The organism is Streptomyces sp. NPDC051364 (assembly GCF_040682115.1).
Taxonomy (GTDB): Bacteria; Actinomycetota; Actinomycetes; order Streptomycetales; family Streptomycetaceae; genus Streptomyces.
This window is the reverse complement of record NZ_JBFBAH010000015.1, coordinates 114,889-171,827: the sequence shown is the minus strand read 5'-3', so window position 1 is coordinate 171,827 and position 56,939 is coordinate 114,889. Positions and strand designations below refer to the sequence as shown.

Here is a 56,939-nt window from a genome sequence, read left to right as displayed (position 1 = left end):
GCTCCGGCCGGCCCGGACGGTGCGGCCACTCCGGCGTCCGAACGCGCGTCCGCGTAAGGGGTGCTGGGCGGGACCGTACGGGCGCAGGCCGCCGATCCGGGAGGGTGAACCTTCGAACGCGCTGCGCATGCCGAATCGTTTCGGCATGGGGGATCGCTCCTACGCTGCCCGCTGGATGCCACCGGACCGGCATTCATTGCCCACAGAACGGACTGCCTCCCCATGCGTCTTCGCCCCACCGCCGCAGCGCTCCTCGGCGCCCTCGCCCTCGTCCTGCCCACGGCCGGCCCGTCGATGGCCGGCGGCAACGACGACCTCGGCCGGCTGGAGTACATCATCGACAACGACGGGCGCGCGCAGATCCGCCCGTCGGACAACGACACCTGCTACGAGCTGACGGACACCTCGAACAACCGCCCCGCGACGGCGGTGCACAACGACACCGACTCGCGAGCCGTGCTCTACCCGAACCACGGCTGCAACGGCCGGGTGGAGCGGGAGCTGCAACCGGGCGACACGGTGCACAACGTCGCGGTCCTCTCGGCGACCTTCGTGCCGGTCCACGGCCGCCGTGACGACTTCCGTGACGACCGCGACGACTTCCGCGACGACTTCCGCAACAACGATGACGACTTCCGCTCCCACCGCACGCCGATGGACGAGCCGGAGCAGAAGCCGGAGCAGAAGCCGGAGCAGAAGCAGGAGCACGGCCAGGAGCAGGAGCACGGCCAGGACCAGCAGCAGGGCCAGGACCAGGGGCAGGAGCACGGGCAGGACCAGCAGCAGGGCCAGGACCAGGGGCAGGAGCACGGCCAGGACGAGGGGCAGGAGCACGGCCAGGACGAAGGGAAGGAGCACGGACAGGACGAAGGGAAGGAGCACCGGCAGGACGAAGGGAAGGAGCACGGACAGGAGCAGGGCCGGCACGAGGGGGGCCACAAGCAGCACGGGAAGCACGACCTGTTCGACTTCATCTTCAAGGGCATCGGCGGCTGACGTTCGGACCCGATGAGCGCGAGGTCCCGGCACCCCGTGGGTGCCGGGCCCTTCGACGCCGCATGGAACAGGGCCGCCCGGGAGGGTCTCTCCCGGGCGGCCCCGCGTTTTCATCGGGTCAGCCGCTTCGCTTCACCTGCCCCGGTGGGGTCAGAAGGTGAGCTTCCAGCTGTCGATCTTGCCGGTGTCCAGGTTCGCGTTGTCGTTGACCCGGAGCTTCCAGACGCCCTGGGCGACCTCGGACGAGGCGTTGACCGTGTAGCTCTTGACGATGTTGTCCGCACTGCCGCCGGAGCGGTTGTGCAGGTTGTAGACACTGCCGTCAGGGGCGACCAGGTCGACCTTCAGGTCGCCGATGTAGGTGTGGACGATGTTGACGTCCACCTTGAGGGTGCTCGGCGCGTTGCCGGTGCGGGTCACCGTGAGCGGGGACTCGACCGTCGCGTTGTCGGCGATCGCATAGTCGTTCGTGTTCTCGAACACGTTCTGCTGGGACGTGCCGACGGTCCAGGTGAAGGACGCCGTGCCCGTCTTGCTCGCCGAGTCGGTCACCGTCACGGTCACGTTGGACGTGCCCGCGGTGGTGGCCGTGCCCGAGATCAGACCGGTCGAGGAGTTGATCGACAGGCCGGCCGGCAGACCGGTCGCCGCGTAGCTGAGCGCACCCGGGTTGGTGCTGGTCGCCTGGACCTGAAGGCTCACAGCAGTGTTGATCTGGGTGGTCTGGTTCGGGATCGCGGTCACCGAGACGCCGGACTGCGGCGGCCGGGCTCCGACGGCGATGCCGGCCCAGGCGTTGGCCACGTTGTTGTAGGTGACCGAGTTCGCGCCGTACAGGTCGGCAGCGGCCTGCAGGGTCGCGGTACGGGCGGCCGCGTAGTTGGTGTTCGACTTGAAGTAGCCCACCGTCAGCGCGCGGAACCAGATCTTCGAGGCGGCGTCACGGCCGATCGCGGTGACCGGGAGGCCGTCGGAGGTCGGCGAGTTGTAGCTCACGCCGTTGATGACCTTGGCGCCGGAGCCCTCGGAGGCCAGGTAGTACCAGTGGTTGGCCGGGCCCGAGGAGTAGTGGACGTCGACTCCGCCGATGCCCGAGTACCACGCGTCCTTGGAGCCGCCGTCCTTGCTCGGCTTGTCCATGTAGCGCAGCGGGGTGCCGTCGCCGTTGATGTCGATCTTCTCGCCGACCAGGTAGTCGCCGACGTCCTGCGGGTTGTTGGCGTAGAACTCGACGGCCGCCGCCATGATGTCGGAGGTCGCCTCGTTCAGACCGCCGGGCTCACCGCTGTAGGTCATGTTGCCGGTGACCGAGGTGAGGCCGTGGGTCATCTCGTGGGCGGCCACGTCGATGGACGTCAGCGGGTGCGTGTTGCTCGTACCGTCGCCGTACGTCATGCAGAAGCAGGAGTCGTCCCAGAACGCGTTCACGTACGCGTTGCCGTAGTGGACCCGGCTGTACGGGGCCACGCCGTCGTTGCGCAGGCCGTTGCGGCCGTGCACGTTCTTGTAGTAGTCCCACGTCAGCTGTGCGCCGTAGTGCGCGTCGGCGCCGGCGGTCGCGCGGTTGGACGCGGCGCCGTTGCCCCACACGTCGGTCGTGTTGGTGAAGAGGCTGCCGGTGCCGGAGCTGCCGCCGTTGAGGTCGTACGTCTTGTGGCTGCCGCGCCCGGCGTCGGTCAGCGTGTAGTTGCTGCCCGACTGCGAGGTGCCCATCGTGACCTGGCCGCTGTACATGGTGTTGCCGGTGCCGGTCTCGATGGCCTGCCACTGGGTGATCTTCGCGCCGGTCTTGGCGTCGGTGACCACGTGCAGCTCGCTCGGGGTGCCGTCGTCCTGGAGGCCGCCGACGACGGTCTCGTAGGCGAGGACGGGGGCGCCCTCGGCGGCCCAGATCACCTTGCGGGCGTTCTTGGAGGCCTTGGCATCCTTGGAGCCCGCGGCGTTCGCCGCGGAGACGGCCTGGCCCTCGGCGCCGGCCGGGGTCACGGTCGCGGTGGTGTCCGCGACCTTGATCTCGTGGTTGGTCGCCTTGGTGATGCTCTTGGTGACGCCGCCCTTGGCATGGACCGTCAGGTCGCCGCCGAGCACGGGGAGTCCGCCGTAGGTGCGCTCGTACGTGGTGTGCGTGGTGCCGTCGGCGTCCTTGACGACGTCGCGTACGACCAGCTTCTCCTGCTCGCCGAGGCCGAGGGCCTTGGCAGCCTGGACGGTGGTCGAGTTGGCGTCGGATATGAGCGTCGCACGCTCGGACGGGCTGAGATTGGCGGCGGCCGCGCCCGGGTTGGGCTGAGCGGCTTTGCGTGCCTGCGACGCGGTGGCGTCGGCGGATGCGGTGCCGGCCTGGATGCCGACGGCGAGCAGCGCTGCGGCGGCAACGAGCGCGCCGGCCGCGGTGGCACGCCTGTGGGGGGTGTGACTCAACGCAGACTCCTTCTGCAAGGGGGGTTCCGGACGGCTGGGTGGGCCTCCGGGCAGAGCAGGCTGGTGCGAAGAACGGATCGAAGAGTGCCAGCTGTCGGCGTCGATGTCAGGGCCGCGTCAAAAGGTTGGCTGGAAACGGTTCGTTGACCGAAGAGACGTATCCGGTATCCGAACCATTCACCTTCGCGTGCGAAAGAGGACTTCGATATCTGGAACGGTTGATACCGGTTGCTAACACTTGCGCAACAAGAGGCCCCGTTCGGGCAATCGGCATTTGTCGTACGGGTGTTTGTCGTACTGTTTCCCGGTGCGCCAGTTGTCCGTCGCCAGGGGAAGCCATGGGCACGCGCCACTGTCATAGACCACGTGCCAGGGGGGCCCATGAGGCATGTCCATTTTCCTGCGCAAAGACTGGCCGCAGCAGTCGCCGATCCGGCGCGGCTCGCGGCCGCCCCGGCGAGGCGGCTCGGCGACAAGGCCCGTTGGTACCTGCCCGCCGCGCTCACGGCCGACTTCCTCGGCGCCGCAGTCCCCGTAGGACTGGTCTTCCACGCGGCGCAGCAGGTCCGGCCGGTGTCCTGCGCCCTCGGCGCGGCCCTGGCATGGACCGGCGTGCAGGCGGTGCGCCGGCGGTACGCGGCCCGCGTGCTCGGAGAATCACGCGGTGTGCTGCCCGTCGTACACGACTGGCTGATTCTTATCGGTGTCCTGGCCGTGGCCCGCGTGGTGACCGGTGAGAGCACCCCCCGGCTGTCCGCGCTCGGCTCCCTGCTGCCCGCTCTCCTCATCACCGTGGCCTGCCACAAGCTGACCTACCGCCACCTCTCGGCGGCCCGCCGCGAGGCGCACGCCGTCAGCCGGGTCCTGGTGGTCGGCGAACCCGGCGCGGCCGAGTCCGTCATCGAGCACCTGGCCGCGCGCACCGACCATCCGTACGTCGTCGTCGGCGTGGTGCCGGTCGGCGCCGGCCCGATCGAGGGCGGGGTGCCCGTCGCGGCCCGGCTCGACGCGGCCGCGCCCGAGGCCCCGAACGCGGACTCCGCCGCTGTGCTCGGCGCCGTCCGCAGCCACCACGCCGACCTCGTGCTGGTCGCCCCCGGCGCGCGGATCGCGGGGGAGCGGCTGCGCAGGGTCTCGTGGGCGCTGCACGACGCGGGCCTGGAACTCGCCGTCTTCCCGGGCCTCGTGGAGGTCTCCGTCAAGCGGCTGGAGACCCTGTCGGCAGGCGGGCTCGCCGTGCTGCGGGTGGCGCCGCCGGTGAGCCGCGGCATCCAGACCCTGCTCAAGTCGGTCCTCGACCGCACGGGGGCCGCGCTCGGGCTGCTGCTGCTCTCCCCGGTCTTCCTCGGCATCGTCCTGGCGATCCGCCTCGGCTCCCGCGGCCCGGCGTTCTACTGCCAGCGGCGCATAGGGCGCGACGGGGTCCCGTTCGTCATGTGGAAGTTCCGCACCATGGTCGTGGACGCGGACCGGCTCAAGAACGAGTTGTCCGGGGCCAACGAGAACGACGGCCTGATGTTCAAGATCCGCCGCGACCCCCGGGTGACCCGGGTGGGCCGGCTGCTGCGCCGCACCTCCATGGACGAACTGCCCCAGCTGTTCAACGTGCTGAGCGGGCACATGTCGCTCGTCGGGCCGCGCCCGCCGCTGCCGGAGGAGGCGGACCGGTACGACGAGGTCGAACTGCGCCGGCTCACCGTGCGGCCGGGCATGACCGGGCTGTGGCAGATCAGCGGCCGGTCCGACCTGTCCTGGGACGAGACGATCCAGCTCGACCTGCAGTACGTCGACAACTGGTCCTTCACCAGCGACGTCGACGTCATGGGCCGTACCCTCCGCGCCGTCGTCGACGGTCGCGGAGCGTACTGAGGGGCCGCGCCACGTGCCGTCGCGGTCAGCCCTGCTCGCGCCACCACCGGTAGGTGGCGGCGATGCCGTCCCGCAGCCCGGTCTCCGGCTTCCAGCCGAGCGAGGTCAGGCGGGTGACGTCCAGGAGCTTGCGCGGCGTGCCATCCGGCTTGGACGTGTCCCAGACGAGCCGGCCGCGGAAGCCGGTCACCTCGGCGACGGTCTCGGCGAGGGCCTTGATGGTGAGGTCCTCGCCGCAGCCGATGTTGACCGGCTCGTCGCCGTCGTAGCTGCCCAGCAGCACCGCGCAGGCGGCCGCCAGGTCGTCCACGTGCAGGAACTCCCGGCGCGGGGTGCCGCTGCCCCACAGGGTGACCTCGTCGCGCCCCTCGGCGGCGGCCTCGTGGAAGCGCCGGATCAGGGCGGGCAGTACGTGCGAGGTCTCGAGGTCGAAGTTGTCGCCCGGCCCGTACAGGTTCGTGGGCATCGCCGAGATGTACGAAGCCCCGTACTGCTTGCGGTACGACTGGACCTGGACGATGCCGGCGATCTTCGCCAGGGCGTACGCCTCGTTGGTCGGCTCGAGCGGGCCCGTCAGCAGCGCGTCCTCGCTGATGGGCTGCGGGGCGAGCTTCGGGTAGATGCACGAGGAGCCCAGGAACAGCAGGCGGCCGACCCCGGCGGCGTGCGCCCCGCCGATGACGCTGAGCTGGATCTTGAGGTTGTCCTCGAGGAACTGCACCGGGTAGGTGCTGTTGGCCATGATCCCGCCGACCTTGGCGGCGGCCAGTACGACGGCGTCGGGGCGGACGTCCTTCAGGTACGCCTCCGTCGCGGCGGCATCGCGCAGATCGAGGTCGGCGCGGCCCCGGGTGAGCACCTCGTGGCCGTCGGCGGTGAGCCGGCGGGCGACCGCGGACCCCACGAGGCCGCGGTGGCCCGCGACGAAGACCCGGGCGTTCGGGGGCAGGAGCGGCAGCGAACTTGTCATGCCGCCGATGATGCCAGTCCGCTGCCGCGGGCAGCAGACGAGGTCCGGCCCCGCCGCCGGCGGCGGCCGGCTCCGCGGGCCCGGGCCCGGGCCTGCGCCGGCTCGGTCCGGCACGCTGCAATCCGCCCGAAGGGGGCGGGGGAACGCCGTGTACGGTACGCATCCAGCCCCTTGGGCCCCGCGGCCGTACGCGCGCCGGCAGGTCCGGCGCGAAAACCGGGGCGCAGCCCGGCCGGGCGGGCGAGACCCCGTCACCCGCGAGGTACGGCCCCACCTGCGGGCCGCACCGCCGCCCCCGAGGCCCTGCCTCACCAGAACAGACCGATACGACCCCCAGGGGGACCCACATGGGCAAGACCGCACTGATAACCGGCGTCACCGGGCAGGACGGCTCCTACCTCTCCGAGCTGCTGCTCTCCAAGGGCTACACGGTGCACGGCCTCGTGCGGCGGTCCTCCAGCTTCAACACCGAGCGCATCGACCACATCTACCAGGACCCGCAGACCGCCAACCGGTCCTTCGTCCTGCACCACGCCGACCTCTCCGACGGCGTGGCGCTCGTGAACCTGCTCCGCGAGATCAAGCCCGACGAGGTCTACAACCTCGGCGCCCAGTCGCATGTGCGGGTGTCCTTCGACGCCCCCCTCTACACCGGCGACGTGACCGGCCTCGGCGCCCTGCGGCTGCTCGAGGCGATCCGGGCCAGCGGTGTCGACACCCGGATCTACCAGGCCTCGTCCTCGGAGATGTTCGGGGCCACCCCGCCCCCGCAGAACGAGCAGACCCCGTTCCACCCGCGCAGCCCGTACGGCGCCGCCAAGGTCTTCGCGTACTGGACCACGGTGAACTACCGCGAGGCGTACGACATGTTCGCCGTCAACGGGATCCTCTTCAACCACGAGTCCCCGCGCCGCGGCGAGACCTTCGTGACCCGCAAGATCACCCGCGCGGTCGCCCGTATCAAGGCCGGTCTGCAGGAGCACCTCTACCTCGGCAACCTCGACGCGGTCCGCGACTGGGGCTACGCCCCCGAGTACGTGGACGCCATGTGGCGGATGCTCCAGCAGGACGAGCCGACCGACTACGTCGTCGCCACGGGCGTGGCCGCCACGGTCCGCGAGTTCGTCGAGTCGTCCTTCGCCCACGCGGGCCTCGACTGGGCCGAGCACGTGCGCTACGACCCCAAGTACGAGCGCCCGAGCGAGGTCGACGCCCTCATCGGCGACGCCTCCAAGGCCAATGAGCTGCTTGGCTGGAAGCCGACGGTGCTGGTGGCCGAGCTGGCGCAGATCATGGTCGATGCCGACATCCGGCATGTCGAGGACCAACTGGCGGGCGTGACGGTCCGCATCGACCGCTGAAGGCCATATATTTCCCCTACGATTTGCCGTGTCCCGGTCATCTCCACTGGTATAGGTGGGTGTGGCCGGGGCAAACCTGCCGTATGTCCGCCGTGCGCCCTCCAACCTGAACCGTTCATTCCAAGTTGGTATGCAATGGGTCAAGGGAGGTGACCGGGTCCTCGCAGGAGCCCTAGTCTGCGCCAGTACATATGGCTGTTCGGATAGTTCAAGCCATCAAACCGGGCGATTGCCCTGGGGGGCTCATGCGTAGATCCAGAGGGCTGACTGCTGCCCTCGTCCTGTCACTGGCCGGCGCCGGCACCGGCATAGGTCTGGTGCTGATGCCCGAGGCGTCCGCCATCACGCCTCCCGTGGCATTCACCGCCGACGAGCTGCCCACCTGGCAGCCGAACGGCATCGTCTTTGCGATGGCCCAGGCGAACGGCACCGTCTTCGCGGGCGGCACCTTCTCGGCCGTCCGTCCGCCCGACGGCACCAGCGGCGCCGAGCAGGAAGCCGTGAACTTCGTGGCGCTCGACGCCGCGACGGGCAAGCCGACCTCGTGCAAGCTCGCCTTCACCATCGGCGACGGCAGCGCGACCGTGCGCGCGCTGGCCGTCTCGAAGGACAAGAAGACCCTGTATGCGGGCGGCTACTTCGGCGCCGTCAACGGCACCCCGGTCTCCAGCGTTGCGGCGATCGACATCGAGAGCTGTACCCCCAAGGCCGCCTTCCACCCGGGCTTCCCCGCCACCGTGCGCGACCTCGCCGTCACGGACGACACCCTGTACGCGGCCGGCGACTTCGGCACCGTCGAGGGCCAGACCCGCGAGCGGTTCGCCGCGGTCGACGCCGGCTCCGGTGCGCTCAAGCCCTTCGTCGCCAACGCCGACGAGCCCGGCCGCGCGGTCGAGGTCACCCCGGACGGCAAGAACGTGCTCCTGGGCGGTGACTTCTTCTCGGTCAACGGCTCCAACACGCACGCCCTGGCCGTCGTGAACGCCACCACGGGCGCGGTCGCCAAGACGTACAGCAACATCCCGTCGAACTCCGTGGTCAAGGACATCGCCACCGACTCGACCGGCTTCTACACCGGCAACGAGGGCTCCGGCGGCGGCGTCTTCGACGGCCGCATCGGCCTCAAGCTGAGCGACTTCAGCGAGAAGTGGCGCGACCGCTGCCTCGGCGCGACCCAGGCCGTGCTCCCGTACGACGGTGTGCTCTACAGCTCCTCGCACGCGCACGACTGCTCGCTCGAGGGACAGTTCCCCGACGGCAAGCGGAACTTCCTGAACGCGCAGCTGACCAACTACGAAGGCGCCGCCCCCGCGCCCGTGGACGGCTTCGTGCGCAGCCCGCGCAAGCTCGGCTGGCACCCCACCGCCAACGACGGCCTCGGTGAGGGCATCGGCCCGCGCGCCATGACGATCGCCGAGAAGAGCGACGTCAAGTACATGTGGGTCGGCGGCGAGTTCACCGCCATCAACGGCAAGCCCCAGCAGGCGCTCACCCGCTTCGCCTCCACCGGCGACGTCGGCGCCCCGACCACCCCGGTCGCGAGCGCGGGCAGCGTCAAGCCCGGTGAGGCCCAGGTCCGCTGGCGTACCAGCTACGACGCGGACGACAGCAAGCTGACGTACCGGATCTACCGCAACGGCTCCGCCAGCCCGATCGCCACGGTCGCCGCCGAATCCCTCGAGTGGGAGCGTCCCCAGGCCTCCTGGAACGACACCACGGTCAAGGCCGGCCAGTCGTACACCTACCGCGTGACGGCCACCGACGCGGCGGGCAACACCAGCGCCCTGTCGGCCACGGCCTCGGTCACGGTCCCGAGCTCGGTGCAGTCGTACCCGAACCAGGTCCGCGCCGACGGCGCCAACCTGTACTGGCGCTACGACGACACCGTCAGCCCGTACGTCGCCGACTCCTCCGAGAGCGGCAACACCAGCGGCATCCAGCTCAACGCCCCGGCCCTGCGCCAGACGCCCGGCGCGATCAGCGGCGCCAGCACGGCGATGGGCTTCAACGGCACCAGCCAGCAGGTGTACAGCGACCACTGCCAGACCGTGGGCAGCGCCTTCTCGGTCGAGACCTGGTTCAAGACGAACACCACGCGCGGCGGCAAGCTGATCGGCTTCGGCAACAACACCACGCGCAACAGCGGCACGTACGACAAGCAGATCTACATGACCAACACCGGTCGTCTGGTCTTCGGCGTCTACAGCGGCTCGACGCGCACCGTCTCCACCGGTCTGTTCGACACGTACAACGACAACAAGTGGCACCACGTCGTCGGAACCCAGGGTCCGGGCGGCATGGAGCTGATCGTCGACGGTCAGAGCAAGGGCACGCTGAACGTCACCGGCTCCATCTCGTACGAGGGCTTCTGGCACGTCGGCGGCGACAACCTCGCCAGCTGGCCGACCAAGCCGACGAGCAACTTCTTCGCCGGCCAGATCGACGAGACGGCCGTCTACCCGAAGGCGCTCACCGCGGCCCAGGCCAAGAACCACTACGACCTGGCCAAGGCGCCCTCCGACACGGTCTCCAAGGTCTCCGCGACCGAGGACACCTACATCAACCAGGGCGCCCCGAGCGCGGCCAACGGCGCGACCACCTCGCTGGCCGTCCGCGGCACCTCGGCGTACGAGACGTACCTGCGCTTCAACCTGCCGGCCGCGCCGGCTGGGCAGGTCCTGAAGTCCGCCGCGCTCCAGATCAAGACGTCGACCCAGGCGAACGCCGGTACGGCCGACAAGGTGTCCGTGGTTCCGGTCACCGGCACCTGGAGCGGTGCGAGCACGACGTTCAACAACAAGCCGACCCTGGGCACCACGGCGCTCGGCTCGTTCGCGACCGTGCCGGACGGCTCGGCTGTCCAGAGCACCCCGCTGGACACCGCCGCGCTCTCCTCGGTGCTGGGCAGCAGCTACAGCCTGGCCCTGACGAGCACGGGCACCGACCCGCTGTGGATCTGGTCCATGGAGTCGACGGCAGCGGACGCCGCTCCGCAGCTCGTCCTCACCTTCGGCCCGAAGTAACCGTCTGACGGATGCGGGGCCCGGCGCGAAACTCGGCCGGGCCCCGCACCCCTATCCCACTCGATCAACCGGCACGTAATACAGGAGCCCTAGAGATGTACCGACGCTCCGCCGCGGCTGCTGTTCTGCTGGCCGCAGCTCTGACCCTGACCGCCTGCAGCTCGGGCGGCGACGGCAAGTCCGACGCCGCGGCGGCGAAGCCGAAGCCGCCGGCCTCGTCGGCGGCCCCGGACCCGGCGGACGCCACGGCTCCGCCGGCGTCGCCCGACGCGAAGCCGACGGGACCCGTGTTGCCGGACGCGAAACTCACCCCGAAGACGGGCAGCTTCAAGCCCAGCGAGAAGCAGTACCTGAGCGGGCGGGTCCCGGAGAAGATGGACCCGGCGGCGGTCCTGCAGAGCGGCCAGGAGGCCTGCCAGCGGGTGGAGCGCACCGCGAAGCGCGACAAGGACGCGGCGATCGGGTCCATCGTCGCGGGGGAGATCCCGGGGGCGAAGGACGCGATCACGTACCTGTGCCCGGAGCAGAAGCCGATCCTGGACACGGCGTCCAAGGGCTTCGCCGACGGCACCCGCGAGTCGCCCGCGGCGGGCACGTACCGGGCGCTGACGCAGAGCACGACGTGCACCTGGGACGCCAAGGGCAAGGACGGCGCCGTCCTGGCCTCGGGCCCGGAAACCACCCCGAAGGCCGGCGACAAGATCACCGCCACGATCCCGTCGGGCACGGCGACGTTCACGTCGACGGGCTGCTACGCCTGGATCCCGGCGTAAGCCCCGCACGTACGAGGACGCCGCCCCCGACCCGGACTCCGGGCCGGGGGCGGCGTTTTCGTAGGCGCTTCCCGGGTAGCCGCGGGTTCAGACGACCACGACTGTGGAGGCGAATCACATGGGAGGCATCGGCGGCTGCATCGCGCTGATCGTGGTGGGAGCCATTCTCACCTTCGCGACGGACTGGAAGATGGAGAGCGTCAACCTTGACGTCGTCGGCCTGATCATGATGGCCGCAGGCGCCATCGGACTCGCCGTCTACGCGAGCGTCTTCAGGCGCCGCCGCACGGCGGCCCTCCCGGTGGTGGACGAAACCCGCCGTGAAATCTAGCCCCGGGCCCGGTCCGGCCCGCGGAACTAGCGCCGGGCCTTCTCGTAGACCGGGAGGAGGGTGTCGAGGACCGCGTCCATCGAGAAGGACTCCGTGGCCAGTTTGCGGGCCGACAGGGAGGCTTCCGCGTTGGACTGCGGGTCCAGGAGGGCGAGGACGGCCTCCGCGACACCCGCCGGACCCGGGGTGACCGCCCGGCCGGCGCCCGCGGACGCGATGTCCCGGGCCAGGCCGTTCGAGTGCGTGACCACCGAGGGGACGCCCACCGAGAGGGCCTCGAGCACCGACATCGGGAACGGCTCGTCCACCGAGGGGAGGACGTAGACACGGGCCCGGCGCAGCTCCGCCAGGACCCCGGCGCCGGAGAGCGCGCCCGGGACCGTGAAGCGGGACGTGAGCCCCAGCTCCGCGATGCGCGCGCGGACCGCCGGCAGCTCGCCCTCGTCCGGGCCGGCCACCACGAACTCCGCGTCCGGGTGCGCCGCCAGGATCGCCGGGGCCGCGTCCACGAAGTCCACCGGGCGCTTACGGGCCTGCAGGCGCGCCGAGTACAGGATGCGCGGGGGACCGGCGAGCGCCGGCCGCTCCTCCTGCGCCGGGGTGCCGTTCACCAGCCGGACCGCCCCCGGCAGCGGGGCGCCCACCACCGCGTCGAGGCCCTCCCGTTCGTGCGGGGTCAGGTACAGCACCGCGTCCGCGCCGCGCAGCAGCCGGCGTACGGCCACCGCGTCCAACACCTTGGCCAGCAGCTTCTCGCTCGGGTCCACCATCCCGTGGGTCTGCAGCACCAGCGGCTTGCCGGCCCGCAGCGCCGCCAGGGCCACCGGCAGCGTCACCAGGTCCCGCGCCAGGTGGACGTGGACCAGGTCCGTGTCCCGGACCAGCCGGCCCGCCGAGGCCAGCAGGGCCGGCGAGGTCATCCCGCTGAAGCCCAGGGGCAGGATGCGCCGGGCCGGGAACAGCTTCGCCGGCACCTCCTCCACGGAGGTCGGCCACGGATCCGGGAAGCCTTCGCCGAGCGCCAGCAGGCCGGCCTCGTGGCCGCGTGCCCGCAGCCCCTTGGCCAGGTTCAGCGCGACCCGGACCGGCCCGCCGAAGGCGTGCGAGGGCGAGTGGAGCGTGACGGCGTGCAGGACTCTCACTTCGGCTCCTCGACCGGGCGGCGCTGCCCGTCCATCGTCTGCAGGGTCAGTGCAGGAAGGTTTCTGTGGACCACCGAACCGGCGCCCGCGACCGCGCAGCGGCCCATCGTGACCCCGGCCAGCACGGTCGCCCGTACGGCCACCCACGCGCCGTCCTCGACCACGATCGGAGCGTTGCTGTACCGGAAGTCGGCGGCCCGGTGGTCGTGCGAACCGGTGCACAGCATGGCTTCCTGTGAGATGCACACGTTCGCCCCGATGGTCACCGGCTCCAGGTTCAGCAGCCAGGCGCCCTCGCCGATCCACGTGTGGTCCCCGACGGTGAGCTTCCACGGCCACAGCACCCGCACCCGGTGCCGGATCAGCACGCCCTCGCCGATCTGCGCGCCGAACGCCCGCAGCAGCGCCACCCGCAGCCGGGCCGGACAGAACCACGCCATGAACAGCGTGTTCATCACGGCGAACCAGAGCGCCTGCGTCAGCAGCCCGCGCCCCTTGTCGTACCCGGCCAGCGTGAAGGCAGGAAGATCACGCAACTGTCGCCCCTCATCGTGCTCTGCAGGCGTGCCTCCCCGGGCGCCGCCCGCTCAGACTAGACTGCGCGCGGACCAGGCACATGGGGTGGGGGCAGCAGTGGCAACGGACATACGCAAGCCCTCCGTGACCCCGCCGGTTCCCGAGCTCGAGGACGAGCACAAGTGGGGCCGGGTCACCACCCCGCGCACCCTGCTCTCGCGCGCCCTGTCCGTCCCGCTCATCCTCGGCTTCACCGTCTTCCTGCCGCTCTTCGTCGCCGTCCAGTCCGGCGACGGCCAGCGCGACGCGGCCTTCTGGCTCCAGCTCCTGCTCACGATGTACGCGGGCGCCCGGCTCTCCGCGATGGTCCTGACCAGCCGACGCAAGCTGCTCCAGGGCTCCTTCTGGCTGTTCGTCTACATGGCGATGGGCGTCGCCCCGCTCGCGCAGGCCGTCCTCGGCCGGGTACCGACCCCCGTGGTCGGCCCCCGCTCCGACCTCACCATCGCCATCGGCCTGGTCCTGCTCGGCTGCACGGCGTTCGACGTCGGCGTCCTGCTCGCGCGCCACCGGCCGGCCGGCCGGGCCGGCGGCTCCCAGAAGGAGCCGCGCCCGGTCATGGCCCACCGGCGCCGCCTCCAACTGCTCACCGGGCTCTCCTTCCTGTGCAGCGCGGCCTTCATCATGAAGCTCGGCGGCCCGGCGGTCTTCTTCTCCAGCCGCCAGGAGATCATCGCGGGCATCGAGGAGGCGGGCGTCTCCAACGGCGACGGCCAGGCCGGCCAGGCCCTGCTGCGCGGCTTCGGCACCGTCCCGGCGCTGCTCGCCCTGCTGCTGTACACGCGCTGGCTGATCACCTCGACGTACGCCCGCCGCAAGGTCTCGATCATCGTCACCTGGGGGGCGCTCGCCCTGCTGAACCTGGTGGTCAACAACCCGATCTCGAACCCGCGGTACTGGTTCCTCACGGTCATGTTCGCGCTGCTCTTCACCGTCTTCCCGGTGAGCGCCGCGATGTACCGGGTCGCGCTGTCGATGGCCGTCGTGATCGCCCTGCTCGTGTTCCCCTTCGCGGACCGCTTCCGGTACGACGAGAAGAACTACAAGCCGGTCGAGACGACGTCGTTCCTGGAGCCGATGGCGCTGAAGGACTACGACCAGATCGGCATGTTCGCGAACACGATCACCTTCTCGAACTCCGGGCCCGGGCACTACTACGGGCACCAGCTCGCGGGATCGGTCTTCTTCGCGGTGCCGCGCTCGGTGTGGCCGGGGAAGCCGCGGGACACGGGCGTGATGGTCGGCCAGTGGATGGGGACGGTCAACACCAACCTGTCGTCGCCGATCTGGGCCGAGCTGTGGCTCGACTTCGGGCCGCTGGGGATGGGCGCCGGGCTGCTCGGCATGGGCTACGCGTCCGCGCGCGTGGACCGCCGGTACGCGAAGCGCGCCACGCGCAGGTCCCCGCCGGGGAGCCTGATCTCGGTGGTGGTCCCGCTGGTGGCGGGCTACTCGTTCATCCTGCTGCGGGGGCCGCTGCTCCAGGCCTCCGGCCGCGTGGCGATAGCCGCCCTCTGCCTGGCGCTCGTCGCGACGTACCGCCAGGACAAGTCCACCACCCTGCGCTGACTCCCGCTCGGCGGGCGCTGGGTCAGGCTGCGGTCGTGACCAGGGCCGGCGTCGGGGCCGGGGCCGGGACGCGGGAGACGCGGAGCCAGGCCGCCGCGGCCTTGAGGGCCGAGCCCGCCGCCAGGCCCCACGCGGCGCCGGCCACGCCCCAGAGCACGTACCCGCCCAGGAGCAGCGCCACCGAGAGGAGGGAGAAGACGACCTGGAGCGACAGCGTCGCCTTCGGGTTCAGCACCCGCAGGGTCAGCAGGGCGCACGTGCCCAGGCCCATCACCGCGTACTGGGCACCCGTGGCCGGGAGCAGCGCAGAAGCCGCCCCCCACGTGTCGCCCAGCAGCTGCCGGCCAACCCCCTCCGGCAGCGCGTACAGAACGGCACCCCACCCCGCACCGAGCACCGCCAGCACACCGCCCATCAGCAGCGTCAGCCGGACCACGCCCCGCTTGCCCGAAGCCCGCCCCACCACCGGCGGCCCGAACGCGTTCGCCGAGTTGAACAGCACGTTCAGCGGCCCGAAGAGCGTGGTCGCGCCGCGCAGCGCGCCCACCGCCAGCGGGGTGGCGAACAGCCCGAGGCCGAGCACCGCGAGCTGGCTGGAGCCGTTGCCCACCGCGAACTCGACCACGAACCGCTGCCCCAGGTGCCCGCGCCGCAGGTACGGCCGCAGGTCCGCGGCAGCGCCCCGTACGTATGGGAGCAGCAGCAACAGCCCCAGCGCCAGCGCCGGCAGCGCCGAGACACCCCACACCAGCACCAGCCGCCCCGCCGAGGCCCCTTCGGGCTGCAGCAGCAGCGCAGCGACCACGCACGCCAGCCGCAGCGCGTCCGCGGCCAGCGCCCGCTCGGGGGTGCGCAGCGCGGAGAAGCAGTACCGCAGCCCGTCCTGGACGAGCACCAGCGGCAGTACGAGGCCCAGCGCGAGGAAGGCCCGGCCGCCGGCCCCGGGCAGGGCGAGGCCTACGACGACCAGCACTGCGCCCACCGCCGCCGAGGCGGCCGCGGTGAACACGAGGCCCGAGCGGCACACCGCACCCAGCCGGTCCTCGGCCTTCTCCAGCACCACCGTCTGCCCGACGTACGCCATGTTCAGCCCGAGGAGCACGCTGAAGGTCACGTACACCATCGAGAAGTCGGCGAAGCCGGACGCCGAGGACAGCCGGGCGGCCAGCACGAGCACCAGGATGTTGGTGGCGCTGGACGCGGCCTGGTCCAGGACCGAGGAGACGGCGGCGAGGCCGCGCCGGCTCATCTGCGGCCCATGCGCACCGTGCGCAGGGCCACCGTGTCCGTGCCGTCGCCCGGGATGTGCTGCTCCGGCTCGGACTGCCGGTTCGCCTCGTGGGCCTGGTTCGGCTGCCGCGTGAGCGGCTGCGGCTGCGGCGCGGACGGCCGGGCCGCCTGGGCCGGGGCGGCCGCAGCATTCGACTTGCCGCCGCGGCCCCCGCGGCCGCGCTTCTCGCCCGGCAGCGGGGCGTGCAGCACCGCACCGAGCACCGTGCCGCCGGCGCCGCTGATCAGCTCGCGGATCCGGGACAGGTCGCTGCGGTGGACGGCGCGCGGGTCGCAGACGACCAGGACCCCGTCGACGCGGTCGACGAGCGCGAGGGCGTCGGCGTACGAGAGCACGGGCGGTGCGAGCACGACGACGGTGGAGTTGGGGGAGTCGGCCTCGGAGATCAGCCGGGTGGCGCGCGGGGAGGTCAGCGCACGGGCCACGTTGCGGACCGGCTCGCCCGGGATCAGGTCGAAGGCGCCGGACTCCCCGGCGTCGACGACGAGCTGGCGTCCGTCGGGCCAGTCGGAGTCGCCGTGCGCGGCGGCGTGCCCGCCGGCGGCCGGGCCGCCGGACGTCTGGCTCCAGCGCGGCCGCCCGCCCGCGCCGGTCGGCAGCTGGCTGGCCAGCACCGGGGTGCGCAGGTCGGCCTCGATGAGCAGGACGTCCTTGCCGGTCTCCGCGAAGGAGGCGGCCAGGTTCACGGCCGCGGCGGCGGCGGTCTCGCTGCTGCCGCGCGGCGCGACGACGAGCAGTCGGCGCCGGTCGGCGAAGCGGGAGTCGTAGGCGAGCCGGAAGGCCACCGAGCGGAACTCCTCGGCGAGTCGGGGGTCCTCCTCGCCGGCCGCGAGCAGCGGTCCCCCGATGGTCTTGGCCCGCGGCAGGTAGCCGAGCACGGGGGCGCGCAGGGCCCGCGCGACATCGCCCTCGGAGCGCGGCGCCGGGTCGAAGACGAGCCGGACCCACGCGGCGAGCAGGCCGAGCGCGAGGCCCACGGCCGCGCCGAGCGCGAGCGACATCGGGATGCCCGGGCCGTCGGTGTCGGACGGCGGGGTCGCGGCGCTGGTGACCCGGCCCGGGGTCATGTCCAGGGCCTGGAGCTTGGCGATGTTGCTGTTGAGCGTGTTGACCTTGCTCTGGAGGTCCGTCTTCGAGGAGTACGCGGCGTCGCGCCCCGGACCTGCCGGCATGGCGTTGATCTGCTTGACGAGCTCGTCGAGGTTCTTGGCGACCGGATCGCGCTGCTCCTGGTAGCCCTTGACCATCTTGTCGCGGGTGACGTCGAGGGATTCCTGCCGCTTGAGCAGGTAGGCCTCGGTCATCGCGTTGGCGCGGGTCGAGGCCTCCTTGGGGGAGGACGCGGTGTAGGTGAAGCGCAGCACCATCGTCTGCGGTGGGTTGGTCACCTGGAGGCCGCTGCGCAGGCCGCCGAAGTCCTTCGCGGACACGCCGAGCTTCTTCGCGGCCTCGTTGGCTATGGAGGAGCTGAGCGCGACCTGCCGCTCCGAGCCGATGTTGATCGCCTTGTCGGGCGCGAGGCTCGGGTTGAACGGGTCGTCGGTGGGTGCGCGCAGCACGATGTCCGCGGTCGCGACGTAGGTGTCGGCCGTGGAGATGCCGAGGTAGACGCCGCCCAGCAGGCCGATGCCGACGCCCGCGCCGAGGAGGCGGCGGTAGCGCAGGAGCTGCTTGAACTGGTCCCTGAGGAGATCCGGTTCGTCCTCCGTCGGGACCGCTGCAGGGCGATTCGTCTCGATCACGGCCGCGGACCCCCAAGTGCTTCGTCTATCAGTGCGTCGATGCGGGCCAGGCCCGCGTCACGGCTCAGGTGGGCCGCCACGTGGCGGGGCCCGGCCGCCCCCAGTGCATCCGCGCCCTCGGGGTCCTCGGCGAGGGCCCGTACGGCCTTCAGCAGGGCGTGGGGGTCCTCCGGTGGTACGAGCACCCCTGCGCCCGAGCGTTCCACTTCCTGGGCGGTACCGCCTTCCGCCGCGACGGAGGCGACGACGGGCCGGCCGGCCTGGAAGTAGGAGGTCAGTTTGGACGGCACGCTCATGTCGAGCACGGCCGCGTGCTGCGTCACGGCCAGCACATCCGCCGCCGCGAGGATATCCGGGAACTCTCCGTCGGCGGCAGGGGGGATGATGTCCAGATTCGGTACGTCGGCCGCGAGGTCGGCGAGGGCCGAGCGCTGGCTGCCGTCTCCCATGAGGACGAAACGGACACCCGGATCGAGGCGGGCGGCGCCGACGAGCACCTCGAGGCCCTGCTTGAGGCCCATGTTCCCGGAGTGCAGGACGACCGGCTGGCCGGGTGCCCAGCCCAGGTGGCGGCGGGTCTGGCCGCGCGGCCTGGTGGGCTGCGGGACGTGGGACCAGTTGGGGACGAGGCGGATCTTCTTCGGGTCCACGCCCATGCCCACGACCCGGTCCACGAAGGTCTCGTGGATGACGCCGACCAGGGTGGCCCGCTTCAGGGCGTACGCCTCCGCGCGCCCGGCGATCGCGGCCGCCTTGTCGCCGCCGCTGATCCCGCTCTGCGCGGCGGCCGCGCCCATCAGGTCCTGGACGACGGGGATGTACGGGACCTTCCAGCGCGCGGCGAGCCGGGCGGCGACGACGCCGCCGGCCAGGCTGGGCATCTGGGCCATGACCGCGTCCGGGCGCGGCATCCGGGGCGGAGCCACGGTGCCGTGCAGCAGAATCGATCCTTCAAACAGGGCCCGTTTGACGGCGGTCTGACGGGGCGGCACGGTGTGTGCACGCCGGTGCACAGTGACCCCCGCGCGCTGTTCCGTGCGCCGGAGCGCCCCCTTGTACTCCGGCTCCAACGACCATGACGGATAGTGCGGCATACCGGCGAGGACGTGGGTGTCGTGGCCGAGATCCGCCCAGTGCTCCGCGATCTGGGTGGCGTACGGCCCAATCCCCGCGTGCTCGGGAGCGTAATTGGTGGAAACCAGCAGTAGGCGCCGGTGACCGGATCTCGACACTGAACGTCCCCTTCTCCCCTGGATGATGCGCTCGTCACCCTATTCGTTCACCGACAGGGTGCGGAACGTGCACGCTATTGTCTGCTAATCCGCCACACCGGGGGGTGTGGCCGCTGGGGGGTAACTCATGACGGAGCGCGACATGTCCGAACTTGGCGCACCTGCGCGCAGACCGTACCGAGTCGGGTATGCCCCGGGTGCTTACGATCTGTTCCATATCGGACATCTCAATATCCTTCGGCACGCCCGGAGTCAGTGCGACTACCTGGTGGCCGGGGTGGTCTCCGACGAGATGGCGGAACTGGCCAAGGGCCGGCGCCCGATGATCCCGCTTGTGGAGCGCCTCGAAATCGTCCGCAGCGTGAAATATGTGGACGCCGCGTTCGTCGAAACGGTCCCGGACAAGGTGGAGACCTGGAAGCAGGTCCGCTTCGACGTGATCTTCAAGGGCGACGACTGGCGGGGCACCCCCAAGGGCGACAAGCTGGAGAAGGATTTCGCCGCCGTCGGCGTCGACGTCGTCTACTTCCCCTACACGGTGCACACTTCCAGCACCCAGCTGCGCCGGGCGCTGGACGCGCTGTCCGAACCGCTCAGCGCCGAGCGCCGCTGAGCGGGTACGGACCTGAGCGGGTGCGGAGCCTGAGCGGGTCCCGAGCCTGATCGGGTACGGACGCTCAGCGCGGTACGGCGCTGAGCTCCCGGAACCACTTCGCGAGGAACGCCAGCAGGAACAGCGCGGCGACCGCGCCGAGCCCCGCGTACGCCCAGCGGAACAGCCCCCCGCCCCCGAGCAGCAGGAACACCAGGCAGAACACCCCGTAGTCCACGGGCAGCAGCGCCACCGCACGCACGGTCGACGGTGCGGCGGCGGGGCTCCCCGGCGCCGGCTTGGGCTTGAGCTTCTCGGTCAGCAGCCCGCCGAAGAAGGTGACGACCGAAGCGAACTGGAAGCCCAGCGGCACCAGCAGCCAGCCGTCCCCGCCCGTCCCGTACGCCTCCGGGAAGCGGTAGAACGCGATCAGCACGCAGGTGTGCAGGGCGGTCAGCTTGGCGCAGTCCACGACGTGGTCGAGCCATTCGCCCGCCGCGCTGCCGCCCCCGCGCAGCCGGGCCAGCTGCCCGTCGGCGGAGTCGAACGCGAAGCCGACGGCGAGCGCGGCCCACACGGCGATGCCCAGCCCCCACGAGGGCGCGGCGAGCGCGACGGCGGCCACGGCGGCGAAGCTGAAGGCGGCGCTGACCAGCGTCACCTGGTTCGGGGTCAGTCCGAGCGCGTACGACACGGCGGCCAGATACCGCCCCGCGGGCCGGTTGACGAATCGCGAATAGAGCGACACCCCCTTCGCCGACTTCTGCGCCCCGCGCAGCTCCCGCAGCGCGGTCCCGACTTTGGCCATGCGTACCCCTGATTTCCTGAGGCGGCACACGTGTACGGGTGCACGTGTGTACGAAGGCACATCATCGCAGGGCGAGTGAGGGTTCCCGCTCCGGTTCCCTGCGGACGTCCGGGAGCAGCAGTACGGACAGGTTCGCGGCGGCGCTCAGGGCGGCCGCAACCAGCAATGGCGCCGCGGTCCCGGTGACCCCCGCCAGCGGCGCCGCCACCGCCAGCCCCAGCGGCCGGGCGGCGAAGGAGATCAGGGTGTCGAAGGAGCCGACCCGGCCCAGTGTCTCCAGCGGGATCCGGCGCTGCACCTCCGTCTCCCACAGGGGACTCAGCACGCCCAGGCCGAACATCGCGACGAAGAAGGCTGTCGCCGTCACCGCCACGGGCAACCGCAGCCCGAGGGCCGTGAGCGGCAGGGCCTGCGCCGAGGCCCCGACGGCCACCCCGTACAGCGGCCGCCGCACGGGCAGCCGGCCGGCGGCCCAGACCCCGACGAGCATGCCGGCGGTGCCCACCTGGGCGATGACCACCCAGGTCGCCGCACCGCCCAGGCTCTCTACGGCGATCAGCGGTCCCAGGGTGAGCAGCAGGCCGGCCGCGAGATGCCAGACGCCGTGGGCGAGCACATTGGCCAGGAACCAGGGGTGGCGCCGGGTCTCGGACCAGCCGGCCCGCAGTTCGGCGGTGAACCCGGCATGGGTGCGCACGAGCGGCGCCGGGGCGGTCCGCAGCCCGCCGAGGGTGAGCGCGGAGGCGGCGAACAGCGCGCCGGTCAGCAGGGAGGACCAGCCGGCCCCGAAGACCAGCATCATCGTGCCCGCGGCGGCGGGCCCCGCCATCTGTGCGAGCCCGGTCGCCACCCCGAGCCGGGAGTTGACCCGCAGCCGGGCCTCGGCGGGGACGACCGCGGCGACGAGTGTGCGGGCCGAGGGGTTGCCGAAGGCGACGCCGGCGCCGGTGACCGCCGCCAGGGCCGCGAGCTCGGGGATCCGCACCGGACCGGTCAGCAGCAGTACCCCGGTTGCGCCCTGCGCGGCGGCGCGCACCAGGTCGGCGGCCAGGACGACCCGCCGGGCGGGGAAGCGGTCGGCGGCCACGCCCGCGACGGGCAGCAGGAGCAGCATCGGGAGCAGTTCGCTCGCGAGCACGATGCCGAGGTCTCCGGCCGAACCGGTGCGCACGACGGCCAGGGTGAGAGTGGTGGGGATCAGGGCGCTGGCGAAGGCCGCGAAGGTGCGCCCGGCGAGAAGCCGCCAGATCGACGAGGTCATGACAGCAGATAATATTTCGCCAGCGAATGATTCGTCAACGAAGTATCGAGTCCGGGGTGCGATACTTCCGACCATGGACACGGAGTACGCCGAGGATTCGGTCGACCGGCACATCGCCCGCTGGAGCGGCAAGGTCCCCTTCGACGTGCCCACCGAGGCGGTCATCACGCGGATCCAGCTCCTGGCCAAACACGTGAAGTACGGCAAGGAACGGGCCCTGGCCGAGACCGGACTGCAGGAGTTCGAGTTCGAGACCATGCACCGGCTCGCCTCCCGCGGCACGCCCTGGCGGGCCCCCTCCGCCGAACTCGCCGCCGAACTGCTGCTCTCCCCGGCCGGGATGACCGGCCGGCTCGACACCCTGGAGAAGTCCGGGCTGGTCCGCCGGGTGCGCGCCTCCGGGGACCGGCGCCGGGTCGACGTGGAGCTGACCGACGACGGCCACCGGCGCTGGACCGAGGCCATGCGCTGGCGCGGCATCGCCGAGGCGGAGATGGTCGACCCCCTCGACGACGGGGAGCGGGCCGCGCTCTCCGCCCTCCTCAAGCGGATGCTGCGGCACGTCGAGGAGAAGCAGGAGAAGTAGCGGCCGTCACCTCCGCCCCCTCGGCCCGCGCCCCTCAGCCCACCACCCGCAGCAGCAGTACCGACCGGGCCGGCACCGTCAGCGTCTCCCCGCCCCGGAACCGGGTGCCGGGAGGCGCCGCCTGGTCCTCCCGCGCGGTGTCCAGCACCAGTTCGTACCCCGCCGCCCACGGCGCGCCCGGCAGCACCCACGCCACCGGCCGGTCCCCGGCGTGCAGCAGCGCCAGGAAGCTGTCGTCGCTCACCTGGTGCCCCCGCTCGTCGCGCCCGGGGATGTCCCGCCCCGACAGGTACATCCCGAGCGCGGCGGCCGGCGCGTACCAGTCCCGCTCGGTCATCTCCATGCCCGCCGGGGTGAACCAGGCCAGGTCCCGCAGCCCGTCCGCGCCCTGCGGCCGCCCCGAGAAGAACGCCCGCCGGCGCAGCACCGGATGCTCCTGGCGCAGCGCCACCAGCCGCGCGGCCAGCGCGCACAGGTCCCGCCAGGCCGGGTCCTCCAGCAGCGACCAGTCCACCCATCCCGTCTCGTTGTCCTGGCAGTACGCGTTGTTGTTGCCGCCCTGCGTCCGGCCGAACTCGTCCCCGGCGACCAGCATCGGCACCCCGGTAGAGAGCAGCAGCGTGGTCAGCAGGTTGCGCAGCTGCCGCCGCCGCAGCACCCCGATGCGGGCGTCGTCCGTTTCTCCCTCCACCCCGCAGTTCCACGAGCGGTTGTCGTTGGTCCCGTCGCGGCCCGCCTCCCCGTTGGCCTCGTTGTGCTTGCGCTCGTACGACACCAGGTCGCGCAGGGTGAAACCGTCGTGCGCCGTCACGAAGTTCACCGAGGCGTACGGCCGCCGCCCGCCCCACGCGTACAGGTCGCTCGAGCCCGACAGCCGGTACCCGAGATCCCGTACGTCGGGCAGCGCGCCCCGCCAGAAGTCCCGTACGGCATCCCGGTACCGGTCGTTCCACTCCGTCCACAGCGGCGGGAACGCCCCCACCTGGTAGCCGCCCGAGCCCACGTCCCACGGCTCGGCGATCAGCTTGACCCGGCGCAGCACCGGGTCCTGGGCGATGACCGCGAGGAACGGCGAGAGCATGTCCACGTCGTGCATCGAGCGGGCCAGCGCCGCCGCCAGGTCGAAGCGGAAGCCGTCCACCCCCATCTCCGTCACCCAGTAGCGCAGGGAGTCCGTGATGAGGCGCAGCACGTGCGGCCGCCCGGCGTGCAGGGTGTTCCCGCAGCCCGTGTAGTCGGCGTACCGGCGCTGGTCGGACTGGAGCCGGTAGTAGCCCCGGTTGTCGATGCCGCGCAGCGAGAGCGTCGGGCCGAGCTCGCCCGCCTCCGCCGTGTGGTTGTAGACCACGTCGAGGATGACCTCGATCCCGGCCGTGTGCAGGGCCTTCACCATCCGCTTGAACTCGCCGACCTGCTGCCCTGCCGTGCCGGACGAGGAGTAGCCGGCGTGCGGGGCGAAGTAGCCGATCGAGTTGTAGCCCCAGTGGTTGCGCAAGCCCCGGCGCAGCAGGTGGTCCTCGTGCGCGAACTGGTGCACCGGCAGCAGCTCGACCGCCGTCACCCCGAGCCGGGTCAGGTGCTCGACCGCAGCCGGATGGGCGAGGCCCGCGTACGTGCCGCGCAGCTCCTCGGGAACACCCGGATGGCGCATCGTGAACCCGCGCACGTGCAGCTCGTAGATCACCGAATCGGCCCACGGGGTCTTCGGCCGGACGTCGTCCGCCCAGTCGTCGTCATCGTGGACCACGACCCCCTTGGGGACGAACGGCGCCGAGTCGCGGTCGTCGCGCACGGTGTCCGCGATGTACTGCTGCGGCCAGTCGCGGACGTGCCCGTACACCTCCGGCGGCAGCGTGAAGTCCCCGTCGACGGCCCGCGCGTACGGGTCCAGCAGCAGCTTCGCCGGATTGAACCGGGCCCCCGTCCACGGGTCCCAGCGGCCGTGCACCCGGAACCCGTACCGCTGCCCGGGGCGCACGCCGGGCAGGAAGCCGTGCCAGATCTCGTGCGTCAGCTCGGTCAGCGCGCACCGGGTCTCGGCGCCCTCCGCGTCGAAGAGGCACAGCTCCACCGCCTCCGCGCCCTGGGCCCACAGCGCGAAGTTCGTGCCCGCCGTCCCGTCCGGGCCGGTGCGAAAACGCGCCCCGAGCGGGTGTGAGGACCCCGGCCACACCGGTGGCCCCGGGCGCGTGACGGCCCGTAAGGCCGGCTCGAGGTCCCGTGCCACCGCGCCGTTCACCCGGCCGTTGACGTGCGGGACGGGCGGCGCGGCCCCGCCGCTGCGGACCGCGTCCACGGCCTCCACCGAATCCACGGCCTCCGCGGCCTCCACCGAATCCAACGACTCCACTGACTCCATGGCGGCGGCATCCACCGCCTCGTACTCGGCTGCGCTCGACACTGCCCGCCTCCACGGCTCCTGGGTACCGGCGGGGGGAGGGGAGAGTGCGGCCCCGGCGTCCCGGCCTGGGCCCGCCCCCGTCTGGTCCTTCCCACTGTTCTGCCCGGAGAGATCTGCCCGGAACGTGGCCCGCGCTCACGTTTCCCCCGGAGGGGGCCGGTCGTTGGAGGGATCGTGACACTTCTGACGAGGCGGGCAGGGGCGGGCTTGGCCGCCGTGGCGGCATGGGCGGCCCTGCTGGGCGGCCTGGCCGGATGCACCGAGAGCGGCGGTTCCCCGGTCGAGATCCAGCTCCCCGGCAAACCCCGGTCGCCCGACGAGGCCATCCGGATCACCCCCGAGGACAACGCCAAGGGGGTCCCGGCCGAAGGCCCGCTGACGGTCAGAGTCCCCGAGGGCCGCCTCGAGCGGGTCGTGGTCACCAAGGTCGAGGACGCCCAGGAGGAGCGCGTCCCCGGCTCCATCGCCCCCGACGGCCTCAGCTGGAGCCCCGACCCCGCGGGCGGCAAGCTCGCGCTCGCCGCCAAGTACACCGTGGACGCGGTCGCCCTCGACGGGCACGAGCGCCGCCAGGCCCGGCACACCACCTTCACCACCTACGTCCCCGAGGAGCGGTTCATCGGCTACTTCAAGCCCGAGAACCGCTCCACCGTCGGCACCGGCATGATCGTCTCCTTCAACTTCAACCGGTCGATCGAGAACCGCGCCGACGTCGAGCGGGCCATCACCGTCACCTCCAAGCCCCCGGTGGAGGTCGCGGGCCACTGGTTCGGCAACGAGCGCCTCGACTTCCGGCCCAAGCAGTACTGGAAGCCCGGCACCGAGGTCACCGTCACGATGAATCTGCGGGACGTGCAGGGCGCGCCCGGCTCTTACGGCATCCAGGACAAGGCCGTCACCTTCACCGTCGGCCGCTCCCAGGTCTCCACCGTGGACGCGGAGGCGCACACGATGGAGGTCCGCCGCGACGGGAAGCTGGTCTCCACCCTCCCGATCAGCGCCGGAGCGCCCAAGAACACCACCTACAACGGGAAGATGGTGGTGCTGGAGATGTTCGACGTGACCCGGATGAACGGCCAGACCGTCGGCTTCGGCGGCGAGTACGACATCCCCGACGTCCCGCACGCCCTGCGGCTCACCACCTCAGGGACCTTCCTGCACGGGAACTACTGGGCCAGCCCCGACACCTTCGGCTCCACCAACACCAGCCACGGCTGCGTGGGGCTGCGCGACGACAGGGGCGGCGGTTCGGACACCCCGGCCGGCTGGTTCTTCGACCGGACCCTGGTCGGGGACGTGGTGGAGGTCGTCAACTCGCAGGACAAGACGGTGGCCCCGAACAACGGGCTGGGCGGCTGGAACATGGACTGGGCGCACTGGGTCGCGGGCTCCGCCCTCGGCTGACGCACCGGGGACCGGCGGCTCCGCGCGACGCGCCGGTCCTTCCCCGTTCTTGGGACGGAACGGTGACAAGACCGTTTCTCTTCGTGATCCCCCCATGTGATTTCCTGTCGACAAGCGCGCGACTGTCCGCGCGCGGGGGACATGGGGAGAAGAAGAGTGAACGTGCAGCCGATACGCGGCCGCGCCCGCCGCACCGGCCTGCCGGCCCTCCTGCTCGGAGCGGCACTGCTGCTCACGAGCGCGTGCAGCGGAGGCGGCAACACCGGCGGCGGAGGCGGCGACAACGCTGGGGGCGGCGGGGGCGGCAAGACCGGTACCGAGGCATCCAAGGCCGTTGTCAGCGTCAAGCCGGACGACGGCGCCAAGGAGGTCGCCACCAGCGGCATCCTGAAGATAACCAGCACCGGCGGCAAGCTGACCACTGTGACCGTCGCCGACACCAAGGGCAACGCCGTCGACGGCAAGCTCGCCCAGGACGGCGCGAGCTGGGAGCCCGCCCGCAACCTGGCCGCCGCCACCGAGTACAAGGTGCACGCCGTCGCCAAGGACGAGGCCGGCCGGGAGTCCGCCAAGGACACCACGTTCACCACGCTGACCCCGACCAACACGTTCGTCGGCCACTACACGCCCGAGGACGGCGAGACCGTCGGCGTGGGCATGCCGGTGTCGTTCAACTTCACCCGAGGCATCACCAACACCGAGGCCGTCGAGAAGGCCATCACGGTGACGGCCGAGCCGTCCGTGCCGGTCGAGGGCCACTGGTTCGGCAACGACCGCCTCGACTTCCGCCCCGAGAAGTACTGGGCCGCGGGCACCAAGGTCACCGTGAAGATCGCCCTCGACGGGGTCGAGGGCCGTCCCGGCGTCTACGGCAAGCAGACCCGTACGGTCACCTTCACCATCGGCCGCTCGCAGGTCTCCACGGTCGACGCGAGCGAGCACACGATGCAGATCGTCCGCGACGGCCAGGTGCTCAAGAACATCCCGATCACCGCGGGCGCCCCGTCGACGACCACGTACAACGGGCAGATGGTCATCAGCGAGAAGTACAAGGTGACCCGGATGAACGGCGCGACCGTCGGCTTCGGCGGCGAGTACGACATCTCGGACGTCCCGCACGCGATGCGCCTGTCGAACTCGGGCACCTTCGTCCACGGCAACTACTGGGCCTCCTCCGGCACGTTCGGCTCCGAGAACGTCAGCCACGGCTGCGTGGGCCTCAAGGACGTCCGCGGTGCGGGCGACGGCAACCAGCCCGCCGCGTGGTTCTTCAACGAGTCGCTGATCGGTGACGTCGTCGTCGTGAAGAACTCCAAGGACAAGCAGATCGCCCCGGACAACGGCCTCAACGGCTGGAACATGGACTGGGCGGAGTGGATCAAGTAGTCCTCCCCCGTACGTAGTCGAGTGGCCCGGTGCTGTGACCCACAGCACCGGGCCATTCCCTGTTAACCGCGGCTAACCTTCCGCCTATGACCCTCTCTCTCGAAGTCTCCGAAGGCGTCGGCACCCTCCGCCTGGACCGGCCGCCCATGAACGCCCTGGACATCGCCACCCAGGACCGGCTGCGCGAGCTCGCGGTGGAGGCCACCGACCGGGCCGACGTCCGCGCGGTGATCATCTACGGCGGCGAGAAGGTGTTCGCGGCAGGCGCGGACATCAAGGAGATGCAGACGATGGACCACGCGGCGATGGTCGCCCGGTCCCGCGCGCTCCAGGACGCCTTCACGGCCGTGGCGCGGATCCCCAAGCCCGTCGTCGCCGCCGTCACCGGCTACGCCCTGGGCGGTGGCTGCGAGCTCGCGCTGTGCGCCGACTACCGGATCGCCGCCGACAACGCGAAGCTCGGCCAGCCCGAGATCCTGCTCGGCCTGATCCCCGGCGCCGGCGGCACCCAGCGGCTGTCCCGGCTGATCGGGCCGTCCAAGGCCAAGGACCTGATCTTCACCGGCCGTATGGTCAAGGCCGACGAGGCGCTCACGCTCGGGCTCGTGGACCGGGTCGTGCCCGCCGCCGAGGTGTACGAGCAGGCGCACGCCTGGGCCGCCAAGCTCGCCCAGGGTCCGGCGATCGCGCTGCGCGCCGCCAAGGAGTGCGTGGACGCGGGCCTCGAGGCGGACATCGACACCGGCCTGACCATCGAACGCAACTGGTTCGCGGGCCTGTTCGCCACCGAGGACCGTGAGCGCGGCATGCGCAGCTTCGTCGAGGAGGGCCCCGGCAAGGCGAAGTTCCTCTAAGCGGTCTCGGGGAGGTGGGGTTGCGTTTTAGCGTCGTCCGGTGCGGTGCATCGCACGGCGGAGCGGCACGCTTGTACGGGACGTACCAGGGTGCTGCGACAACGCGGCGAGGCGCCGTGCCGGGCGGCGCGGGGGCGCGTGCCCCACTTCCCCGAGGCTGCTTAGTCCTCCCTGGGGGTGGATTAGCCAGGCCTTAAAGCAGCCTTAAGGAGCTGTGGAGATCCACTCGGGGTGATCGTCCGGGGGCGGTGTGTCACCGCAGATCAGGATGGTTTCGCGGGCTTCCGATTGCCCAACGCATATGACGGGACGCCCCCTTGGAGTCGACTATTCCGGGGGGTGTTTTCCTGCGGAACGGCCCGGACGGGCGTATCGGCCGTCCATGATGGGTTCATGGCGGGCCTGGAGGGTGTGGAACAGCCGCGGCAGCGCAGCAGCGCTTCCGCCGTACGGCTGACGGCGGCTCTTGAGGACGAACAGGGTCTCAAGGCGCTGGAGTTGTACGGGAATCCGGCCGAGGCGGAAGTGACGCTCCCGTCCATGCCCGAGTCGGCGAGCGCGGCCCGCCGGCTCACCCAGTACGTGGTGATCCGCTTCTGGGGCTTCTCCCCGCAGGTGTCCGAGCACACCGTCCTGCTGGTCTCGGAGCTCGTCGGCAACGCGGTGCGCCACACCGGCGCCCGCTCCTTCGGCTTACGGATGCTGCGGCGGCGCGGCTGGATCCGGGTCGAGGTGCGCGACCCCTCGCGCGGACTGCCCTGCCTGATGCCGGTCCACGAGCTGGACACCACCGGCCGGGGGCTCTTCCTCGTCGACAAGCTCTCCGACCGCTGGGGCGCCGACCTGCTGCCGCGCGGCAAGATCACCTGGTTCGAGATGCGGGTGGCCGACCGCTGACTCCGGCGCCCCTGTGCCCCTTGATCGCAGACGGCCCCTTGACTGCCATAGGCCCCTGAAATGCCTGAAGCCCCCGGTCGCCGTAGTGGGGCGTCGTGGGGGCTTCATGGGTCCGCCGAGGATCGAAGGGGGTGTGATCCTCGGCGTGGCGACTTCGCTCGGGTCAATGGGGAAGCCGTGATTCCGACTATGGCAGACGGGCGACCAAACGCCAAAAGTCCCAACTTGGACATAAGTGTGCAAATACTAAGAGTTTCCAGCTAAATCCTAGGTGAGGTCGGCCACTCACCTCGCAATCAATGAATAACTATCCACCGTTGTGTGTGATTCGTTGATCGCAAACCGGACACTCCCTCGCATGGGTGTACTCCGGTGAAGGTCCCGAAATGGGTCAATCGTTATCTTCAGGGTCATCCACGACTTAAATGGGCGGGTGCTCTGCTACCCGGACCGCCGATCCGCCCTCCGCGCCGGCGCGGCAGCCGCCGCCGGCGCCCTCACCGCCGCCTGCGGCGCCGGCGGCCCGGCCCCCTCCGCGCCCCCGGCCGAGGCCGCCCCGGTCACCGGGCCGGCCGCACGGGTCGGCCGGGCGGCCGCGCCCGGCCCGCGCCGGATCCCCGGACAGCCCGACGAGATCGGGCACGGTCCGCGCGACCGCCCCCGGGTCGCCCTCACCTTCCACGGCAACGGGGACCCCGCCATCGCCCGGGCCGTACTGGCCGAGGCCGAAAGAGCGGGCGCGCGGGTCACCGTACTGGCGATCGGCAGCTGGCTCGACGCCCACCCGGACATGGCCCGCCGGGTCCTGGACGGCGGCCACGAGCTCGGCAACCACACCCAGCGCCACCTCGCGATCAACGAGATGCCCGAGGCGGAGGCCTACGCCGAGATCACCGGCTGCGCCCAGCGGCTCAAGCGGCTCACCGGCTCCATCGGCACCTGGTTCCGGCCCTCCCAGACCCAGTACGCCACCCCCCTCGTCACCAAGCTGGCCCGGCGGGCGGGCTACCCGCACGTCCTCTCGTACGACGTGGACTCCCTCGACTTCACCTCGCCCGGCGCCGCGGCCGTCATCCGCACCGTCACCGGGACGATCCGCAGCGGATCGGTGGTGAGCCTGCACTTCGGCTACGCGGACACGGTCGACGCGATGCCGCCCCTCCTCGAAGAACTCGCGCGCCGCAACCTGCGCGCGGTGACCACCACGGAGCTGCTGACCTCATGACGACCACCCGCCCTCCCCGGAGGGCCACCGTGCTGCTGGCCGGTCTGCTCCTCGCCGCCCTGGCCGGCTGCGGATCGGCCGACAAGGAGGCCGCCGAGGCGCTCGGCTCCGCGGCCCCGGCCCGCCAGCCCGTCAAGGCCGTCCCGGCCGCGCCGCAGGGCCTGGCCGGGATGCCGCCGCTCCTCGACCCGAACGACGTGTACGCGGCCGACCGGCCGAACAACCTCGCCCCGGTGGTCAAGGGCTTCCCGTCCCGCGTCTACGTACCGAACACCACCTCCAATACGGTGTCCGTCATCGACCCGAAGACGTACAAGGTCATCGACACCATCACGGTCGGCATCCAGCCCCAGCACGTGGTCCCGTCCTGGGACATGAAGACCCTGTGGGTCAACAACAACCGCGGCCACACGCTCACGCCGATCAACCCGGCCACGGGCGAGGCCGGCGAGCCCGTCGAGGTGCACGACCCGTACAACCTGTACTTCACGCCGAACGGCAAGTACGCGGTCGTGATGGCCTCCATGGACCGCGAGCTGGTCTTCCGTGATCCGCACACGATGAACCGCGTGAAGACCGTCCCGGTGACCTGTTTCGGCGTCAATCACGCGGACTTCTCCGCCGACGGCCGCTACTTCATCGTGAGCTGCGAGTTCTCCGGCGAGCTCCTCAAGGTCGACACCGAGAAGATGGAGGTCGTCGCCCAGCAGAAGCTGCCGTTCGAGGGCGCGATGCCGCAGGACGTGAAGGTCTCCCCGGACGGGAAGACCTTCTACGTCGCGGACATGATGGCGCACGGCATGTGGGTGTTCAGCGGCGACAAGTTCGACATCCCCAAGCTGCTGCCCACCGGCAAGGGCACCCACGGCCTGTACGTCAGCCGCGACTCCAAGGAGATGTACATCTCCAACCGCGGGGAGGGCAGCATCTCCGTCTTCGACTTCAAGCAGAACAGGCTCACCAAGAAGTGGGAGCTGCCCGACGGGGGCAGCCCCGACATGGGCGGCGTCTCCGCCGACGGCAAGGTGCTGTGGCTGTCGGGCCGCTACAACTCCGAGGTCTACGCGATCGACACGGCGACCGGTGAGCAGCTCGCCAAGATCCCGGTGGGCGGCGGCCCGCACGGCCTGGCCGTCTACCCGCAGCCCGGGCGCTACTCGCTCGGCCACACCGGCATCTTCCGCTAGGCGGCGGGGAGTACGGGGCGTACGGGACACGGCGACACGGCGGCGCCCCGGGAGCTCGCACAGCTCCCGGGACACCCCCGTACCGTCACCAGGCGACGGGAAGCCGCTCCGGCAGCCGCTTGATGAAGCCCGTACGCCACACCAGGTTCTCGGCGGGCACCGCGAGCCGCAGCCCGGGCAGCCGTTCCACCGGCACCCCGCCCTCGAACTCCCGGCCCTCAAGCCGCTCGACGCTCATCGGCGTTCCCTCCGGAATTGTTCGTCGGTCTCCAGGAAATGCAGGACGCGGCGGTGCAGGAGTTGGTAGACGGGGTTCGGCTGGAACTCGGAAAGTGCTCTCACGCGGATTTCTGCATGGGGATGCCCTGATTCCTCCACGCCTTTGAGAATGCGCCGCCGGACCGCCTTGATCCCTTTCGCGGCACGATTCTCCGCGTGTTCCCGGGTGTGGCCGAAGGCGGCGAACATCCGATCCACATGGAGGTCGGCGTACACGAAGTCGACCTACGCGAAGCGGGTCACGGCCCATCCGGCGCGACTGCTGTGCGGTCTGCGCTGAAATAGCTGTTTCCGGGGCTGACTCCGATGAGCACATGGTCGCCGTCTTCCCGGATATGGCGGCAGGTGCGGGTGAAGGGCAGAACTTCGAATGATGCGCCGACTGTGATCGTCACCTGTGTGATCGCCCTTGTTGCCGCTTGTCCCTGGGAGCCCTGCGCTCCTGGTGTGGCGGCAATGCCGATACGTTATGCCGTGACCCCGGAACGTGACAAGCCCGGGTCGGATTTCGTGGCTGGAATTTTCGGTTCCACATCGCGGAAGGGTAATTGAATTCATATCTGCCGCCCGAACGGGACCCGCGGGAGGGGGCGGTGCCCGGCTGCCGCTACCCTTGGCCGGTCAACAAGCACCTAGAAGGGGTGGATCCCAGTGGCTGACATCGAGAGCGCGCGGGCGACGTTCGGCAAGTTCGACGCGGACGGTGACGGCTTCGTCACGGCCGACGAGTACAGCGCGGCCATGAAGGCGATGGGCGACGCGTACGTGACCGGCGCCGTCGCGGACGCCGTGGTCGCGGCCAAGGACAGCAACGGCGACGGCCTGCTGAGCTTCGACGAGTTCTGGGCCTCCCTGAACAAGTAAGCCCTGCGCAGCCCCCGCCATGTCCTTCTGCCGGGCGGGCGGGGGCATTGCGCTGCCCCGGCGCGTTTCCCGGGGTCAGGAGACGGCTCCGCCGGGCGGCGGCGCCATGTCCTCGACCTCGCCCAGGGCCTCCTCCAGCCAGCGCAGCCAGAACGTCTCCAGGCCGATGCCGCCGTGCAGCACCAGCCGGCGCAGCCGGTCCTCGTCGGAGTCCCGCTCCGGCGGGAAGTCCTTCTCCTCGATCGCCTCGTAGACGGCCAGCTGCCGCCGGTGCAGATCGAGATGGCGCCGCAGCTCCCCGGCCAGCCCGTGCGGGCCCACCACGGCGGCCGCGCGGATCCGCAGCAGCAGCGGATCCCGGATGGCCTTCGGGTCCTGGCTCTCGCCGACCCACCGCGCGAGCTCCGCGCTCCCGCCGGCCAGCACTTCGTACTGCTTCTTCTGCCCCCGTACGGGTACCTCGCTGGGCAGCGCCCGGATCAGATCGGCCTCCTCCAGCCGGCCGAGCTCGCGGTAGATCTGCTGGTGCGTCGCGGACCAGAAGTACCCGATCGACCTGTCGAACCGCCGGGTCAGCTCCAGCCCCGACGAGGGCTTCTCCAGCAGGGCGGTCAGGATGGCGTGCGGCAGCGACATGCGGCCATCCTAGGGATGCGGGAGGTCGAGGGCCGCGACCCCGTTCCCGAGGGCGACCGCGAGACGACTCCCGTCGGGGTGCAGGGGGGATGATCCGGTGAACGAGCGTCCCTCGGACCGGTACCAACCCGGCCCGAAGGGGCGGCCCCGGACAGGCGTCCCGAACGGCTGCGGCCCGGTGGCGGCGGCGCCCGCAGGCCCCGAGGCTGGCGGTGTGGCCGCCGACTACGACTACTCCGACCTGACCGCCGTCTACGTCAACTGCACCCTCAAGCGCTCGCCCGAGACCAGCAACACCGAGGGCCTGATCGCCAAGAGCCGCGCCGTCATGGAGGCGGCCGGCGCCCGGACCTCGCTGATCCGCGCCGTCGACCACGACATCGCCACCGGTGTCTGGCCCGACATGACCGAGCACGGCTGGGAAACCGACCAGTGGCCCGTCCTGTACAGCCAGATCATGGACGCCGACATCCTCGTGCTGTGCGGCCCGATCTGGCTCGGCGACAACAGCTCCGTCATGAAGCAGGTCATCGAGCGGCTCTACGCCTGCTCCTCGACCCTGAACGCGCAGGGCCAGTACGCCTATTACGGGCGCGTCGGCGGCGCGCTCATCACCGGCAACGAGGACGGCGTGAAGCACTGCGCCATGAACATCCTCTACAGCCTCCAGCACCTCGGCTACGCCGTCCCGCCGCAGGCCGACGCGGGCTGGATCGGCGAGGCCGGGCCCGGGCCCTCGTACCTCGACCCCGGCTCGGGCGGCCCCGGGAACGACTTCACCAACCGGAACACGACCTTCATGTCGTGGAACCTCATGCACCTGGCCGCCCTGCTGAAGCGCTCGGGCGGGATCCCGGCGCACGGGAACCAGCGCTCGGAGTGGGACGCCGGCTGCCGCTTCGACTTCCCGAACCCCGAGCACCGGTAGTCCCTCACCTTCACCGGCACACGTTGCGGTGCGCGACGTCCAGCACGAACCGCTCGGGTCCGTGCAGCTTGAAGGAGGTGAAGGAGGGCTTGCTGTGGAAGGCGGCGCCGAAGGTGACGTACCCCTCGAAGTCGCCCGTCATGGCAAGGCCCTTGAGCTGGGGCAGGTAGATCTTGACGAGCTTCGGCCCGCGGTACGTGCTGTCGCCCGCGCGGTTGTGCGCGGCGGCGGGATGCAGGCTGATCTGCAGGAAGTACTTCCCGGCCAGCGGGACGGGCTTGCCGGATCCGTCCTGGACCAGCCTCGGCACGCGGGTGACCGTGACCCCGGGGGCGTGTCCCCGCAGGTCGATGACGATGCGGTCGTACGTGCAGTGCCCGCCCCAGCGGGCATTGACGACGAGCGGCGTGGGCCGGACGACGGCCGAGGCCGGCGCGGCGAGGGTGATCCCGGCGGTGAGCAGCGCACCTGTGGCAAGGGCCACGAGCTGCCGGCGGCGGAGGTGGTTCATGACGTCCCCCTGATTCTTCGGAGGCGGGGACCGGTGTCACTGCTGAGGACACTCCCGGCAGGCTCATGGTTGCACCCAAAACGCCTGAAACGAGAAGAAACGGGATAAATGCTCCCTATCGGGGCAGGAGGGTGCTCAGCTCGGCGTCGAGGTCGTAGTGCCGCTGCTCCTCGCCCCGCGGCACCAGAGCGACCAGCCGCCGGCACAGCGCGCGCACGTCCTTCGCCCGGGCGGACACCACGCAGCTCCGCTCGCCGTTGGTGAAGGCGAGGAAGACGCGCGGCTCCCTGCCCTGCCGGCGCGGCCACACCTGGACGTCCCCCTCGCCCGTCGCGCAGGTCTCCCCGTCGAGCAGCAGGTCCCGGGAGAACACCCAGCGCGCCACGTGCATCCCGGCGCCCCGGAAGTCGAGGGCCAGCTCGTAGGGCCGGTCGCAGCGGTACGTGAAGCCCCCGAGCAGCGGCAGCGGCGCGGGCGAGGCCTCCAGCCGGAGCGGGAGGACGTGGTGCTCGATACCGTCCGTGCCGTCCATGCGCTCCACCTCTCTGTCGGCTCACGGGGGGGAATCCGCCCTCTCGGGCAAGCTAGCCCACCTCCCGGCCGCCCCCGCGGGGCCGAAGGTCCCGAGCCGGAGGGCCGCTGGACCCGTCCTGTCACAGGAACGCGGAGAGGCCCGCCCTCCGGGGGAAGGGCGGGCCGCTGCGTCACCGGTCCGTTACGGGACGGGGTTGAGGACGAACGAGTCGTTGGACTGCCCGATGGCGGTGAAGCCGGCGCCGTTGGCCTGGGCGCCGTTGCTCTGGTTGGACGCCCCGGAGCCGGTGGCGACCTGCTGGGTGGTGGAGGCGTTGCCGAGTGAGGGGCCCGACGCGTTTGCGCCGGGCCCCTCACTCGTCATGCGTGCCGGATCAGCACTCGATGACGTTGACCGCCAGGCCGCCGCGGGCGGTCTCCTTGTACTTGACCTTCATGTCGGCGCCCGTCTCCTTCATGGTCTTGATGACCTTGTCGAGGGAGACCTTGTGGGTGCCGTCGCCGCGCATCGCCATCTTGGCCGCCGTGACCGCCTTGACCGCCGCCATGCCGTTGCGCTCGATGCACGGGATCTGGACGAGGCCGCCGACCGGGTCGCAGGTCAGGCCCAGGTTGTGCTCCATGCCGATCTCGGCCGCGTTCTCGACCTGCTCCGGGGTGCAGCCCAGGACCTCGGCGAGGGCGCCGGCCGCCATCGAGCAGGCCGAGCCGACCTCGCCCTGGCAGCCGACCTCGGCGCCGGAGATCGAGGCGTTCTCCTTGAAGAGCAGGCCTATCGCACCGGCCGCGAGCAGGAAGCGGACCACGCCCTCCTCGTCGGCGCCGGGCACGAAGTTCATGTAGTAGTGCAGGACCGCCGGGATGATGCCCGCGGCGCCGTTCGTCGGAGCGGTGACCACCCGGCCGCCCGCGGCGTTCTCCTCGTTCACGGCCATCGCGTAGAGGGTGATCCACTCCATCGACAGCGCCAGCGGGTCGCCCTCGGAGCGGAGCTTGCGGGCGGTGTTCGCCGCCCGGCGGCGGACCTTCAGGCCGCCTGGCAGGATGCCCTCGCGCGACATGCCGCGCGAGACGCACGCCTGCATGACGCGCCAGATCTCGAGCAGGCCCTCGCGGATCTCCTCCTCCGTGCGCCAGGCCTTTTCGTTCTCCAGCATCATCGCGGAGATCGACAGGCCGCTCTCCCGGGCCATGCGCAGCAGCTCGTCGCCGCTGCGGAAGGGGTACTTCAGCACGGTGTCGTCGAGCTTGATCCGGTCCTCGCCGACCGCGTCCTCGTCCACCACGAAGCCGCCGCCGACCGAGTAGTACGTCTTCTCCAGCAGCGGCGCGCCCGAGGCGTCGTACGCGAAGAGCGTCATGCCGTTCGCGTGGTACGGCAGGGACCGGCGGCGGTGCAGGATCAGCTGGCTCGGCTCGTCGAAGGCGATCTCGTGCGCGCTCCCGATCTCGGTGCCGAGCAGGCGCAGGCGGCCGCTCCGGCGGATGCGCTCCACCTCGTCGTCGGCCGTCTCCACGTTCACCGAGCGGGGGGAGTGGCCCTCCAGGCCCAGCAGCACCGCCTTGGGCGTGCCGTGGCCGTGGCCGGTCGCGCCGAGGGAGCCGTACAGCTCGGCCCGGACCGCTGCGGTCTGGGCGAGCACGCCGTCCTTCTTCAGCCGGGTCACGAACATGCGGGCGGCCCGCATCGGACCGACCGTGTGGGAGGAGGAGGGGCCGATGCCGATGGAGAAGAGATCGAAGACGGAGATGGCCACGGTGGCGGACTCCCTTGTCTGCTCGTGGGTGGAGGGGCAGGCGGGGTGGATCGTACGAGGGGGGATTGTTCGGATTTTGTCCGACAGTCGAGCTTAACGTGGCGAGGTGAACGTTTCGTCTGCCCGAGATGGTGGCCGGACGGCGCTCGGGTATGGCTCGTGTCACACGGGAAGGGCCCGACCCTGTGTGACACAAGGCCGGGCCCCCCAAGCCGATGCCTAGAGCGTCGGGTACAGCGGGAACTTCGCCGCGAGCGCGGAGACGCGCGCCTTGAGGGCCTCGCTGTCGTACGCCGGCTTCAGCGCCTGCGCGATGATCTCGGCGACCTCGGTGAAGGCCTCGGCGTCGAAGCCGCGGGTGGCGAGGGCCGGCGTACCGATCCGCAGACCCGAGGTGACCATCGGGGGCCGCGGGTCGTTCGGGATGGCGTTGCGGTTGACCGTGATGCCGACCTCGTGGAGGCGGTCCTCGGCCTGCTGCCCGTCCAGCTCGGAGTTGCGCAGGTCGACCAGGACCAGGTGCACGTCGGTGCCGCCGGTGAGGACGTCCACGCCCACGGCCTTGACGTCGTCCTGGACCAGGCGGGCGGCGAGGATCTTCGCGCCCTCGAGGGTGCGCTCCTGGCGCTCCTTGAACTCGGGCGAGGCCGCGACCAGGAAGGAGACCGCCTTGGCCGCGATCACGTGCTCCAGCGGGCCGCCCTGCTGACCCGGGAAGACCGCGGAGTTGATCTTCTTGGCCAGCTCCTGCGTCGACAGGATGACGCCGCCGCGCGGACCGCCGAGGGTCTTGTGCGTGGTGGTGGTGACGACGTGGGCGTGCGGCACCGGGTTCGGGTGCAGGCCCGCGGCCACCAGGCCGGCGAAGTGCGCCATGTCGACCATCAGGTACGCGCCGACCTCGTCCGCGATGCGGCGGAAGGCGGCGAAGTCCAGCTGGCGCGGGTAGGCGGACCAGCCGGCGATGATCAGCTGCGGCTTGGACTCCTTGGCGAGGCGCTCGACCTCGGCCATGTCGACCTCGCCGGTCTCGTCGACGTGGTACGGGACCACGTTGTAGAGCTTGCCGGAGAAGTTGATCTTCATGCCGTGGGTCAGGTGACCGCCGTGGGCCAGGTTCAGGCCCATGATCGTGTCGCCCGGCTTCAGCAGCGCGAACATCGCGGCGGCGTTCGCCTGCGCACCCGAGTGCGGCTGGACGTTCGCGGCCTCGGCGCCGAACAGCGCCTTGATGCGGTCGATCGCGATCTGCTCGACCACGTCGACGTGCTCGCAGCCGCCGTAGTAACGGCGGCCGGGGTAGCCCTCGGCGTACTTGTTGGTCAGGACCGAGCCCTGGGCCTCCATGACGGCGACCGGAGCGAAGTTCTCCGACGCGATCATTTCCAGGGTGGACTGCTGGCGTGCGAGCTCGGCGTCGACTGCGGCGGCCACGTCCGGGTCGAGCTCGTGGAGAGGGGTGTTCAGAACAGACATCAGGATCCCCTGTGGTCAGTTACCGGCGGTGAGCTTGGCGTACTCGTCGGCAGAGAGCAGGTCGGCCGGCTCCTCCGCGATGCGCACCTTGAACAGCCAGCCGCCCTCGAACGGGGCGGTGTTCACGAGCGCCGGGTCGTCCACGACGTCCTGGTTGGCCTCGACGACCTCACCGGTGACGGGGGAGTACAGGTCGCTGACGGACTTGGTCGACTCCAGCTCACCGCAGGTCTCGCCCGCGGTCACCGTGTCGCCGACCTCGGGGAGCTGGGCGTAGACGACGTCACCGAGCGCGTTGGCCGCGAACTCCGTGATGCCGACCGTCGCGACGCCGTCCTCGGCGGTCGACAGCCACTCGTGCTCCTTGCTGTAACGCAGCTGCTGGGGGTTGCTCATGACCTGATTCTCCTGGATGCGGGGGAGTGGATACGAACAGTGGTCTTGCGTACTGAGACGGCCGGTACGGCGCCCGTACGGCGTCGGTAGGGAGCCGGTACGGGGTACGGGTGTTACTTCTGCCGCTTGTAGAACGGCAGGGCCACGACCTCGTACGGCTCATGCGTACCGCGAATGTCCACGCCGACGCCGGAGGTGCCGGGCGCGGCGTGCGCCGCGTCCACGTACGCCATCGCGATCGGCTTGCCCAGCGTCGGGGACGGGGCACCCGAGGTGACCTCGCCGATGACCTGCCCGTCGGCCACGACGGGGAAGCCGGCGCGCGGGACGCGGCGGCCCTCGGCGATCAGGCCGACCAGCTTGCGCGGCGGGTTCGAGGCGGCGCGCTCGGCGGCGGCCTCCAGGGCGGCGCGGCCCACGAACTCGCCCTCCTTCTCGAACTTCACGACCCGGCCCAGCCCCGCGTCGAACGGGGTGAGGGAGGTGGTCAGCTCGTGCCCGTACAGCGGCATGCCCGCCTCCAGGCGCAGGGTGTCGCGGCAGGACAGGCCCGCCGGGACCAGGCCGACGCCCTCGCCGGCCTTGGTCAGCGCCTGCCACAGCTCGACGGCGTGCTCGGGGGCGACGAACAGCTCGAAGCCGTCCTCGCCCGTGTAGCCCGTACGCGCGATCAGCGCGGGCACGCCCGCGACGGTGCCCGGCAGGCCGGCGTAGTACTTCAGGCCGTCCAGGTCGGCGTCGGTGAGGGAGGCGAGGATGCCGGGGGACTCCGGGCCCTGCACGGCGATCAGCGCGTACGCGTCGCGGTCGTCGCGGACCACGGTGTCGAAGCCGGCGGCGCGCTCGGTCAGGGCGTCCAGGACGACCTGGGCGTTGGAGGCGTTCGCGACGACCATGTACTCGGTCTCGCCCAGGCGGTAGACGATCAGGTCGTCGACGATCCCGCCGTCCTCCCGGCAGATGTGCGTGTAGCGGGCGCGGCCGACGCCGACGGTGGAGATGTTGCCGACCAGCGCGTAGTCCAGGGCCTTGACGGCCTGTGGGCCGGTCAGCGTGATCTCGCCCATGTGGGACAGGTCGAAGAGACCGGCCTTGGTGCGGACGGCGTTGTGCTCGTCGCGCTCACTGGCGTACCGCAGGGGCATGTCCCAGCCCGCGAAATCGGTCATGGTCGCACCGAGCGATCGGTGCAGCGCATCGAGGGCGGTCAGGCGGGGGGCAGTGCTCATGGGTGTGGCTCCCGGGTCCCAGGGCATGACATGACGAGGACGATCCTCCCCATCTGTCATCGGAACCTGAGAGGTTCGCCGAGAGTTCCCGGTCGGACCCGGGGAACGTCGACTTGCACCTTGGGTGGAGCGCACGCGGATGCCGTCGTGAGGGACGGCGGCGCGGCTCGCTTTTCAGATCTGCCTCATCCACGCGGTACGGGGCCTGAGAGATTCAAGGGAGGAACTTGCTCCTTCGGCGCCCGGGCACGGCCTCACGGCCTGCCGGGACTCTCCCGCGCGGATTCAAGCGGCCGGTATGCAGTTGGTCCAGATGGCGCACATCATTGCACGCCGTCCGGGTGATCGGGCGGCCGGGCCCGAAAGAACGTACGGACCGGCGAGACGGCCGGGAAGTGCAGGCCGGAACCGGGCGCGGCCGGATTACCGTCTCTTTACACTCAGTGGGCATGAGGGGCCCTGCGGCCCGATGGGGGAAGGCGATCACTGTGCGGAGATTCGGAGTGCTGGCGGCGACCGGGACGGGAACCGTGGACGGAGTGCCGGCGGCGCGGCGGGCGCGCTCCACCGGCGGTCCCGTACGCGACCTGCGCGGCCGGGGGCCGCACGGACCGCAGTGGCTCGGCTTCGCCGAAGGGGACATCGTCGTGGTGTCCGGCCTGCCGGGCGGCGGCAAGAGCACGCTGATCAAGCGGGCCGCGGAGGACGGCGGCATCGACTCCCAGGACGTGCGCGAGCGCTGGGAGCGGCGGATGCCGCGGGCGCTGCCGTACGCGGTGTACCGGCCGCTGGTCCGCTGCGCGCACTACTGGGGGTTGTGGCGGACGCTGCGCTCCGGGGCCTCGGCGGTGGTCCACGACTGCGGGACGCAGAGCTGGGTGCGCAGCCTGCTGGCCGCAGCCGCGCGGCGGCGGGGCCGGGCGCTGCACCTGCTGCTGCTGGACACCACCCCCGAGGAGGCCCTGTCCGGGCAGGCGGCGCGGGGGCGCGGGGTGTCGGCGTACGCCTTCGCCCGCCATCGCGGCGCGGTGGCCCGCCTGCTGCGCGAAGCGGAATCGGGCCGCCTCCCCGCGGGCTGCACGTCGGCGGTCCTCCTGGACCGCGGCTCGGCCGCCTGCGTGACCCGCATAGCGTTCCGGCGGGGCCCTTCGTAGTCCCGCCGGCGTTCGAGGCGCTGGGGTCCGGGGTCCGGGGGCGGAGCCCGCGGCAGCGAGAGGGGCCCGAGCCGTTAACCTCGGGCCGACAGCGTGGGGCGGAAAACACACAGCGGAGGCGTACATGCAGGGCGGCGGCTGGCCGGACAACGAGCTGGAGCAGGTGCTCGGGGCGGCGCTCGGGCAGGCGGACGCCGGGGCCCGGATCGTCGAGGTGCTCGGCCGGAGCCGGCTCTGGGTGCCCCTGCCCGGCGGTGGCGGCCCGGACGGGGCCGGCCTCATGCTGCCCACCATGGAGATCGATGGGGCGGCGTACGTCCCCGTCTACAGCTCCGAGGCCCAGTTCCGCGCCTGCGTCGGCCCCGCCATGGACTTCGCCGTCGCCCCCGCCGTCGAGTTCGCCCGCGGCCTGCCCCCGCAGCTCGGCATCGCCGTGAACCCGGAGGGCGCCGTCGGCGTCCCGCTGCCCCCGCCCGCCGTCGCGGAGCTCTGCCGCATCGGCCGGACCCCGCTCGACGGCCCCGCCACCGGCGGCCGGGTCCGGCTCTACGAGCCCGACTGGCAGGAAGACCCGGTGGACTTCCTGACCGCCGCCGCCGAGGAGTTCCGCGCCACCGGCGTGGTCGCCGCCGCCCACCGCTGCCTCGCCAGCGTCGAGGGCGGGGCCCCGGAGCTCTACATCGGTGTCCGGCTGCTGGTATGGGAGCCCGGCATGCGGAATGCCCCGATGGACGCCCTCGGCCGGGCCCTGACCCGGGTACCGCCGCCCTGGCCCGTGCAGTTGATCCTCTTGGACGCCGTGCAGGACCCGGTGGTCGACTTCATGGTTACGCGCGTACGCCCCTTCTACCTCCCGTAGGGCCGCTTAAGCTGGGTGCGGATACGGGTGGGACGACGGGCAGACGAAGAAGGAGTACCGGGTGAGTGCGTCAGGCACGGCCGCGGCCGGGCAGCTCGAGCACATGATGCGCCAGGTGACTCCCGGGCGCTACGAGAGCTATGAGTCGCTTCTGCACGCCCTCGCCGAGGGCCGCCTGTGGATGCTGCTCTGGCAGGGCCAGCCGGGCTCCCCGGACGCCCAGTACGGCGGCATGGAGGTCGAGGGCCTCGGGTACGCGCCGTGCGTGACCTCCCCCCAGGAGCTGGCCGCCAGCGGCTGGAACCGGGGCTACGAGGTGGTCACCGGCCGGGACATCGCCCGCGCGCTCTACCCGGACCGCTGGGGCCTGTGGCTCAACCCGCACGCCCAGGGCGGCGGCCTCGGCATCCCCTGGGCCGACCTGCGCCGGATCGCCACCGGTCTCGACCGGATGCCGGCCGGCCCGCTGCGGCTGTCCGAGCCCGCCCTGGAGCTCCCGCAGTTCTACGGGCTGCTGACCCAGCACGCGCACCGCACCCCGGCCGTCCGCTCGCTGCGCCGCGCCTGGGTGCAGCCTTCGCTGGGCTCGCCGTACCTCGCGGTCGGGCTCGACCTGTACGACGCCTCCGCGCCCGCGCTGGAATCCGTACGGGAGATGATGCGCCAGTCGGTCGGCGCGGTCCCCGAGGGTGTGCCGGTGTGCACGGTGGCGCTGGCGGACGAGCACGACCCCGTCGCCATGTGGCTGCGCGCCCAGAGCCGCCCCTTCTACGACCGCGAGGGCCAGGCCCCCGCGTACTGACCCCGGAAGCACCGACCTCGTCCGGGTCTGCCCGGCCTCTGAGACAGCCGTATCGAACCGACCGAAGGCCGCAGGGAACCACCGTTCCCTGCGGCCTTCGGCTTGTCCGGATATCAGCCGTGTTGTGGGGCCAAAAGGCATGGTCCTACCGTGAGTTGGGCGCCATGTCCGATTGCGTACCGAACGGACGGTCTTGATCCGCTCAGGTGAGAGCGAAGTCCGGATAACGGGAACTCGACCCTCACATCACGGTTGCGCATCCATTCATCTGCGGGTCTGGCGGCTGCTCGCAGCGCCGATGAAGACTCCCCACCCAAGAGCCGGTCAGTCCTGCGAAGTCAGGTTCGGCATATGCATTTCGCTTGTGGCTCTGCATCGCACTTCCCGCAGTTCCTGCACCTCAGCACGCGTCCTGCGTGTCACCACGCACTCCGAGCGCCACTCCGCACCAACGCCGCCACAGCGGCGGGCATGGGCCGGCAACCCGTCGGCCGAGAGGGGTCCCCACCACGATGACGGCACCACTGCATGACACGAGCGCGGAAACACCCGCAACCGTGTCCGTAGCCGACGTCCCTGCAAAGGCCATCGAAGGCCGCTCGCCCGGCCGCATCGCCTGGATGCGGCTCAAGCGCGACAAGGTCGCGCTGACCGGCGGCGTGGTCGTGATCCTCCTGATCCTGGTGGCGGTCTTCGCACCGCAGATCGTGAGCCTGCTGGGCCACCCGCCCAACGAGTTCCACGAGGACCTGATCGACCCGGACCTGGGCACACCGCTCGGCTCCTTCGGCGGGATGAGCTCCGACTTCCTGCTCGGCGTCGAACCCACGAACGGCCGAGACGTGTTCAGCCGGATCGTCTACGGCGCCCGCATCTCCCTGATCGTCGCCTTCCTGTCGGCCTCCGTGTCGGTCACCATAGGCAGCCTGCTCGGTGCGCTCGCCGGGTTCCTCGGCGGCTGGGTCGACGGCCTCATCAGCCGCCTGATGGACCTGCTGCTCGCCTTCCCGCAGCTGCTGTTCACCATCGCCCTGGTCTCCGTCGTACCCAACTCCCTCTGGGGGTTCGAGGGTTCCGGCGTCCGGATGGGCGTACTGATCGTCGTCATCGGCTTCTTCGGCTGGCCGTACATCGGCCGTATCGTCCGGGGCCAGACGATCTCCCTGCGGGAGCGCGAGTACGTCGAGGCCGCGCGCAGCCTCGGCGCCGGCCGCGGCTACATCCTGATCAAGGAGCTGCTGCCCAACCTGGTCGCGCCGATCCTCGTCTACTCGACGCTGCTCATCCCGACCAACATCCTGACGGAGGCGGCCCTCAGCTTCCTCGGTGCCGGCGTCAAGCCGCCCACCGCGTCCTGGGGAAAGATGCTCTCCGACGCCATCCCCATCTACCAGGACGACCCCGCGTACATGGTGGTCCCGGGTATCACGATCTTCATCACCGTCCTGGCGTTCAACCTCTTCGGGGACGGGCTGCGTGACGCACTCGACCCCAAGGGCAGCTGAACCGCTTCATCGATTCACCCACCTATGGAGGTTGGACCAACGTGATCCGCAGAAAGCAGGCATTCGCGATCACCGCCGTGATCGCCGCCCTGTCCCTGACCGCCGCGTGCGGTGGCAGCGACGGCAAGAAGTCCGAGGGCAAGGGCGGTGGTGGCGCCGCGTTCAACGCCGCCACCACCGGCATGGTGAACCCCTCGGACGCCAAGGGCGGTGAGCTCAAGCTCTGGTCGCCGCAGGACGTCGACTACCTCGACCCGGCGCGTGCCTACTACGGCTTCGTGTGGGACATCCAGCGCCTCTACGTGCGCCAGCTGCTCGCGTACGACAGCAAGCCGGGCAAGGACGGCAGCAAGCTCGTCCCGGACCTCGCCGAGGGTCTGCCGGTCCTGAGCAACGAGGGCAAGACGTACACCCTCAAGATCAAGGACGGCGTGAAGTTCGAGGACGGTACGCCGATCACCTCGAAGGACTTCAAGTACGGCATCGAGCGCGTCTTCGCGCAGGACGTGCTGTCCGGCGGTCCCACGTACCTGATCGACATCCTCGACCAGGGCCAGAAGTACCCCGGCCCCTACAAGGACACCGACCCCAACAAGATGGGTCTGAAGTCCGTCGAGACGCCGGACGACAAGACGATCGTCTTCAACCTGGCGAGCGCCAACTCCGACTTCAGCTACCTGCTGGCCATGCCGTCCTCCTCGCCGGTCCCGGCGGCCAAGGACACGGGCGCCACGTACACCAACAAGCCGATCTCCACCGGCCCGTACAAGGTCGAGAGCTTCACCGCGAGCAAGGGCGCGACCTTCGTCCGCAACGAGAACTGGGACCCGAAGACCGACACGATCCGCAAGGGTCTGCCGGACAAGGTCTCGTTCACGGTGACCACCAACCCGGACGACATGGACGCGCGTCTGCTGTCGGGCGACATCGACCTCGCCATCGACGGCACGGGCATGCAGCAGGCCGGCAAGAACAAGGTCCTCAAGGACGAGAAGCTGAAGCAGAACGCGGACAACCCGTTCACGGGTTACATCCGCTACTTCGCCTTCCCGACCACGGTCGCGCCGTTCGACAACATCGAGTGCCGCAAGGCCGTCATCCTCGCGGCCGACCCGAAGTCCCTGCAGACCGCCCGCGGCGGCCCGACCAGCGGTGACCTCGGCGCGAACATGCTGCCGCCCGGTATCCCCGGTGCCGACAAGAGCTACGACCCCTTCGGCCTGACCAAGGGCGAGCCGCAGGAGGCCAAGGCCAAGGAGGCCCTCAAGGCCTGTGGCAAGCCGGACGGGTTCGAGACCACCATCGCGGTGCGCAACAACCGCGCCCCCGAGGTGAAGACGGCCGAGTCCCTGCAGGCGTCGCTCGCCAAGGTCGGCATCAAGGTCACCATCGACCAGTACGACGGCAAGCTCTCCTCCTCCGTGATCGGTTCGCCCGAGAACGTGAAGAAGAAGAACTACGGCATCATCGTGATGGGCTGGGGCGCCGACTACAACTCCGGCTCGGGCTTCCTCCAGCCGCTCGTTGACGGATCGTTCATCCAGCCCAACGGCAACAACAACTTCACGATGATCAACGACCCGGAGATCAACCAGCTGTTCAAGACGGCCGCGGCCGCCGCGACTCCGGAAGCTGCTGCTCCGTTCTACACGGACATCAACAAGAAGATCATGGAGAAGGCTCTCTACCTCCCGATCAACTTCGACAAGGCCTTCGTCTACCACAACCCGCGTCTGACGAACGTCTACTTCAACGACTCCATGGGCAAGATCGACCTGGCCACGGTCGGCATCGCCGCCAAGTAGCCGAGTGGTCGAGTCGTCACGTAACAACAGGCAAGTGCCTTCACCGCACATGCGCTAGTCCGAAGGGCAGGTGAAGGCCGCAGGCGGCGGCTGCCGTCCCCAAAAGGGACGGCAGCCGCCCGCCCCGGGCGGCCGACTGCAGTGCTCGTCTACCTCATACGGCGAATGTTCAACGTCGTCGCCACGCTGCTGGTGGTCTCCGTGGTCACCTTCGGCATCTTCTTCGCGGTCCCCAAGATCACAGGCAGCGATCCGGCCCTGATGTACGCCGGACGCGAGACCAACGAGACCGCCCTGGCGGGCATCCGCGTGAAGATGGGCTTCGACAAGCCCATCTCCGAGCAGTACCTGACCTTCGTCAAGGGCATCTTCGCCGGCCGTGACTACGACGGCGGCACGGATGTCACCCACTGCGCCGCCCCCTGCTTCGGCTACTCCTTCAAGACCGAGGCACCCGTCTGGGAGACCATGGTCGACCGCATGCCGGTCACCCTCTCGCTCGCCCTCGGCGCAGCGGTCATCTGGGTGATCGCCGGTGTGGCGACCGGTGTCATCTCGGCGCTCAAACGCCGGACGGCCATCGACCGCACCGTGATGGTCGGCGCCCTCGCCGGCGTCTCCCTGCCGATCTTCTTCACCGGCATGGTGGCCCCCGCGATCTTCGTCTACAGCCTCGGCTGGCTGGACGTGTCCAACTACAAACCGTTCACCGAGGATCCGGTGGCCTGGCTCAACTCCCTGATCCTGCCCTGGATCACCCTGGCCTTCCTCTTCGCCGCCACCTACGCCCGCATCACCCGCGCCACGATGCTCGAGGTCCTCGGCGAGGACTACATCCGCACCGCCCGCGCCAAGGGGCTCAAGGAGGGCGTGGTCATCCGCAAGCACGCCCTGCGCTCCACGCTCACCCCGATCGTCACGATGTTCGGCCTGGACCTCGGCGGACTCCTCGGCGGCGCGGTGCTCACCGAGACGACCTTCAACTTCCAGGGTCTGGGGACGGCGGCCGTGGCCGCCATCGGCCAGGGCGACCTGCCCGTGATCATGGGCGTCACCCTGCTCGCCGCGCTCTTCGTGGTGATGGCCAACCTGATCGTGGACCTGCTGTACGCCGTCATCGACCCGCGCGTGAGGCTGACGTGACCGAGAACCCCACCACCGCCTCCGGCGAGAGCACCTCCGGCGGGCCCGCGTTCGTCCCCGAGCAGGCCGGGCCGCCGAAGGACGCCGCGTTCCTCTCCGTACGCGACCTCAAGGTGCACTTCCCGACCGACGACGGCCTGGTCAAGTCCGTCGACGGGCTCTCCTTCGACCTCGAGCGCGGCAAGACGCTCGGCATCGTCGGCGAGTCCGGCTCCGGCAAGTCGGTGACCTCGCTGGCCATCATGGGCCTGCACCGCACCGGCAACGCCCGCAGCCGCCCGGACATCTCGGGCCAGGTCGTGCTCGACGGCGAGGACCTCGTACGCGCCGACGCGGACCACGTACGCAAGCTGCGCGGCCGCAAGATGGCGATGGTCTTCCAGGACCCGCTGTCCGCGATGCACCCGTACTACTCGGTCGGCAAGCAGATCATCGAGGCGTACCGGACCCACCAGAACGTCGACAAGAAGACCGCCCGCACCCGTGCGGTCGAGATGCTCGACCGGGTCGGCATCCCCGAGCCCCACCGGCGCGTGGACGCGTACCCGCACGAGTTCTCCGGCGGCATGCGCCAGCGCGCGATGATCGCGATGGCGCTCGTCAACAACCCCGAACTGCTCATCGCGGACGAGCCGACCACCGCCCTCGACGTCACCGTCCAGGCGCAGATCCTCGACCTGATCCGCGACCTGCAGAAGGAGTTCGGCTCCGCGGTCATCATGATCACGCACGACCTCGGCGTGGTCGCCGAGATGGCCGACGAGATCCTCGTGATGTACGGCGGCCGGTGCGTCGAGCGCGGCACCGCAGAGAAGGTCTTCTACGAACCCCGCCACCCCTACACCTGGGGCCTGCTCGGCTCCATGCCGCGCATCGACCGCGAGCAGACCGAGCGCCTGATCCCGGTCAAGGGCTCGCCGCCCAGCCTGATCAACATCCCGAGCGGCTGCGCCTTCAACCCGCGCTGCCCGTACGCCGACATCCCCAAGGGCGGCATCACCCGCACCCAGCGGCCCGAGCTCACCGAGGACGACAGCCGGCACTGGTCCGCCTGCCACATGTCGCAGGAGGAGCGGACCCGGATCTGGACCGAAGAGATTGCGCCGAAGCTGTGACCGACATGAAGAAGGACTCCGCGGCTGCGGCCGAGGAGCAGCCGCTGCTGAAGGTGACCGGCCTGGTCAAGCACTTCCCCATCAACAAGGGGCTGCTGCGCCGGCAGGTCGGGGCCGTCAAGGCCGTGGACGGCATCGACTTCGACGTCCGGCGCGGTGAGACGCTCGGCGTTGTCGGAGAGTCCGGCTGCGGCAAGTCGACGATGGGCCGCCTGATCACGCGCCTGCTGGAGCCCACGAGCGGCACGGTCGAGTTCCAGGGGCGCGACATCACGCACCTCGGTGTCTCCGGAATGCGCCCGCTGCGCCGCGACGTGCAGATGATCTTCCAGGACCCGTACGGCTCGCTGAACCCGCGGCACACGGTCGGCACGATCGTCAGCGCCCCGTTCAAGCTGCAGGGCGTGCAGCCGGAGGGCGGCCTGAAGGCGGAGGTGCAGCGCCTGCTGTCCCTGGTGGGCCTCAATCCGGAGCACTACAACCGCTACCCGCACGAGTTCTCGGGCGGTCAGCGCCAGCGCATCGGCATCGCCCGCGCGCTGGCCCTGAAGCCGAAGCTGGTCGTCGCCGACGAGCCGGTCTCGGCGCTGGACGTGTCGATCCAGGCCCAGGTGGTCAACCTGCTGGACGACCTCCAGGAGGAGCTCGGCCTCACGTACGTGATCATCGCGCACGACCTGTCGGTCATCCGGCACGTGTCGGACCGCATCGCGGTGATGTACCTCGGCAAGATCGTGGAGCTGACCGACCGCAAGTCGCTGTACGAGAACCCGATGCACCCGTACACCAAGGCGCTGCTGTCGGCCGTGCCGGTGCCGGACCCGCGCCGGCGTGGCGCGAAGAGCGGGCGCATCCTGCTCAAGGGCGACGTGCCCTCGCCGATCTCGCCCCCTACCGGCTGCCGCTTCCACACGCGGTGCTGGAAGGCCACGCAGATCTGCACGACGCAGGAACCGCCGATGCTGGCCCTGGCCACGGGCCACCAGGTGGCCTGCCACCACCCGGAGAACGCCGCCGACCAGGCTCCGGGCGACCCGGCCCTGCCGGGCGCGGCGGAGGCGGTGGTGACGGTCTCGGAGTAACCGGGCCCACCTCGTCCGGTGTCCCGGTCTCCGCGTAGCGGTCGGAGCCCGGGACACCGGCTTGTCCGCGCCCGGCCGGGGGGCTCCCGGCCGGGTGGCCGGCCTCCGGCCGGGGTGGCGGGCCCGGCCCGTCGAACAGACGGCCTGGCGAACGGCACAATGGGGCGGTGCTCCACGATCTCTTCCCGCCCGGGATCCAGCATGCCCTGGACCTCGCCGGCATCTTCGTCTTCGCCACCTCAGGCGCCCTGCTCGCCGTACGCAAGAACTTCGACGTGTTCGGCATCTGCGTCCTCGCGCTGGTCACCGCCCTCGGCGGCGGCCTCTTCCGCGACCTCGTCATCGGCGCCGTCCCGCCGGCCGCCTTCGGCGAGCTCAGCTTCTTCGTCACGCCGCTGATCGCGGCCGGCCTCGTCTTCTTCCTGCACCCCGAGGTGCAGCGGATCAACCGCGCCATCAACGTCTTCGATGCCGCCGGCCTCGCCCTGTTCTGCGTGACGGGCACGACCAAGGCGTACGAGTTCGGCCTCGGACTCACCGCGTCCGCCGCGCTGGGCCTGGCCACCGCCGTCGGCGGGGGCGTGGTGCGCGACGTACTCGTCAACGAGGTGCCGTCGCTGCTGCGCGACCGCGAGATGTACGCCGTCCCCGCCATGGTCGGCGCCTCGATGGTGGCCGTGTTCATCGGCTTCGGCGTGCTCAACGCGATGACCACCGCCCTCGCGATCGTCACCACCTTCGTGCTCCGGCTCCTCGCCATGACCTACCACTGGCGGGCCCCGCTGGCCTGGAACCGCCGCTCCTCGGTGGCCGAAGAGCCGTAACCAGCATGTAGCAAAGGAAAGCTACCGCTTAGTAGCTTCGCGTTGTAGTGTCGAATTCATGGCATACGCAGCGGCCCAGGCAACCATCGGCGACAGCGAGTTCGACCGCGACACCACCGTCACCGCCCGCGCGGGCGAGCCCGGTGTGTACGACGCGGAACTCTCCGCCGGATGGACGATCATCACCGCCGTCAACGGCGGCTATCTGCTCGCCCTGGTCGGCCGGGCGCTGTCGGCGGCCCTGCCGCACCCGGACCCGTTCACCGTCTCCGCGCACTACCTGACCTCGTCGGTACCCGGCCCCGCGGTGATCCGCACCGAGGTCGTCCGGGTGGGACGCACCCTATCCACCGGCCAGGCCTCCCTCTTCCAGTACGACGAGAACGGCGCCGAGATCGAGCGGATCCGGGTCGTCGCCTCGTACGGCGACCTCGCCTCCCTCCCGGACGACGTCCGCACCACGGCCGTCCCGCCGGTGATCCCGCCCTACGCCGACTGCCTCGGCCCGGAGGCCGGCCCGGCTCCGATCCCCGGCAGCAATGCGATCGTGGACCGGCTCCGGCTGCGGCTGGACCCGGCGACGGCGGGCTGGGCGCTCGGCGCGCCGTCGGGGAGGGGCGAGATGCGGGCCTGGTTCGAGCTGGCCGACGGCCGTGACGCGGACCCGCTCTCGATGCTGCTCGCGGTGGACGCGCTGCCGCCGACCTGCTTCGACCTGGGTCTGATGGGCTGGAGCCCGACCATCGAGCTCACCACCCACATCCGCCATCGCCCGGCCCCGGGCCCGCTGCGGATCTCCATCACGACCCGGAACCTGGCCGGGGGCTTCCTGGAGGAGGACGCCGAGGTCTGGGACTCCGCGGACCGCCTGGTGGCTCAGTCCCGCCAACTGGCCCGCGCCCCCCGCTGACCCGTCGGGGAGCGGGGAGTTCCGGCCGGGTCGGCTCGGATACGCTCCGGCGGGGTTTGGGGAGTGGCCGATCGGGGGCAGAGGCCCGAGCGGGGTCCCGGCAAGGCCCGCCGGGCGAGCCCGCCGAGGCGGGGTCGGTGGCTGCCGGGTGCGGCCTGGCGGGAGGCTGGACCCCGCGGGGTCCGGCCCCGTGCAGCGGACTCGTAGAATCGGGGGATCATGGCCTACCTCGACCACGCCGCCACCACTCCGATGCTCCCGGAGGCCGCTGCGGCGATGACCGCGCAGTTCGCCGCCACGGGTAACGCGTCCTCCCTCCACGCCGCCGGCCGCCGCGCCCGCCGTACCGTCGAGGAGGCCCGCGAGGCCCTCGCCGAGGCACTCGGCGCCCGCCCGAGCGAGGTGGTCTTCACCGCGGGCGGCACGGAGGCCGACAACCTCGCCGTCAAGGGCCTCTACTGGGCCCGGCGCGACCAGGACCCCGCCCGGACCCGGGTGCTCGCCAGCCCCGTCGAGCACCACGCCGTCCTCGACGCCGTCCACTGGCTCGGCGAGCACGAGGGCGCCCGGGTCGAGTACCTCCCCGTCGACCGCTACGGCCGCGTGCACCCCGAGGCCCTCCGGGAAGCCATCGCGCGCAACTCCGAGGACGTGGCCCTGGCCACCGTCATGTGGGCCAACAACGAGATCGGCACCGTCATGCCGGTCCATGAACTGGCCGCCGTGGCCCGCGAGTTCGCTATCCCCCTGCACTCCGACGCCGTCCAGGCCTTCGGTCAGCTCGACGTCCGCTTCGGCGACAGCGGCCTCGCCGCGATGACCGTCAGCGGCCACAAGGTCGGCGGCCCGTACGGCATCGGCGCGCTGCTGCTCGGCCGCGACCAGAGCCCCGTACCCGTTCTGCACGGCGGTGGCCAGGAGCGGCACGTGCGCTCCGGGACCCTCGACGTGCCCGCCGTCGCCGCCTTCGCGGTGGCCGCCGTGATCGCCGCCGAGCGGCGCGAGCGGTTCGCCGCCGAGATCGGCGCGCTGCGCGACGAGCTGGTCGCCGCCGTGCTCCGGGAGGTGCCCGACGCCGTCCTCGGCGGGGACCCGGACGACCGGCTCCCGGCCAACGCGCACTTCAGCTTCCCCGGCTGCGAGGGCGACTCCCTGCTGCTCCTGCTGGACGCCCAGGGCATCGAGTGCTCCACCGGCTCCGCCTGCACCGCCGGCGTGGCCCAGCCCAGCCACGTCCTGCTGGCCACCGGTACGGATCCGCAACTGGCCCGCGGCACCCTGCGCTTTTCCCTCGGCCACACCTCCACCAAGGAGGACGTCCGGGCCGTTGCCGCCGCCATCGGCCCGGCCGTCGAGCGCGCCCGTACGGCAGGCCTCAGCTAGGCCGTCCGGTCAGCCCGAGGCCTTGGCGGGGGCCGCCGCGAGCTCCGAGCGGACCAGGCCCAGGTACCGGTCCCAGTCCCAGTGGCGGCCCGGGTCCGTGTGGTCGGTGCCCGGGACCTCGGAGTGGGCCACTATGTGCGTACGGTCCACCGGTATGCCGTATCTGCGGCATATGTCGGCGGTCAGCCGGGCCGAGGCCGCGTACATCGCCTCCGTGAAGTCCTGCGGCCGGTCCACGAACCCCTCGTGCTCGATGCCCAGGCTGCGCTCGTTCATGGAGCGGTTGCCCGAGTGGAAGGCGACATCCATCTCGCGCACCATCTGCTCGATGCGGCCGTCCTGGCCGACTATGTAGTGCGCCGACGCCTGGTGGAACGGGTTCTTGAAGGCGTCCACCGAGGACGCGAAGCTGCCCTGCGTGACATGCACGACGATCCGGTCCACCCGGTAGTCCTCGGGCCGGTCCGCCATCCGCCAGTTCGCCGGCGAGGCCGACGTCCAGCCCGCGCCCACGTGGTCCACCTCACCCTCCTTGCGGGGCTTGCCCACGCCAGGCAGCAGCCACCAGGCACGCCGCAGCTCGTCCTGCCCGGCGATCGCCGCCACCGTGAAGACCCCGAGCCCCCCGAACAGCACCGCCCGGCGGGTCCTGCGCGGCGCAGCCTTCGGCGCAGCTTCGACCTTGCTCCCCATGTGATCCACCCCCTGTACCCGATAACGCGCTGTGACCCCGGGCGGTTCCCCCGTACTCTGGACGGTGCTATGACTCAGAACCTGCCGCGCACCGTCCGCCCCCTCCGTGTCCTGGCCGCCATGTCCGGCGGCGTGGACTCCGCCGTCGCAGCCGCCCGTGCGGTCGAAGCCGGGCACGACGTGACCGGCGTCCACCTCGCGCTCTCCGCGAACCCGCAGTCCTTCCGGACGGGCGCCCGCGGCTGCTGCACCATCGAGGACTCCCGCGACGCCCGCCGCGCCGCCGACGTCATCGGCATCCCGTTCTACGTCTGGGACCTCGCCGAGCGCTTCCGCGAGGACGTCGTCGAGGACTTCATCTCCGAGTACGAGGCCGGGCGCACCCCGAACCCCTGCCTGCGCTGCAACGAGAAGATCAAGTTCGCGGCCCTGCTCGACAAGGCCCTCGCACTCGGCTTCGACGCCGTCTGCACTGGCCACTACGCCACCGTCGTGGTGCACGAGGACGGCTCCCGCGAGCTGCACCGCGCCTCCGACATGGCCAAGGACCAGTCGTACGTCCTCGGCGTCCTCGACGAGAAGCAGCTCGCCCACGCGCTCTTCCCGCTCGGCGACACCCTCACGACGAAGGACGAGATCCGGGCGGAGGCGGAGGAGCGCGGCCTGGCCGTCGCGAAGAAGCCCGACAGCCACGACATCTGCTTCATCGCCGACGGCGACACCCAGGGCTTCCTCGCGAACCGCCTCGGCAAGGCCGAGGGCGACATCGTCGACGAGGCGACCGGCCAGAAGGTCGGCACCCACGACGGCGCCTTCGGGTTCACCATCGGCCAGCGCAAGGGCCTGCGCATCGGCCACCCCGCTCCCGACGGCAAGCCGCGTTACGTCCTCGACATCTCGCCGGTGAACAACACCGTCACCGTCGGCCCCGCCGAGGCCCTCGACGTCGGCGCCCTGACCGCGATCCGCCCCCGCTGGTGCGGCTCCACGGCTGCGGCCCCGGGCACGTACACCGCGCAGCTGCGCGCCCACGGCGGCGAGACCGAGGTCTTCGCCGAGCTCGTGGACGGCGAGCTGAGGGTGCGCTTCGAGGAGCCGGTCCGCGGTGTCGCCCCCGGGCAGGCGATCGTGCTCTACGACGGCACCCGCGTGGTCGGCTCCGCCACCATCGCGACGACCACCCGGGCCACGGCCGCGTCCGTGTGACCGGGGCGTGGAAGGGTTCGCGAAGCCCCTGTGGCCGCCCTTGAGTCCCAGGCCGTCCAGGCCGTCCAGCCGCGTCTAGCCGACCGTCAGGACGATCTTCCCGGTGGTCCGGCCCTGCTCGCCGATCTCGTGGGCCTTCGCGGCCTGCGCGAGCGGCAGGACCGTGTCGATCAGCGGCTTGAGCAGGCCGCGGTCGGCGAGGGACGCGATCTCCTCCAGGCCCTTGAGGTCCGGCTCGACGAGGACCCAGGCGGCGTGCACGCCCTGCGTGTCGGCCGGGATGCCGTCCGGGCCCGGCAGGGTCACCAGGTGCCCGCCCGGCTTCAGCACCTTCAGCGAGCGCTGCCCGTAGTCCCCGCCGACCGCGTCGATCACGACGTCCACGTCCGAGACGGCGTCCTCGAAGTCCGTGGTGCGGTAGTCGATCAGCTCGTCGGCGCCCAGCTCGCGCAGCAGCTCGTGCTTGGCCGCGCTGGCCGTGCCGATCACGTACGCGCCGCGGGCCTTGGCGATCTGCACCGCAAGGTGGCCGACTCCGCCCGCCGCCGCGTGAACCAGCACCCGCTGCCCGGCCGTGACCCCGGCCGTGTCCACCAGAGCCTGCCAGGCGGTCAGCGCCGCCAGCGGCAGGGCCGCCGCCTGCACGTGGTCCAGGGAGGCCGGCTTGCGGGCGAAGTGCCGGGCCGGGGCGACCACGTACTCGGCGTAGCCGCCCGCCTGGCGCGGGAAGTTCGGCATGCCGTACACCTCGTCGCCCTCGCGGTACAGCGTCACGCCCGGACCGACCGCCTCGACGGTGCCCGAGACGTCCCAGCCGACCATCGGGACCTCGCCCCAGGCGATGAGGCCGCCGCTGGCCCGGGTCTTCCAGTCCGCCGGGTTCACGCCGGCCGCGTGGACCCGTACGAGGATCTCGTTCAGGCCCGGCTCCGGCCGCTCCATCTCGACCTCGGTGAGAACCTCGGGTCCGCCCCACTGGCTGACGACGACCGCACGCATGACTGTCTCCTTGGTGATCTTTGGTGTTGCTCGGGGTGCTCCGTGCCGGTTTTTCCCGGCCGGTGACATCAGCTTGGCCGCACCCGGCCCCGCGTGGTGTTGGCCGTACGGCCACCATGTGACAGGATCTGGCCATGCCCGGTTTGCATCGAATCGCCGTACTCGCCCTCGAGGGCGTCGCCCCGTTCGAGCTCGGAATGCCGTCGCGCGTGTTCGGCAACGCCCACGCGGAGGATGGCGGCGCGCTGTACGAGGTCACCGTCTGCACCGCCGACGGCCTGCCCGTGACCAGCGACGCAGGCTTCACCATCGGCGTCACGGCCGGCCCCGAGGCGCTCGCCGCGGCCGACACCGTGATCGTCCCGCCCACCCACGCCATGCCTGGGCTCCGGCGCGGCGAGCCCCTGCCGCCGGCCCTGGTCGACGCCCTCGCCGGCATCCGGCCCGGCACCCGGACCGTGTCCATCTGCACCGGCTCCGAGGTGCTCGCCGCCGCCGGGCTGCTCGACGGCCGGCGTGCCACCACGCACTGGGCGCACGCGCCGGAGTTCCAGCGGGCCTTCCCGCGCGTCCTCCTCGACGAGGACGTGCTCTTCGTCGACGACGGGGACATCCTGACCTCGGCGGGCGTCGCCGCCGGCATCGACCTCTGCCTCTACCTGATCCGGGCAGACCACGGCACCGCCGCCGCCAACCGCGCCGCGCGGCTGTGCGTCGTACCGCCGTGGCGGGACGGCGGGCAGGCCCAGTACATCGACCGGCCCGTCCCCGAACCCACCGTCGCCACCACCACCGCCGCCCGCGCCTGGGCCCTGGAGCGGCTCGCCGAGCCGGTCACGCTGGCCGAGCTGGCCGCCCACGCCCGGATGAGCCTGCGCACCTTCACCCGGCGGTTCCGTGACGAGGTCGGCATGACCCCGGTGCAGTGGCTCACCGTCCAACGCCTCGAAGT

General features: G+C 71.0%; 54 protein-coding genes and 1 riboswitch (2 of these 55 only partly in view). Of the genes, 31 read left to right on the top strand and 23 right to left on the bottom strand.

Features of this window, described 5'->3' with window-relative positions; all coding sequences use genetic code 11:
• On the top strand, positions 1–57 hold the 3' end of the coding sequence (locus tag AB0M76_RS28005) for an MFS transporter (RefSeq protein ID WP_365955481.1). Its footprint begins 1,503 nt before the window's first position; only the last 57 of its 1,560 coding nucleotides appear in the window; its start codon lies beyond the left edge, outside the window; the stop codon is at positions 55–57.
• A 165-nt stretch (positions 58–222) separates the two neighbouring features.
• Positions 223–996, top strand: coding sequence for a hypothetical protein (locus AB0M76_RS28000; RefSeq protein ID WP_365955480.1), 774 nt, complete (start codon positions 223–225; stop codon positions 994–996).
• 150 nt (positions 997–1,146) lie between these two features.
• Here AB0M76_RS28000 and AB0M76_RS27995 read toward each other — a convergent pair whose 3' ends face one another.
• Positions 1,147–3,417, bottom strand: coding sequence for a M4 family metallopeptidase (locus AB0M76_RS27995; protein WP_365955479.1), 2,271 nt, complete (start codon positions 3,415–3,417; stop codon positions 1,147–1,149).
• A 381-nt stretch (positions 3,418–3,798) separates the two neighbouring features.
• On the opposite strand from AB0M76_RS27995, the gene AB0M76_RS27990 reads away from it, so the two are divergent.
• On the top strand, positions 3,799–5,286 hold the full coding sequence (locus AB0M76_RS27990; protein ID WP_365955478.1) for a sugar transferase: 1,488 nt from the start codon (positions 3,799–3,801) through the stop codon (positions 5,284–5,286).
• A gap of 25 nt (positions 5,287–5,311) precedes the next feature.
• Here AB0M76_RS27990 and AB0M76_RS27985 read toward each other — a convergent pair whose 3' ends face one another.
• On the bottom strand, positions 5,312–6,256 hold the full coding sequence (locus AB0M76_RS27985; RefSeq protein WP_365955477.1) for a GDP-L-fucose synthase: 945 nt from the start codon (positions 6,254–6,256) through the stop codon (positions 5,312–5,314).
• A 347-nt stretch (positions 6,257–6,603) separates the two neighbouring features.
• Here AB0M76_RS27985 and gmd point away from each other — a divergent pair, with 347 nt between their 5' ends.
• The 4 genes from gmd (at position 6,604) to AB0M76_RS27965 (ending at position 11,744) form a co-directional block, all read left to right on the top strand.
• Entirely contained in the window at positions 6,604–7,617 is a 1,014-nt protein-coding gene (gene gmd, locus AB0M76_RS27980) for a GDP-mannose 4,6-dehydratase (protein ID WP_266663564.1), read from the top strand.
• 245 nt (positions 7,618–7,862) lie between these two features.
• Positions 7,863–10,640: a LamG-like jellyroll fold domain-containing protein gene (locus AB0M76_RS27975; RefSeq protein ID WP_365955476.1), complete on the top strand. Its 2,778-nt coding sequence runs from the start codon at positions 7,863–7,865 to the stop codon at positions 10,638–10,640.
• A gap of 95 nt (positions 10,641–10,735) precedes the next feature.
• Positions 10,736–11,413, top strand: coding sequence for a hypothetical protein (locus tag AB0M76_RS27970; protein ID WP_365955475.1), 678 nt, complete (start codon positions 10,736–10,738; stop codon positions 11,411–11,413).
• Between the two features lie 118 nt (positions 11,414–11,531).
• Positions 11,532–11,744 carry a hypothetical protein gene (locus tag AB0M76_RS27965; RefSeq protein ID WP_365955474.1) on the top strand — a complete coding sequence of 71 codons (213 nt, stop codon included), beginning with the start codon at positions 11,532–11,534 and terminating at the stop codon, positions 11,742–11,744.
• A 26-nt stretch (positions 11,745–11,770) separates the two neighbouring features.
• On the opposite strand, the gene AB0M76_RS27960 is transcribed toward AB0M76_RS27965, so the two are convergent.
• On the bottom strand, positions 11,771–12,886 hold the full coding sequence (locus AB0M76_RS27960; protein ID WP_365955473.1) for a glycosyltransferase: 1,116 nt from the start codon (positions 12,884–12,886) through the stop codon (positions 11,771–11,773).
• Positions 12,883–13,422, bottom strand: a complete 540-nt coding sequence (locus AB0M76_RS27955; protein WP_365955472.1) for a WcaF family extracellular polysaccharide biosynthesis acetyltransferase — start codon at positions 13,420–13,422, stop codon at positions 12,883–12,885. Before AB0M76_RS27955 ends, AB0M76_RS27960 begins: the two co-directional genes overlap by 4 nt.
• 124 nt (positions 13,423–13,546) lie before the next feature.
• On the opposite strand from AB0M76_RS27955, the gene AB0M76_RS27950 reads away from it, so the two are divergent.
• Complete coding sequence (locus AB0M76_RS27950; protein ID WP_365955494.1) at positions 13,547–15,031, top strand: hypothetical protein; 1,485 nt, start codon at positions 13,547–13,549, stop codon at positions 15,029–15,031.
• A gap of 22 nt (positions 15,032–15,053) precedes the next feature.
• Here the strand turns inward: AB0M76_RS27950 and AB0M76_RS27945 are convergent, their stop codons facing one another.
• Genes AB0M76_RS27945 through AB0M76_RS27935 form a run of 3 tightly spaced genes read right to left on the bottom strand, consistent with a single transcriptional unit; the run spans position 15,054 to position 19,266 of the window.
• On the bottom strand, positions 15,054–16,280 hold the full coding sequence (locus AB0M76_RS27945; RefSeq protein ID WP_365955471.1) for a hypothetical protein: 1,227 nt from the start codon (positions 16,278–16,280) through the stop codon (positions 15,054–15,056).
• Positions 16,277–18,064: a lipopolysaccharide biosynthesis protein gene (locus tag AB0M76_RS27940; protein ID WP_365955470.1), complete on the bottom strand. Its 1,788-nt coding sequence runs from the start codon at positions 18,062–18,064 to the stop codon at positions 16,277–16,279. The genes AB0M76_RS27945 and AB0M76_RS27940 overlap by 4 nt, the downstream gene beginning before the upstream one ends.
• The gene (locus AB0M76_RS27935) at positions 18,061–19,266 is read right to left on the bottom strand and encodes a glycosyltransferase family 4 protein (protein WP_365955493.1); all 1,206 of its coding nucleotides are present in this window, start codon (positions 19,264–19,266) and stop codon (positions 18,061–18,063) included. The genes AB0M76_RS27940 and AB0M76_RS27935 overlap by 4 nt, the downstream gene beginning before the upstream one ends.
• Positions 19,267–19,423: 157 nt before the next feature.
• Here AB0M76_RS27935 and AB0M76_RS27930 point away from each other — a divergent pair, with 157 nt between their 5' ends.
• Positions 19,424–19,909, top strand: coding sequence for an adenylyltransferase/cytidyltransferase family protein (locus AB0M76_RS27930; protein ID WP_365955469.1), 486 nt, complete (start codon positions 19,424–19,426; stop codon positions 19,907–19,909).
• Between the two features lie 64 nt (positions 19,910–19,973).
• Here AB0M76_RS27930 and AB0M76_RS27925 read toward each other — a convergent pair whose 3' ends face one another.
• The gene (locus tag AB0M76_RS27925) at positions 19,974–20,696 is read right to left on the bottom strand and encodes a CDP-alcohol phosphatidyltransferase family protein (RefSeq protein ID WP_365955468.1); all 723 of its coding nucleotides are present in this window, start codon (positions 20,694–20,696) and stop codon (positions 19,974–19,976) included.
• Positions 20,697–20,757: 61 nt separating this feature from the next.
• Positions 20,758–21,957, bottom strand: coding sequence for an MFS transporter (locus AB0M76_RS27920; RefSeq protein WP_365955467.1), 1,200 nt, complete (start codon positions 21,955–21,957; stop codon positions 20,758–20,760).
• Positions 21,958–22,030: 73 nt separating this feature from the next.
• Between AB0M76_RS27920 and AB0M76_RS27915 the strand changes: the two genes are divergently transcribed.
• On the top strand, positions 22,031–22,543 hold the full coding sequence (locus tag AB0M76_RS27915) for a MarR family transcriptional regulator (protein ID WP_266625274.1): 513 nt from the start codon (positions 22,031–22,033) through the stop codon (positions 22,541–22,543).
• A 34-nt stretch (positions 22,544–22,577) separates the two neighbouring features.
• Here AB0M76_RS27915 and glgX read toward each other — a convergent pair whose 3' ends face one another.
• The gene (glgX, locus tag AB0M76_RS27910) at positions 22,578–24,902 is read right to left on the bottom strand and encodes a glycogen debranching protein GlgX (protein ID WP_365955491.1); all 2,325 of its coding nucleotides are present in this window, start codon (positions 24,900–24,902) and stop codon (positions 22,578–22,580) included.
• Positions 24,903–25,127: 225 nt separating this feature from the next.
• Between glgX and AB0M76_RS27905 the strand changes: the two genes are divergently transcribed.
• From AB0M76_RS27905 to AB0M76_RS27880, 6 genes are all read left to right on the top strand, one after another.
• Positions 25,128–26,348 carry an Ig-like domain-containing protein gene (locus AB0M76_RS27905; protein ID WP_365955490.1) on the top strand — a complete coding sequence of 407 codons (1,221 nt, stop codon included), beginning with the start codon at positions 25,128–25,130 and terminating at the stop codon, positions 26,346–26,348.
• 162 nt (positions 26,349–26,510) lie between these two features.
• Entirely contained in the window at positions 26,511–27,734 is a 1,224-nt protein-coding gene (locus AB0M76_RS27900) for an Ig-like domain-containing protein (protein WP_365955466.1), read from the top strand.
• An 86-nt stretch (positions 27,735–27,820) separates the two neighbouring features.
• Positions 27,821–28,588: an enoyl-CoA hydratase-related protein gene (locus AB0M76_RS27895; RefSeq protein WP_266663542.1), complete on the top strand. Its 768-nt coding sequence runs from the start codon at positions 27,821–27,823 to the stop codon at positions 28,586–28,588.
• Between the two features lie 393 nt (positions 28,589–28,981).
• The gene (locus tag AB0M76_RS27890; RefSeq protein WP_365955465.1) at positions 28,982–29,485 is read left to right on the top strand and encodes an ATP-binding protein; all 504 of its coding nucleotides are present in this window, start codon (positions 28,982–28,984) and stop codon (positions 29,483–29,485) included.
• A 433-nt stretch (positions 29,486–29,918) separates the two neighbouring features.
• Positions 29,919–30,710, top strand: coding sequence for a polysaccharide deacetylase family protein (locus AB0M76_RS27885; protein WP_365955464.1), 792 nt, complete (start codon positions 29,919–29,921; stop codon positions 30,708–30,710).
• Complete coding sequence (locus AB0M76_RS27880; protein ID WP_365955463.1) at positions 30,707–31,897, top strand: hypothetical protein; 1,191 nt, start codon at positions 30,707–30,709, stop codon at positions 31,895–31,897. The genes AB0M76_RS27885 and AB0M76_RS27880 overlap by 4 nt, the downstream gene beginning before the upstream one ends.
• Positions 31,898–31,982: 85 nt before the next feature.
• Here AB0M76_RS27880 and AB0M76_RS27875 read toward each other — a convergent pair whose 3' ends face one another.
• From AB0M76_RS27875 to AB0M76_RS27865, 3 genes are read right to left on the bottom strand one after another with little or no spacing between them, the layout of a single operon-like run.
• Positions 31,983–32,135 (bottom strand): hypothetical protein, encoded by a 153-nt coding sequence (locus AB0M76_RS27875; protein WP_365955462.1) that lies wholly within the window; start codon positions 32,133–32,135, stop codon positions 31,983–31,985.
• Positions 32,132–32,392, bottom strand: a complete 261-nt coding sequence (locus AB0M76_RS27870) for a tRNA-dependent cyclodipeptide synthase (RefSeq protein WP_365955461.1) — start codon at positions 32,390–32,392, stop codon at positions 32,132–32,134. The genes AB0M76_RS27875 and AB0M76_RS27870 overlap by 4 nt, the downstream gene beginning before the upstream one ends.
• A 23-nt stretch (positions 32,393–32,415) precedes the next feature.
• The gene (locus AB0M76_RS27865) at positions 32,416–32,571 is read right to left on the bottom strand and encodes a tRNA-dependent cyclodipeptide synthase (protein ID WP_365955460.1); all 156 of its coding nucleotides are present in this window, start codon (positions 32,569–32,571) and stop codon (positions 32,416–32,418) included.
• A gap of 256 nt (positions 32,572–32,827) precedes the next feature.
• On the opposite strand from AB0M76_RS27865, the gene AB0M76_RS27860 reads away from it, so the two are divergent.
• Positions 32,828–33,040 carry an EF-hand domain-containing protein gene (locus AB0M76_RS27860; RefSeq protein WP_053784759.1) on the top strand — a complete coding sequence of 71 codons (213 nt, stop codon included), beginning with the start codon at positions 32,828–32,830 and terminating at the stop codon, positions 33,038–33,040.
• 75 nt (positions 33,041–33,115) lie between these two features.
• On the opposite strand, the gene AB0M76_RS27855 is transcribed toward AB0M76_RS27860, so the two are convergent.
• Positions 33,116–33,676, bottom strand: a complete 561-nt coding sequence (locus AB0M76_RS27855; protein ID WP_365955459.1) for a PadR family transcriptional regulator — start codon at positions 33,674–33,676, stop codon at positions 33,116–33,118.
• Between the two features lie 214 nt (positions 33,677–33,890).
• Between AB0M76_RS27855 and AB0M76_RS27850 the strand changes: the two genes are divergently transcribed.
• Positions 33,891–34,604: a flavodoxin family protein gene (locus tag AB0M76_RS27850; RefSeq protein WP_365955489.1), complete on the top strand. Its 714-nt coding sequence runs from the start codon at positions 33,891–33,893 to the stop codon at positions 34,602–34,604.
• A 10-nt stretch (positions 34,605–34,614) separates the two neighbouring features.
• Here AB0M76_RS27850 and AB0M76_RS27845 read toward each other — a convergent pair whose 3' ends face one another.
• The 7 genes from AB0M76_RS27845 to gcvT form a co-directional block, all read right to left on the bottom strand.
• The gene (locus tag AB0M76_RS27845) at positions 34,615–35,115 is read right to left on the bottom strand and encodes a hypothetical protein (protein WP_365955458.1); all 501 of its coding nucleotides are present in this window, start codon (positions 35,113–35,115) and stop codon (positions 34,615–34,617) included.
• A gap of 115 nt (positions 35,116–35,230) precedes the next feature.
• A complete protein-coding gene (locus AB0M76_RS27840) occupies positions 35,231–35,647 on the bottom strand; it encodes an SsgA family sporulation/cell division regulator (protein WP_365955457.1) in 417 nt (138 codons plus the stop codon).
• Positions 35,648–35,830: 183 nt separating this feature from the next.
• Positions 35,831–36,013: a hypothetical protein gene (locus tag AB0M76_RS27835; protein WP_365955456.1), complete on the bottom strand. Its 183-nt coding sequence runs from the start codon at positions 36,011–36,013 to the stop codon at positions 35,831–35,833.
• Positions 36,014–36,023: 10 nt separating this feature from the next.
• On the bottom strand, positions 36,024–37,406 hold the full coding sequence (locus AB0M76_RS27830; RefSeq protein WP_365955455.1) for an L-serine ammonia-lyase: 1,383 nt from the start codon (positions 37,404–37,406) through the stop codon (positions 36,024–36,026).
• 219 nt (positions 37,407–37,625) lie between these two features.
• Positions 37,626–38,882 carry a serine hydroxymethyltransferase gene (glyA, locus tag AB0M76_RS27825; RefSeq protein WP_365955454.1) on the bottom strand — a complete coding sequence of 419 codons (1,257 nt, stop codon included), beginning with the start codon at positions 38,880–38,882 and terminating at the stop codon, positions 37,626–37,628.
• A gap of 15 nt (positions 38,883–38,897) precedes the next feature.
• Complete coding sequence (gene gcvH / locus AB0M76_RS27820; RefSeq protein WP_365955453.1) at positions 38,898–39,278, bottom strand: glycine cleavage system protein GcvH; 381 nt, start codon at positions 39,276–39,278, stop codon at positions 38,898–38,900.
• Positions 39,279–39,391: 113 nt separating this feature from the next.
• The gene (gene gcvT, locus AB0M76_RS27815) at positions 39,392–40,507 is read right to left on the bottom strand and encodes a glycine cleavage system aminomethyltransferase GcvT (RefSeq protein WP_365955452.1); all 1,116 of its coding nucleotides are present in this window, start codon (positions 40,505–40,507) and stop codon (positions 39,392–39,394) included.
• A gap of 184 nt (positions 40,508–40,691) precedes the next feature.
• Positions 40,692–40,795: riboswitch (glycine riboswitch) on the bottom strand.
• Positions 40,796–40,995: 200 nt separating this feature from the next.
• Here gcvT and AB0M76_RS27810 point away from each other — a divergent pair.
• From AB0M76_RS27810 to AB0M76_RS27760, 11 genes are all read left to right on the top strand, one after another.
• Entirely contained in the window at positions 40,996–41,661 is a 666-nt protein-coding gene (locus tag AB0M76_RS27810; protein WP_365955451.1) for an AAA family ATPase, read from the top strand.
• A gap of 124 nt (positions 41,662–41,785) precedes the next feature.
• On the top strand, positions 41,786–42,520 hold the full coding sequence (locus AB0M76_RS27805) for an enhanced serine sensitivity protein SseB (protein ID WP_365955450.1): 735 nt from the start codon (positions 41,786–41,788) through the stop codon (positions 42,518–42,520).
• 61 nt (positions 42,521–42,581) lie between these two features.
• A complete protein-coding gene (locus tag AB0M76_RS27800) occupies positions 42,582–43,322 on the top strand; it encodes an enhanced serine sensitivity protein SseB C-terminal domain-containing protein (protein ID WP_266663507.1) in 741 nt (246 codons plus the stop codon).
• A gap of 512 nt (positions 43,323–43,834) precedes the next feature.
• Complete coding sequence (locus AB0M76_RS27795) at positions 43,835–44,827, top strand: ABC transporter permease (protein ID WP_365955448.1); 993 nt, start codon at positions 43,835–43,837, stop codon at positions 44,825–44,827.
• A 41-nt stretch (positions 44,828–44,868) separates the two neighbouring features.
• Positions 44,869–46,632: an ABC transporter substrate-binding protein gene (locus AB0M76_RS27790; RefSeq protein WP_365955447.1), complete on the top strand. Its 1,764-nt coding sequence runs from the start codon at positions 44,869–44,871 to the stop codon at positions 46,630–46,632.
• A 141-nt stretch (positions 46,633–46,773) separates the two neighbouring features.
• Positions 46,774–47,775 carry an ABC transporter permease gene (locus tag AB0M76_RS27785; protein WP_266663503.1) on the top strand — a complete coding sequence of 334 codons (1,002 nt, stop codon included), beginning with the start codon at positions 46,774–46,776 and terminating at the stop codon, positions 47,773–47,775.
• 113 nt (positions 47,776–47,888) lie between these two features.
• Complete coding sequence (locus AB0M76_RS27780; protein ID WP_266672670.1) at positions 47,889–48,890, top strand: ABC transporter ATP-binding protein; 1,002 nt, start codon at positions 47,889–47,891, stop codon at positions 48,888–48,890.
• Positions 48,891–48,895: 5 nt separating this feature from the next.
• The gene (locus tag AB0M76_RS27775) at positions 48,896–49,972 is read left to right on the top strand and encodes a dipeptide ABC transporter ATP-binding protein (protein ID WP_365955487.1); all 1,077 of its coding nucleotides are present in this window, start codon (positions 48,896–48,898) and stop codon (positions 49,970–49,972) included.
• A gap of 167 nt (positions 49,973–50,139) precedes the next feature.
• Positions 50,140–50,796 (top strand): trimeric intracellular cation channel family protein, encoded by a 657-nt coding sequence (locus AB0M76_RS27770; protein WP_365955446.1) that lies wholly within the window; start codon positions 50,140–50,142, stop codon positions 50,794–50,796.
• Between the two features lie 58 nt (positions 50,797–50,854).
• A complete protein-coding gene (locus AB0M76_RS27765) occupies positions 50,855–51,706 on the top strand; it encodes a thioesterase family protein (protein WP_365955445.1) in 852 nt (283 codons plus the stop codon).
• A 219-nt stretch (positions 51,707–51,925) separates the two neighbouring features.
• Positions 51,926–53,089: a cysteine desulfurase family protein gene (locus AB0M76_RS27760; protein WP_365955444.1), complete on the top strand. Its 1,164-nt coding sequence runs from the start codon at positions 51,926–51,928 to the stop codon at positions 53,087–53,089.
• 9 nt (positions 53,090–53,098) lie between these two features.
• On the opposite strand, the gene AB0M76_RS27755 is transcribed toward AB0M76_RS27760, so the two are convergent.
• The gene (locus AB0M76_RS27755; protein WP_365955443.1) at positions 53,099–53,782 is read right to left on the bottom strand and encodes a peptidoglycan recognition family protein; all 684 of its coding nucleotides are present in this window, start codon (positions 53,780–53,782) and stop codon (positions 53,099–53,101) included.
• A 69-nt stretch (positions 53,783–53,851) separates the two neighbouring features.
• Here AB0M76_RS27755 and mnmA point away from each other — a divergent pair, with 69 nt between their 5' ends.
• Positions 53,852–54,988, top strand: coding sequence for a tRNA 2-thiouridine(34) synthase MnmA (mnmA, locus tag AB0M76_RS27750; protein ID WP_365955442.1), 1,137 nt, complete (start codon positions 53,852–53,854; stop codon positions 54,986–54,988).
• 75 nt (positions 54,989–55,063) lie between these two features.
• Here the strand turns inward: mnmA and AB0M76_RS27745 are convergent, their stop codons facing one another.
• Positions 55,064–55,987 carry an NADP-dependent oxidoreductase gene (locus AB0M76_RS27745; RefSeq protein WP_365955441.1) on the bottom strand — a complete coding sequence of 308 codons (924 nt, stop codon included), beginning with the start codon at positions 55,985–55,987 and terminating at the stop codon, positions 55,064–55,066.
• A 134-nt stretch (positions 55,988–56,121) separates the two neighbouring features.
• On the opposite strand from AB0M76_RS27745, the gene AB0M76_RS27740 reads away from it, so the two are divergent.
• On the top strand, positions 56,122–56,939 hold the 5' portion of the coding sequence (locus tag AB0M76_RS27740; RefSeq protein WP_365955440.1) for a helix-turn-helix domain-containing protein. It continues 172 nt past the right edge of the window; only the first 818 of its 990 coding nucleotides appear in the window; the start codon lies at positions 56,122–56,124; its stop codon lies off the right edge, out of view.

Coding starts and splice junctions, on each gene's coding strand:
- AB0M76_RS28000 (WP_365955480.1), top strand. CDS start 223: ATGCGTCTTCGCCCCACCGCCGCAGCGCTCCTCGGCGCCCTCGCCCTC.
- AB0M76_RS27990 (WP_365955478.1), top strand. CDS start 3,799: ATGAGGCATGTCCATTTTCCTGCGCAAAGACTGGCCGCAGCAGTCGCC.
- AB0M76_RS27985 (WP_365955477.1), bottom strand. CDS start 6,256: ATGACAAGTTCGCTGCCGCTCCTGCCCCCGAACGCCCGGGTCTTCGTC.
- gmd (WP_266663564.1), top strand. CDS start 6,604: ATGGGCAAGACCGCACTGATAACCGGCGTCACCGGGCAGGACGGCTCC.
- AB0M76_RS27975 (WP_365955476.1), top strand. CDS start 7,863: ATGCGTAGATCCAGAGGGCTGACTGCTGCCCTCGTCCTGTCACTGGCC.
- AB0M76_RS27970 (WP_365955475.1), top strand. CDS start 10,736: ATGTACCGACGCTCCGCCGCGGCTGCTGTTCTGCTGGCCGCAGCTCTG.
- AB0M76_RS27965 (WP_365955474.1), top strand. CDS start 11,532: ATGGGAGGCATCGGCGGCTGCATCGCGCTGATCGTGGTGGGAGCCATT.
- AB0M76_RS27945 (WP_365955471.1), bottom strand. CDS start 16,280: ATGAGCCGGCGCGGCCTCGCCGCCGTCTCCTCGGTCCTGGACCAGGCC.
- AB0M76_RS27930 (WP_365955469.1), top strand. CDS start 19,424: ATGACGGAGCGCGACATGTCCGAACTTGGCGCACCTGCGCGCAGACCG.
- AB0M76_RS27925 (WP_365955468.1), bottom strand. CDS start 20,696: ATGGCCAAAGTCGGGACCGCGCTGCGGGAGCTGCGCGGGGCGCAGAAG.
- AB0M76_RS27920 (WP_365955467.1), bottom strand. CDS start 21,957: ATGACCTCGTCGATCTGGCGGCTTCTCGCCGGGCGCACCTTCGCGGCC.
- AB0M76_RS27915 (WP_266625274.1), top strand. CDS start 22,031: ATGGACACGGAGTACGCCGAGGATTCGGTCGACCGGCACATCGCCCGC.
- glgX (WP_365955491.1), bottom strand. CDS start 24,902: ATGGAGTCAGTGGAGTCGTTGGATTCGGTGGAGGCCGCGGAGGCCGTG.
- AB0M76_RS27895 (WP_266663542.1), top strand. CDS start 27,821: ATGACCCTCTCTCTCGAAGTCTCCGAAGGCGTCGGCACCCTCCGCCTG.
- AB0M76_RS27890 (WP_365955465.1), top strand. CDS start 28,982: ATGGCGGGCCTGGAGGGTGTGGAACAGCCGCGGCAGCGCAGCAGCGCT.
- AB0M76_RS27880 (WP_365955463.1), top strand. CDS start 30,707: ATGACGACCACCCGCCCTCCCCGGAGGGCCACCGTGCTGCTGGCCGGT.
- AB0M76_RS27875 (WP_365955462.1), bottom strand. CDS start 32,135: ATGAGCGTCGAGCGGCTTGAGGGCCGGGAGTTCGAGGGCGGGGTGCCG.
- AB0M76_RS27855 (WP_365955459.1), bottom strand. CDS start 33,676: ATGTCGCTGCCGCACGCCATCCTGACCGCCCTGCTGGAGAAGCCCTCG.
- AB0M76_RS27845 (WP_365955458.1), bottom strand. CDS start 35,115: ATGAACCACCTCCGCCGCCGGCAGCTCGTGGCCCTTGCCACAGGTGCG.
- AB0M76_RS27840 (WP_365955457.1), bottom strand. CDS start 35,647: ATGGACGGCACGGACGGTATCGAGCACCACGTCCTCCCGCTCCGGCTG.
- AB0M76_RS27835 (WP_365955456.1), bottom strand. CDS start 36,013: ATGACGAGTGAGGGGCCCGGCGCAAACGCGTCGGGCCCCTCACTCGGC.
- glyA (WP_365955454.1), bottom strand. CDS start 38,882: ATGTCTGTTCTGAACACCCCTCTCCACGAGCTCGACCCGGACGTGGCC.
- gcvH (WP_365955453.1), bottom strand. CDS start 39,278: ATGAGCAACCCCCAGCAGCTGCGTTACAGCAAGGAGCACGAGTGGCTG.
- gcvT (WP_365955452.1), bottom strand. CDS start 40,507: ATGAGCACTGCCCCCCGCCTGACCGCCCTCGATGCGCTGCACCGATCG.
- AB0M76_RS27805 (WP_365955450.1), top strand. CDS start 41,786: ATGCAGGGCGGCGGCTGGCCGGACAACGAGCTGGAGCAGGTGCTCGGG.
- AB0M76_RS27795 (WP_365955448.1), top strand. CDS start 43,835: ATGACGGCACCACTGCATGACACGAGCGCGGAAACACCCGCAACCGTG.
- AB0M76_RS27775 (WP_365955487.1), top strand. CDS start 48,896: ATGAAGAAGGACTCCGCGGCTGCGGCCGAGGAGCAGCCGCTGCTGAAG.
- AB0M76_RS27765 (WP_365955445.1), top strand. CDS start 50,855: ATGGCATACGCAGCGGCCCAGGCAACCATCGGCGACAGCGAGTTCGAC.
- AB0M76_RS27760 (WP_365955444.1), top strand. CDS start 51,926: ATGGCCTACCTCGACCACGCCGCCACCACTCCGATGCTCCCGGAGGCC.
- AB0M76_RS27755 (WP_365955443.1), bottom strand. CDS start 53,782: ATGGGGAGCAAGGTCGAAGCTGCGCCGAAGGCTGCGCCGCGCAGGACC.
- mnmA (WP_365955442.1), top strand. CDS start 53,852: ATGACTCAGAACCTGCCGCGCACCGTCCGCCCCCTCCGTGTCCTGGCC.
- AB0M76_RS27745 (WP_365955441.1), bottom strand. CDS start 55,987: ATGCGTGCGGTCGTCGTCAGCCAGTGGGGCGGACCCGAGGTTCTCACC.